General features: G+C 50.6%; 49 protein-coding genes (1 of these 49 only partly in view). 2 read left to right on the top strand and 47 right to left on the bottom strand.

What is annotated here, in order from left to right; all coding sequences use genetic code 11:
• Positions 1-45 precede the first annotated feature (45 nt).
• The 5 genes from ACFSDB_RS06240 to ACFSDB_RS06220 form a co-directional block, all read right to left on the bottom strand.
• Positions 46-471: a hypothetical protein gene (locus ACFSDB_RS06240; RefSeq protein ID WP_204892441.1), complete on the bottom strand. Its 426-nt coding sequence runs from the start codon at positions 469-471 to the stop codon at positions 46-48.
• Between the two features lie 139 nt (positions 472-610).
• Positions 611-811: a hypothetical protein gene (locus ACFSDB_RS06235; RefSeq protein ID WP_204892442.1), complete on the bottom strand. Its 201-nt coding sequence runs from the start codon at positions 809-811 to the stop codon at positions 611-613.
• Positions 812-976: 165 nt separating this feature from the next.
• Positions 977-2,311 (bottom strand): type I glutamate--ammonia ligase, encoded by a 1,335-nt coding sequence (gene glnA, locus ACFSDB_RS06230; protein WP_204892443.1) that lies wholly within the window; start codon positions 2,309-2,311, stop codon positions 977-979.
• 39 nt (positions 2,312-2,350) lie between these two features.
• Positions 2,351-2,734 (bottom strand): MerR family transcriptional regulator, encoded by a 384-nt coding sequence (locus ACFSDB_RS06225; RefSeq protein WP_204892444.1) that lies wholly within the window; start codon positions 2,732-2,734, stop codon positions 2,351-2,353.
• Between the two features lie 119 nt (positions 2,735-2,853).
• On the bottom strand, positions 2,854-4,086 hold the full coding sequence (locus ACFSDB_RS06220; RefSeq protein WP_204892445.1) for a methionine gamma-lyase family protein: 1,233 nt from the start codon (positions 4,084-4,086) through the stop codon (positions 2,854-2,856).
• A 109-nt stretch (positions 4,087-4,195) separates the two neighbouring features.
• Between ACFSDB_RS06220 and ACFSDB_RS06215 the strand changes: the two genes are divergently transcribed.
• Positions 4,196-4,801, top strand: coding sequence for a trimeric intracellular cation channel family protein (locus ACFSDB_RS06215; RefSeq protein ID WP_204892446.1), 606 nt, complete (start codon positions 4,196-4,198; stop codon positions 4,799-4,801).
• Between the two features lie 39 nt (positions 4,802-4,840).
• On the opposite strand, the gene ACFSDB_RS06210 is transcribed toward ACFSDB_RS06215, so the two are convergent.
• From ACFSDB_RS06210 to rny, 10 genes are all read right to left on the bottom strand, one after another.
• Positions 4,841-5,140, bottom strand: a complete 300-nt coding sequence (locus ACFSDB_RS06210; RefSeq protein WP_204892447.1) for a rhodanese-like domain-containing protein — start codon at positions 5,138-5,140, stop codon at positions 4,841-4,843.
• A 97-nt stretch (positions 5,141-5,237) separates the two neighbouring features.
• The gene (hfq, locus tag ACFSDB_RS06205) at positions 5,238-5,462 is read right to left on the bottom strand and encodes an RNA chaperone Hfq (RefSeq protein WP_204892448.1); all 225 of its coding nucleotides are present in this window, start codon (positions 5,460-5,462) and stop codon (positions 5,238-5,240) included.
• Positions 5,463-5,482: 20 nt separating this feature from the next.
• Entirely contained in the window at positions 5,483-6,430 is a 948-nt protein-coding gene (gene miaA / locus ACFSDB_RS06200; protein WP_204892449.1) for a tRNA (adenosine(37)-N6)-dimethylallyltransferase MiaA, read from the bottom strand.
• Positions 6,423-7,340, bottom strand: a complete 918-nt coding sequence (locus ACFSDB_RS06195; RefSeq protein ID WP_204892450.1) for an alpha/beta fold hydrolase — start codon at positions 7,338-7,340, stop codon at positions 6,423-6,425. Before ACFSDB_RS06195 ends, miaA begins: the two co-directional genes overlap by 8 nt.
• Positions 7,337-8,998 carry a glycerol-3-phosphate dehydrogenase/oxidase gene (locus ACFSDB_RS06190; RefSeq protein ID WP_204892451.1) on the bottom strand — a complete coding sequence of 554 codons (1,662 nt, stop codon included), beginning with the start codon at positions 8,996-8,998 and terminating at the stop codon, positions 7,337-7,339. Before ACFSDB_RS06190 ends, ACFSDB_RS06195 begins: the two co-directional genes overlap by 4 nt.
• 61 nt (positions 8,999-9,059) lie before the next feature.
• Positions 9,060-10,949, bottom strand: a complete 1,890-nt coding sequence (gene mutL, locus ACFSDB_RS06185; RefSeq protein ID WP_204892452.1) for a DNA mismatch repair endonuclease MutL — start codon at positions 10,947-10,949, stop codon at positions 9,060-9,062.
• A gap of 4 nt (positions 10,950-10,953) precedes the next feature.
• Positions 10,954-13,479: a DNA mismatch repair protein MutS gene (gene mutS, locus ACFSDB_RS06180; RefSeq protein ID WP_204892453.1), complete on the bottom strand. Its 2,526-nt coding sequence runs from the start codon at positions 13,477-13,479 to the stop codon at positions 10,954-10,956.
• 106 nt (positions 13,480-13,585) lie between these two features.
• Positions 13,586-14,011 (bottom strand): YlbF/YmcA family competence regulator, encoded by a 426-nt coding sequence (locus ACFSDB_RS06175; protein WP_204892454.1) that lies wholly within the window; start codon positions 14,009-14,011, stop codon positions 13,586-13,588.
• Between the two features lie 427 nt (positions 14,012-14,438).
• Positions 14,439-15,236, bottom strand: a complete 798-nt coding sequence (locus ACFSDB_RS06170; protein WP_204892455.1) for a TIGR00282 family metallophosphoesterase — start codon at positions 15,234-15,236, stop codon at positions 14,439-14,441.
• Between the two features lie 66 nt (positions 15,237-15,302).
• Complete coding sequence (gene rny, locus ACFSDB_RS06165) at positions 15,303-16,862, bottom strand: ribonuclease Y (protein WP_204892456.1); 1,560 nt, start codon at positions 16,860-16,862, stop codon at positions 15,303-15,305.
• A 156-nt stretch (positions 16,863-17,018) separates the two neighbouring features.
• Between rny and ACFSDB_RS06160 the strand changes: the two genes are divergently transcribed.
• Positions 17,019-17,312, top strand: a complete 294-nt coding sequence (locus ACFSDB_RS06160) for a hypothetical protein (RefSeq protein WP_377339422.1) — start codon at positions 17,019-17,021, stop codon at positions 17,310-17,312.
• 361 nt (positions 17,313-17,673) lie between these two features.
• Here the strand turns inward: ACFSDB_RS06160 and recA are convergent, their stop codons facing one another.
• The 32 genes from recA to dxr all read right to left on the bottom strand — a co-directional run.
• On the bottom strand, positions 17,674-18,729 hold the full coding sequence (recA, locus tag ACFSDB_RS06155; RefSeq protein WP_204892463.1) for a recombinase RecA: 1,056 nt from the start codon (positions 18,727-18,729) through the stop codon (positions 17,674-17,676).
• A gap of 174 nt (positions 18,730-18,903) precedes the next feature.
• A complete protein-coding gene (locus ACFSDB_RS06150; RefSeq protein WP_204892464.1) occupies positions 18,904-20,157 on the bottom strand; it encodes a competence/damage-inducible protein A in 1,254 nt (417 codons plus the stop codon).
• Between the two features lie 294 nt (positions 20,158-20,451).
• Complete coding sequence (pgsA, locus tag ACFSDB_RS06145; protein ID WP_204892465.1) at positions 20,452-21,030, bottom strand: CDP-diacylglycerol--glycerol-3-phosphate 3-phosphatidyltransferase; 579 nt, start codon at positions 21,028-21,030, stop codon at positions 20,452-20,454.
• Between the two features lie 47 nt (positions 21,031-21,077).
• Positions 21,078-21,959 carry a helix-turn-helix domain-containing protein gene (locus ACFSDB_RS06140; protein ID WP_377339418.1) on the bottom strand — a complete coding sequence of 294 codons (882 nt, stop codon included), beginning with the start codon at positions 21,957-21,959 and terminating at the stop codon, positions 21,078-21,080.
• An 8-nt stretch (positions 21,960-21,967) separates the two neighbouring features.
• On the bottom strand, positions 21,968-22,765 hold the full coding sequence (locus ACFSDB_RS06135; RefSeq protein ID WP_204892467.1) for a YmfK family protein: 798 nt from the start codon (positions 22,763-22,765) through the stop codon (positions 21,968-21,970).
• A gap of 119 nt (positions 22,766-22,884) precedes the next feature.
• Positions 22,885-23,604 carry an elongation factor P 5-aminopentanone reductase gene (gene ymfI, locus ACFSDB_RS06130; RefSeq protein ID WP_204892468.1) on the bottom strand — a complete coding sequence of 240 codons (720 nt, stop codon included), beginning with the start codon at positions 23,602-23,604 and terminating at the stop codon, positions 22,885-22,887.
• The gene (gene yfmH / locus ACFSDB_RS06125; protein ID WP_204892469.1) at positions 23,601-24,902 is read right to left on the bottom strand and encodes an EF-P 5-aminopentanol modification-associated protein YfmH; all 1,302 of its coding nucleotides are present in this window, start codon (positions 24,900-24,902) and stop codon (positions 23,601-23,603) included. Before yfmH ends, ymfI begins: the two co-directional genes overlap by 4 nt.
• Positions 24,895-26,169, bottom strand: a complete 1,275-nt coding sequence (yfmF, locus tag ACFSDB_RS06120) for an EF-P 5-aminopentanol modification-associated protein YfmF (RefSeq protein WP_204892470.1) — start codon at positions 26,167-26,169, stop codon at positions 24,895-24,897. The genes yfmH and yfmF overlap by 8 nt, the downstream gene beginning before the upstream one ends.
• 173 nt (positions 26,170-26,342) lie before the next feature.
• Entirely contained in the window at positions 26,343-27,302 is a 960-nt protein-coding gene (locus ACFSDB_RS06115) for an ABC transporter permease (RefSeq protein WP_204892471.1), read from the bottom strand.
• Position 27,303: 1 nt separating this feature from the next.
• Positions 27,304-28,350 carry an ABC transporter permease gene (locus tag ACFSDB_RS06110; RefSeq protein WP_204892472.1) on the bottom strand — a complete coding sequence of 349 codons (1,047 nt, stop codon included), beginning with the start codon at positions 28,348-28,350 and terminating at the stop codon, positions 27,304-27,306.
• Positions 28,340-29,905: an ABC transporter ATP-binding protein gene (locus ACFSDB_RS06105; protein WP_204892473.1), complete on the bottom strand. Its 1,566-nt coding sequence runs from the start codon at positions 29,903-29,905 to the stop codon at positions 28,340-28,342. Before ACFSDB_RS06105 ends, ACFSDB_RS06110 begins: the two co-directional genes overlap by 11 nt.
• 181 nt (positions 29,906-30,086) lie before the next feature.
• The gene (locus tag ACFSDB_RS06100; protein ID WP_204892474.1) at positions 30,087-31,166 is read right to left on the bottom strand and encodes a BMP family lipoprotein; all 1,080 of its coding nucleotides are present in this window, start codon (positions 31,164-31,166) and stop codon (positions 30,087-30,089) included.
• Positions 31,167-31,213: 47 nt separating this feature from the next.
• Complete coding sequence (locus ACFSDB_RS06095; RefSeq protein WP_204892475.1) at positions 31,214-31,942, bottom strand: GntR family transcriptional regulator; 729 nt, start codon at positions 31,940-31,942, stop codon at positions 31,214-31,216.
• 175 nt (positions 31,943-32,117) lie between these two features.
• The gene (locus ACFSDB_RS06090; RefSeq protein ID WP_204892476.1) at positions 32,118-34,451 is read right to left on the bottom strand and encodes an FtsK/SpoIIIE family DNA translocase; all 2,334 of its coding nucleotides are present in this window, start codon (positions 34,449-34,451) and stop codon (positions 32,118-32,120) included.
• Between the two features lie 81 nt (positions 34,452-34,532).
• Positions 34,533-36,200 (bottom strand): ribonuclease J, encoded by a 1,668-nt coding sequence (locus ACFSDB_RS06085; RefSeq protein WP_204892477.1) that lies wholly within the window; start codon positions 36,198-36,200, stop codon positions 34,533-34,535.
• A 126-nt stretch (positions 36,201-36,326) separates the two neighbouring features.
• On the bottom strand, positions 36,327-37,340 hold the full coding sequence (locus tag ACFSDB_RS06080) for an aspartate-semialdehyde dehydrogenase (protein WP_377339624.1): 1,014 nt from the start codon (positions 37,338-37,340) through the stop codon (positions 36,327-36,329).
• A gap of 714 nt (positions 37,341-38,054) precedes the next feature.
• Entirely contained in the window at positions 38,055-39,278 is a 1,224-nt protein-coding gene (locus ACFSDB_RS06075) for a M16 family metallopeptidase (RefSeq protein WP_204892479.1), read from the bottom strand.
• Positions 39,279-39,342: 64 nt separating this feature from the next.
• Positions 39,343-41,457: a polyribonucleotide nucleotidyltransferase gene (gene pnp, locus ACFSDB_RS06070; protein WP_204892480.1), complete on the bottom strand. Its 2,115-nt coding sequence runs from the start codon at positions 41,455-41,457 to the stop codon at positions 39,343-39,345.
• Between the two features lie 148 nt (positions 41,458-41,605).
• Positions 41,606-41,875, bottom strand: coding sequence for a 30S ribosomal protein S15 (gene rpsO / locus ACFSDB_RS06065; RefSeq protein WP_204892481.1), 270 nt, complete (start codon positions 41,873-41,875; stop codon positions 41,606-41,608).
• 212 nt (positions 41,876-42,087) lie between these two features.
• Positions 42,088-43,050 (bottom strand): bifunctional riboflavin kinase/FAD synthetase, encoded by a 963-nt coding sequence (locus ACFSDB_RS06060; protein ID WP_204892482.1) that lies wholly within the window; start codon positions 43,048-43,050, stop codon positions 42,088-42,090.
• Between the two features lies 1 nt (position 43,051).
• Positions 43,052-43,981, bottom strand: coding sequence for a tRNA pseudouridine(55) synthase TruB (gene truB / locus ACFSDB_RS06055; RefSeq protein WP_377339406.1), 930 nt, complete (start codon positions 43,979-43,981; stop codon positions 43,052-43,054).
• 76 nt (positions 43,982-44,057) lie between these two features.
• Positions 44,058-44,411, bottom strand: coding sequence for a 30S ribosome-binding factor RbfA (gene rbfA / locus ACFSDB_RS06050; RefSeq protein WP_204892483.1), 354 nt, complete (start codon positions 44,409-44,411; stop codon positions 44,058-44,060).
• 18 nt (positions 44,412-44,429) lie between these two features.
• On the bottom strand, positions 44,430-44,708 hold the full coding sequence (locus tag ACFSDB_RS06045) for a DUF503 domain-containing protein (RefSeq protein WP_204892484.1): 279 nt from the start codon (positions 44,706-44,708) through the stop codon (positions 44,430-44,432).
• Positions 44,705-47,050, bottom strand: a complete 2,346-nt coding sequence (gene infB / locus ACFSDB_RS06040) for a translation initiation factor IF-2 (RefSeq protein WP_204892485.1) — start codon at positions 47,048-47,050, stop codon at positions 44,705-44,707. The genes ACFSDB_RS06045 and infB overlap by 4 nt, the downstream gene beginning before the upstream one ends.
• A gap of 4 nt (positions 47,051-47,054) precedes the next feature.
• Positions 47,055-47,390: a YlxQ family RNA-binding protein gene (locus ACFSDB_RS06035; protein WP_377339401.1), complete on the bottom strand. Its 336-nt coding sequence runs from the start codon at positions 47,388-47,390 to the stop codon at positions 47,055-47,057.
• Positions 47,390-47,671 carry an RNase P modulator RnpM gene (gene rnpM, locus ACFSDB_RS06030; protein ID WP_204892486.1) on the bottom strand — a complete coding sequence of 94 codons (282 nt, stop codon included), beginning with the start codon at positions 47,669-47,671 and terminating at the stop codon, positions 47,390-47,392. The genes ACFSDB_RS06035 and rnpM overlap by 1 nt, the downstream gene beginning before the upstream one ends.
• Before the next feature lie 20 nt (positions 47,672-47,691).
• Positions 47,692-48,822, bottom strand: coding sequence for a transcription termination factor NusA (gene nusA, locus ACFSDB_RS06025; RefSeq protein ID WP_204892487.1), 1,131 nt, complete (start codon positions 48,820-48,822; stop codon positions 47,692-47,694).
• 22 nt (positions 48,823-48,844) lie between these two features.
• Positions 48,845-49,330 carry a ribosome maturation factor RimP gene (rimP, locus tag ACFSDB_RS06020; RefSeq protein WP_204892488.1) on the bottom strand — a complete coding sequence of 162 codons (486 nt, stop codon included), beginning with the start codon at positions 49,328-49,330 and terminating at the stop codon, positions 48,845-48,847.
• Between the two features lie 124 nt (positions 49,331-49,454).
• Positions 49,455-53,768: a PolC-type DNA polymerase III gene (locus ACFSDB_RS06015; protein ID WP_204892489.1), complete on the bottom strand. Its 4,314-nt coding sequence runs from the start codon at positions 53,766-53,768 to the stop codon at positions 49,455-49,457.
• 204 nt (positions 53,769-53,972) lie between these two features.
• Complete coding sequence (locus ACFSDB_RS06010; RefSeq protein WP_204892490.1) at positions 53,973-55,676, bottom strand: proline--tRNA ligase; 1,704 nt, start codon at positions 55,674-55,676, stop codon at positions 53,973-53,975.
• A 33-nt stretch (positions 55,677-55,709) separates the two neighbouring features.
• Positions 55,710-56,969 (bottom strand): RIP metalloprotease RseP, encoded by a 1,260-nt coding sequence (gene rseP, locus ACFSDB_RS06005; RefSeq protein WP_204892491.1) that lies wholly within the window; start codon positions 56,967-56,969, stop codon positions 55,710-55,712.
• A 41-nt stretch (positions 56,970-57,010) separates the two neighbouring features.
• A protein-coding gene (gene dxr, locus ACFSDB_RS06000) for a 1-deoxy-D-xylulose-5-phosphate reductoisomerase (RefSeq protein WP_204892492.1) crosses the window boundary here: on the bottom strand, positions 57,011-57,671 show its 3' portion. It continues 485 nt past the right edge of the window; 661 of the gene's 1,146 nt are visible here — the last part of the coding sequence; the start codon falls outside the window, past its right edge; its stop codon occupies positions 57,011-57,013.

Raw genomic sequence — 57,671 nt, 5'->3', positions numbered from 1 at the left:
CCTCAAATTCAGCGTATTAGCTTCCTCCTTCATCATACCCGAAATTTATTCATTTTTGTAAAGTTCTTTATAGGCAATCACTTTTAAAGCCAGCATTTCCTCCTCGGACAGTTCGCCTTCAAGCTTGGCGATGGCTTCCTGCTGGGAGATGGTGCCGTTCTGAACGCCTTGCTGAAGGGACTGCAATTCGCCGATGCCCACTTTCTGGATCAGCACGCGCGTCGCTTCGCCTTTTGTCTGGAACGGCAGCTGGCTTTCATCGGCAGATTTCGCTTCTTCGATATAGCCTTTCAGTTCCGGGTCGTTCTCGACGTACGTTTTGATGCTGTCCATCTGGCCCGTCGCTTCCAGTTCAGCTGTCGCATCCTCCACAACTTTTTCCGATGCAATATTGGTGCCGGCGTAATAGATGGCAATAGCTCCGGCAGCGATAATGACCAATAGGACGATGATGTATTTCAAAAACTTCATGAATGGTGCCTCCTCTGCTTTGTCTAGAATACAGGACGTTTCCAGCCGTTAAAAGTTACTTCCGCCATAAGCATGGGCAAAACCCCGGATACGGACTCATATGAGCCGAATCCGGGGTTCCGGTTTTCTGAAGAGCTTATTAAGTTTTGTCTTCCAATTTTTTCTGTTCCGTTATCCACCAGTCGATATGCTTCAAATCAAAAAAGATCGTATCAGCATAGGACCGGCTATGCGGAATAGTCCGCTTTGCAATGCAGTCATTAATATGTTCTTCAGTCATCGGGTAGTCCACTGATTGAAAATACTTCAGCAGATCTCTTACCCCTTGAACCTTTTTCATTTTAATCACCCCCACAAAATCTTCTTTTCAACAAATGCAAAAAGAAAATTCAGTACCGGTTATTAAAACTCAATGGTTCTCTAAATTATACCCGGCTCTTCTCTTTGTAAAACCTGTTTTCGCCGAAAAAAAGCCTGGCCGCATGGGCCAGGACCATTTCTCTTCTTAATACATTTTCAGGTATTGCTCGCGCTCCCATGGGTGCACGGCAATGCGGAACATATCCCACTCGATTTCTTTCGCTTCGACAAAGTTGTTCAAGATATGTGATCCAAGAGCACCTTTCATCACTTCATCTCCCTGAAGCTCTTGAAGGGCTGCATACAGTGTCGGCGGAAGGTCTTCGATGCCGACAGCTTCGCGCTCTTTTCTGTTCATCGCATAGATGTTGCGGTCAACTGCTTTTGGCGGCGTCATCTTGTTCTTGATGCCGTCAAGGCCGGCTGCCAATAGGACGGCCATTGCCAAATACGGGTTGGCTGCTGGGTCGACCGAGCGCACTTCGACACGCGTCGACAAGCCGCGGGATGCCGGAACCCGGATCAACGGGCTGCGGTTCTGTCCTGACCAAGCTACATAGCAAGGCGCTTCATAGCCAGGGACCAGGCGTTTGTAAGAGTTGACAGTCGGATTTGTAATTGCAGTAAAGCCTTGGGCATGTGCCAGGATCCCGGCAAGGAATTGATAAGCTGTTTCGCTCAGTTTCATTTCGCCGTCTTCATCAAGGAAAGCATTTTCATTGCCTTTGAACAAGGATACGTTCATGTGCATCCCGGATCCGCTGACACCGAACAATGGCTTTGGCATGAATGTCGCATGCAATCCGTGCTTGCGCGCAATCGTCTTGACGACCAATTTGAACGTCTGGATATCATCGCACGCCTTTAGCGCAGCTGCATACTTGAAGTCGATTTCGTGTTGGCCGGGAGCCACTTCGTGGTGGGAAGCTTCGATTTCAAAGCCCATCTCCTCCAGTTCAAGCACGATGTCGCGGCGGCAGTTTTCGCCAAGATCCATCGGTGCAAGGTCGAAGTAGCCGCCATTGTCATTCAATTCAAGTGACGGTTCGCCGCGCTCGTCCAGTTTGAACAGGAAGAATTCCGGCTCCGGCCCAAGGTTGAAATGGGTGAATCCAAGTTCTTCCATCTCTTTCAAAACGCGTTTCAAGTTATTGCGCGGATCTCCTTCAAACGGAGTGCCATCCGCACGGTATATGTCGCAGATCAAACGTGCCACTTTCCCTTTGCCTGTGATCCATGGGAAGACGACCCATGTATCAAGGTCAGGGAATAAGTACATATCCGATTCTTCGATGCGGACAAATCCATCAATTGAAGATCCGTCGAACATCATTTTGTTGTCGAGTGCTTTGTCCAATTGGGAAGTCGGTATTTCAACGTTTTTGATAATGCCGAGAATATCCGTAAATTGCAGGCGGATAAAGTTCACTTCTTCTTCTTTTACCAGTCGTTTAATATCTTCTTTTGAATACTTGCCCATGTTCGCTTCACTCTCCTATGTTTGTTTATGTAACCCGTCTCAATGGAAGAAACGGGATAAATCCCCTTGCCTGTGGACGCCTTGGCCGAATGATTTTGTGTTCAGGATTTCTTCCCGCAATATCCGGCGCAATTCCGCGTCGCTGATTGTGGCTGGAACTGCAGCTTCATTTTTTGGCTGTGAACGCATCGCATAGATTTTCTTGATGCCCGCCATGTTTAGCCCTTGGTCCAAAAAATCTTTGATTTCCAAAAGGACATCGACGTCGTTCAAAGAGAACATCCGCTTGTTTCCTTCCGTCCGGGCAGGGCTGATCAACTCGTGCTCTTCATAATAACGGATTTGGCGCGCTGTCAGTTCCGTCAGCTGCATTACAATGCTGATCGGCAACAGCGGCATTGTCCGGCGAACGCGGTTTGTCATGTTTTTCACCCTTTTCACTGATTACTACTCTCTTAGTATATTTCATGTCAGGAATCTTGTCAAATACATGTTAGAAAAAATGACATGAAAAAATTCCGCACTTTAGATGCGGAATTTATTTATAGTAGATTATGCTTCCGAAGCGCCTCGAGCGAGTTCATCACAGCAAGCTTGACGTGTTCATATGTCAGCCCGCCTTGGACAAAAGCGGTATAGGGCGGCCGGATCGGCCCGTCCGCCGTCAATTCGATGCTTGACCCTTGGACAAATGTGCCGGCTGCCATGATGACATCGTCTTCATACCCTGGCATATAAGCAGGTTCCGGTTTGAACTGCGCATTTACCGGAGAACTCGCTTGGATCGACTGGCAGAAAGCGATCATTTGTTCAGGTGTCCGGAAAGAAACGGATTGAATCAGATCGGTCCGCGGATCGCTCCAATGCGGTGTGGTTTCCATGCCGGCTGAACCAAGCAGAGCGGAAGTGAAAATGGCTCCTTTCAATGCTTGGGAAACGATATGGGGTGCCATGAAAAATCCCTGGTACATATCGGGAAGGGCGTTCAGGGAAGCGCCGGCCTCTCCCCCAATACCCGGTGACGTCATCCGGTAAGCGCATTTTTCCACTAAATCTTTGCGGCCCGCAATATATCCGCCGATTTTGGCCATGCCGCCGCCTGGATTCTTGATCAGCGAGCCGGCAATCAAATCCGCTCCCGCTTCGATCGGTTCCTGTTCTTCAACAAATTCGCCGTAGCAATTATCGACAAATACGATGGCCTCCGGCTTGATCGTACGAATTTTCTCGATCATCGATTGGATTTCCGAAACTGTGAAAGAAGGCCGGGTGTCATATCCGCGCGAGCGTTGGATCGCGATCACTTTCGTCCGTTCGCCGATTGCATTTTCCGCAAGTTCCCAATCGATCCCTTGGTCCTCTGTCAACGGGATGTGGCGGTAGCTGATGCCGAAATCCTTTAAGGAGCCTGTGTCTTTTTCGCCGCCTGACACGATGGATTCCAAGGTATCATAAGGTTTTCCGCTCAAGTAAAGAAGTTCATCACCCGGGCGGAGCACTCCGAACAGCGAAATGGTGATGGCATGCGTCCCCGAAATGATCTGGGGGCGGACCAAAGCCGCTTCCGCTTTGAAAACATCGGCATAGACCCGCTCCAATGTATCACGGCCTTCGTCGTCATAGCCATACCCGGTCGACGGATTAAAGTGATGGTCGCTGACTTTCTGGGCATGGAAAGCGTGGAGCACTTTTTTCTGGTTGTTGAATGCAATTTCATCCGCTTTTTGCAGTTCTGTTTGAATCAAAGCTTCTATTTCTTTCATTAAAGTATGCATGGTATTCTCCATTCTGCTAGTTTCACTTTCCTATTATGCAGCTAAACTTGAAATTGCGTCAAACTCTGCTACAATTCATAGAGTTGAAGATTTTGGGAGGCAGTACGATATGGCTTGGGAAGTATTGAGCGCCATCGGGACAATTGCGTTTGCGGTGTCCGGCGCTATTATCGCAATGGAAGAAGAATACGACATTTTCGGGGTCTATCTGCTGGGGATCGTCACAGCATTTGGCGGAGGCGCAATCCGGAACCTGCTGATTGGCGTGCCGATTTCCGCGCTTTGGGAACAGGAAGTACTTTTTCAGCTGGCATTGTTTTCAATGACGCTGGTGTTTTTGTTTCCAAACCGGCTGCTGGTCCATTGGAACCGGTGGGGCAATTTCTTTGATGCCATCGGCTTGTCCGCTTTTGCGGTCCAGGGAGCGCTGTATGCTGTTGATCTGGGCCTTCCTGTCTACGCAGTCGTCGTTGCCGCCGTCCTGACCGGCTCAGGCGGAGGAATTGTCCGGGATTTGCTGGCAGGCCGCAAACCGCTCGTGCTGAAAGCGGAAATTTATGCTGTCTGGGCAGCTATGGCAGGAATCCTCATCAGTTTCGGCCTGGCAAGGAGCGATTTCTGGCTGTATGCCTTGTTCATCGCCATAACAGCGCTGCGCATTCTTTCGTTCACTTATAAATGGAGGCTTCCGACACGGAAGATTCTCACCCGTTAAAAAACCGTACCAGCGGCTATCCGCTGGTACGGTTTCTTTTTATGCGATGGTTTCCCCGTCCCAGTTCAGCATGCCGCCTTCCACGTTGACGGCTTCAATCCCGTGGGACTCCAGAAATTCACATGCCCGTTCACTCCGTCTGCCTGAACGGCATATCACATGCACGGGCCGGCTCCCGTCTATTTCTTCGATGCGTTCCGGCAAAGTTCCCAGTGCAATATGCTTTGCATCCGGCACCATGCCAGCCGCCACTTCGTCGTCTTCCCGGACGTCAATCACCTGAAGCGGCTGGCCCGCTTCCAATTTTTCCTGCAATTCGGTTGTCGTAATAGTTTTCATCTTGATCGCCTCCTCAAGTCATCTGCTTTTAATCATAAGGAAATTCACCTGCGCCTGCAAATGAAAAGGCCAGCCTGTAACCGGCCGGCCTCTTCTGTCACTCCTGATGTTCAATGGCTACTGCCTTTGCCGGTGAAAACGTGGAGATGGCATGCTTGTAGATCAACTGCTGCTTTCCGTCCGACTCAACAAGAACCGTAAAATTATCGTATGATTTAATAGTTCCTTTCAATTGGAACCCGTTGAGCAAAAACACGGTTACAAAAATATTATTTTTTCGCAGTTGGTTCAAATAAACATCCTGAATATTTACTGGCTTCATGGAAATCCCCCTCATAACCCCTAGTCTGTAATTTTCCGTTCAAAGTATTCAATTCGACGGTCGCGGTCGTTCTCCTGCATGACTTCCTGAATTTGCCGAATGTTTTTTTCCAAATCCTGAAGTGCATCAATCCAGAAAATCGGCAGTTTGTTCTTAAAATACGTAAATTGCCGTTTCGCGTATTTGCGCGAGTTCTGTTTCAACTGCGTGACCGCTTCTTCCAAAGGCAGTTTGCCGTCAAGATAGGCATAGATTTCCTTGTAGCCGATCGCTTGGATGGACTGCACATCCCGGATGCCTCGGGAACGGAGTGCATTGACCTCTTCTAGCAGGCCCCGTGCGAGCATGTCATCCACGCGGGCATTGATGCGCTCATAAAGCACATCCCGGCTGATATCAAGGCCGATGATCAATTCATTATACATTGGGGAAAGCGCCATCGTCCGCTCCCCTTTCGGCTGGCCGCTCCGCGCGATTTCGATAGCCCGGAGGACTCGCCGGGTATTGTTCGGATGGATCTGGGATTCCGGGTCCAATTCGAGCAGCTTCCGGTGCATGTGGGCAGGCCCGAACCGTTCGAGTTCGGCATGCAATTCCCCGCGCAGCTTCTCATCAAACGGCTCTTCAGCGAACCGGTAATCGAAAAGGACCGCCTGGACATACAGCCCGGACCCGCCGACAATAATCGGGAGCTTCCCGCGTGAACGGATCTCTGAAATCTTTCCGCGCACCAATTGCTGATACTCTGCTACCGAAAACGACTCTTCGGGATTCTTGATGTCGAGCAAGTGATGCGGAACCCCCTGCATTTCATCCGGTTCGATTTTCGCCGTTCCGATCGACATGCTGCGGTAAACCTGCATCGAGTCGCCGTTGATGATTTCGCCGTCCAGCCGTTTGGCCAGTTCGATGCTGAGGGCAGTCTTGCCCGATGCCGTCGGGCCGACGATTGCGATGACATCAATCATTGCTCAGCATCCATTCCGCAATGGTCTCGAAATGGGCGTCCTTGCCGATTTCATGCAGCAGTTCATGCCGCCCGCCTTCAGCCAAATAAACCTTGACATCCAGCCCGGCCGCCCGGTATTGTTCGGCCGCCCCGAAAATACCCTTGCCGTTCCCGCCAACCGGATCTTCCGAGCCGCTGATCAACAACAAGGGAAGGCCACTCCGGATTTTTGAAACCTCTGCCGGTTTATGGATCAGATCGATGCCGCTGAAAAGGTCCACGTAAAACTGATTGGTCGAAGGCGTGCCGCTCATCGGATCTGCCTCGTACTTCGCCACTTCCGATGCATCGCGGCTCAGCCATGCAAAAGCCGATTCCTCGCCTTTGAATTGCTTCATGAAACTTCCGAATGTCAGCTTTCCGAGCACTGGGCTAATCTCGGTCTTGCCCTTCAGGCGCGCAGCCGACACCGCCAAAGCGAGGCCGGCTTTCCCCGCAATCCCGGGATTGCCGCCGCTCCCGGACAGCACGGCGCGGCTGACTTCTTCGCTGTACAATTGGATATAACGCCTTGCCACGAACGAACCCATACTGTGGCCGAAAAGGATGAGGGGCAAATCGCCAGCGTCCGGCCGGAGCTCTTCAACAGTCTCCCTGACATCTGCCACGATCCGGCTGAATCCTTCTTCCTCCGCAAAATAGCCTTGGACGCCGTTCCGTTCCGCGGTTTTTCCATGGCCGCGCTGGTCATGTCCGGAGACGGAAAAACCTTTGCCTGCCAGAAAATGCGCAAATTCTTCATATCGGCCGATATGCTCCGCCATCCCGTGGATAAGATGGACGTGTCCGATCGGCGCTTCGGGTTCATAGAGTTCAAAATAGACATCATGCCCATCCGACATGTTCAAAAAACTTTTGGTGACTTTCATTGAAGCACACCCTTTCCAAAACGGGTCGCCTGTTTGATATGCCCGATCAATTCATTTTTATAATGCCCTTTTTGTGCTTCGGTATAGCCGAGCTCGTCCGACATGAAATCGAGGACAGCGACCATGTATTTCAGCACATCATCGATATGGAAATACAAATCCCCAGTGCGCCGGACAAAGAAATCCGACGGCGTCAAAGTCATTTCCTCCTCGATGGCAAAGCGGACAATTGCAGCAAGCTCTTTTGGCAGCCCGTAAGGGTTCTCTTCCTGCATCGCTTGATAGATGCCGAACACTTTGCCTGCATTCGTTCCGAAAAACTGGGCGATCATTCTCCCGTCTTCTGCCGACAAGCCGAATTGCTCCGCCGACAGGGCCGTTTGATGGACGAATCTCGCAAAATTTTTCGATCCTCCGAAATCCCCGCCAGACAATGGCAGCTGCTTCGTGGAACCTTCCCGGTACTCCTTGCCGGTTTCTTTGCGCAGGCGCTTCGCTACTTTATCGACGATTGTTTCCGCCATTTTGCGGTAGCCGGTCAATTTGCCCCCTGCAATGGAAATCAACCCATTCGACGATTCCCAGATTTCATCTCTGCGCGAAATCTCCGAAGGGTCTTTGCCTTCTTCGAAAATGAGCGGGCGGACGCCCGCCCATGTCGACTCGATATCCGAAGGCGCCAAACGGACCGACGGGAACATATGGGCAACCGCTTGGATCAAATAATCGACATCCGCTTTCGTGACTTCCGGCTCCACCGGATCTGCTTCATAAAAAGTATCGGTGGTGCCGACGTATACTTTGGTGTCGCGCGGAATGGCAAAGATCATCCGCTTGTCGGGCGTATCGAAATACACGGCTTGGCGCAGCGGAAATGCTTTTTGGCTGACGACAATATGGGAGCCTTTTGTCAGGCGAAGCTGCTTGCCTGCTTCTTTTGCGTCCCTCCCCCGCACTTCATCGACCCACGGGCCGGCTGCATTGACGACAATTTTTGCATCGATCTGGAATGTGCCGCCTCTGACCGCGTCAAATGCATGCACACCGGCCACTTTTTTATTGCGGTAATGGAAGCCCGTTGCTTTTGTGTAATTCAGGCAGACGGCCCCCAACTCCGCTGCTTTTTTCAACGCCTCAAGGGTCAGCCGGGCATCGTCTGTCCGGTATTCCACATAGAAGCCGCCTCCAAGCAGCCCTTCTTTCAGCAAAAGCGGTTCTTTTTGCAAGGCTTCTTCCGGTTTGAGCATCGTCCGGCGCTCCTCTTTTTTGACTCCGGCCAAAAAATCATAAGCGCGCAGGCCGAGCGATGTGGAAAACGGCCCGAACGTGCCTCCTTTATGGAAAGGCAATAGCATGCCCTGCGGCTCTGTGACGTGGGCGGCGTTCTCGTAAACGATTTCCCGCTCGCGGCCGACTTCCGCCACCAGCTTCACTTCGAATTGCTTCAAATACCGCAGGCCACCGTGCACCAGTTTGGTCGACCGGCTGGACGTGCCTGCTGCAAAATCCTGCATTTCGATTAGCGCCACACTCATGCCGCGTGAAGCGGCATCAAGCGCAATGCCTGCGCCTGTAATGCCGCCTCCGATCACCAGGACATCAAATTCGTAATTGGACAGTGTTTCAATTTGCTGCGTTCGCTGTTTCGCTGAAAACATTCCGGTTCCCCCTCTTCCAAAATCCGGTTCCACGACATTCAAGGTTGAGAAACCGCTCTTCTCACATTACCCGTTTAAACATTTTTTCAACATCATAGGTTTTGAAATGGATGATGACCGGACGCCCGTGCGGACAAGTAAACGGCTGTTCCGCCGCTTTCAGATCTGCGAGCAGCCGCTCCATTTCATGCTTCTGCAAGTAATGGTTCGCTTTGATGGACCGTTTGCAGCTCATCATGATGGCTGCTTCTTCTCTGATTTTCTTGACATCGACTTTCCGCTCATCGAGTACTTGTTCGATCAGTTCCTCAATGATTTCCTGTTCAAACCCTTTCGGAAACCATGTCGGGTGTTCGCGCACGATGAAGGAGGTGTCTCCGAATTCCTCCAGGAACACGCCGCTTTCACTGAGCACTTCCAACGCATCCTTCAAGCGGAGCGCTTCATCACGGCTGTAATGGAACGTCAGCGGAAGCAGCAGCGCCTGGCGCTCGCCTGCGTCGATGTCGCCCACTTTTTCACGGAAAAACTCATATTTGATGCGCTCCTGCGCCGCATGCTGGTCAACGAGGTAGAACCCGTCCGAGCTTTGGGCGACAATATATGTGCCATGGATTTGTCCGACCACTTCCAGCTCGGGAAATTGCGGGCCGGCATCTTCGAATTGATCCATTTCCTGCCCGCTCTCTTCTCTAGACAGCGCTTCTTCCGGCTGAACACTGTCAGCCGGAAGCTCTATATCTGCCGAGGACTGCCGCAATCCACTTGACGGCTGGCGAGTATCTTCCGGAAAATCGGTCGGGATGCCGGGCAGTGCCGTCTCCGGCTGCTGCTGCAACTGCGGCTTGGGTGCACTTGCTGTTTCGCCAGCCGGCGGCTCCTGCACGGTATAGGACGATTTCCACAAATCGAGCTGCCGTGTCGGTGCGCTTTTCTGCGCTTTGGGCTGTTCAATAACCGGCGCCCTTACAACCGAACTGATCGTCTTTCGGATTGTCGAATGGATAAGCTCCATCAATTCCTTTTCTTTGCTCAGTCGGATCTGCTGTTTTGCCGGATGGACATTGACGTCGGTCAAATAAGGGTCGCCTTCGATATTCAAAATCACGATCGGCTGGCGTTCCAAAGGCAAAAAGGTATGGTATGCCTTATGGACTGTATTGGCGATTGCATAATGCTTCACCCAGCGGCCGTTGACGAACAGCGAAATGTAGTTTTTATTGGCACGGGTGATTTCCGGGAGCGAAGCGAAGCCGGACACTTTATAATCGTTCGATTCGCTTTCGAACGGAATCATTTTCTTGGCGATTGAGACGCCGTAGATGTCGGAAATGACCCGCTTGATCTCTCCGCTGCCTGACGTCTGCAAGACCGCCTTTCCGTCGTGGACCAATCGGAAAGCGATGCCCGGATAGCTGAGCGCGAGCCGGTTCATCAAATCGATGGTATGGCCGAGCTCCGTCTGCAGCGTCTTCAAGTATTTGAGCCGCGCAGGCGTATTGAAGAATAATTGGTCGATTTTAATGTCTGTCCCTTTGCGGAGCGAACCTGCACGGTGCTCAATCAGCCGGCCGCCTTCCATCTGGACGAACGTGCCGGTTTTCCCATCTGAGGTATGGAGCGTCACTTTCGAGACCGATGCAATACTCGCCAGCGCTTCTCCCCGGAATCCGAGCGTCCGGATGCGGAACAGATCGTGTTCATTGGCGATTTTGCTGGTGGCATGGCGCGAGAATGCCATGAGGGCATCATCAGTATCCATGCCGGCGCCGTTGTCGACAATCTGGATGGAGGTCAGCCCCGCTTCCAACAGCAGCACTTCAATTGCCGTACCGCCGGCATCGATGGCGTTCTCCACCAATTCCTTGACGACGGATGCCGGGCGTTCTACCACTTCCCCGGCAGCTATTTTATTGGATAGCGGTTCGTCCATCAAACGGATCAATCCCATACTGTCACCCCTTTTTGCTTAGCTTCTCTTGCAGGTCATTGAGCAGCTGCAGCGACTGCAGCGGCGTCATCGCCGCGATGTTCGCGTCATTGATGGCCTGCAGCACTTCTTCGCTTTCAGTGTCGCGGTCGTCAAAGAAGCTCAATTGTTCGACCTGGCTGACGTGCTTTTTATTTTCCGCTTCAAAACTCGCAAGCAGCTCCCTTGCGCGCACAAGGATCGGCTGCGGCAATTCGGCCAGTTCCGCAACGTGGATGCCGTAGCTTTTGTCAGCCGGACCTTTCTTGACTTTATGCAAGAAGACCACTTTCCCGGACTGTTCCATGGCGGCGACATGGACATTGCTCAGTTTGTCGAGCGACTGGTCGAGTGCCGTCAATTCATGGTAATGGGTCGAGAACAAGGTATTCGCCCCGATGTGCTCGTGGATGTATTCAATCATCGACTGCGCGAGCGCCATGCCGTCGTAAGTCGATGTGCCGCGCCCGATTTCGTCAAACAGCAGAAGGCTGCGTTCTGTTGCATGCGTAATGGCATACTGCGATTCGAGCATTTCCACCATGAACGTGCTCTGGCCGGATACCAGATCATCCGCAGCGCCGATGCGCGTGAAGATCTGGTCGACAATCGGCAGATTCGCGGATTCCGCCGGCACGTACGAGCCGATTTGCGCCAGCACAATCGTCAAAGCGACTTGGCGCATATAGGTACTTTTACCGGACATGTTCGGACCTGTGATGAGCAGCATGTTCTGGTTGTCGGTCAACACACAGTCGTTCGGCACATAATGCTGCTTGTTCAGCATTTTTTCCACGACCGGGTGGCGGCCTTCGATAATGGAAATTTCCCGGGAGTCATTGAAAGCCGGTTTTACAAAGCGATATTTCTCCGCCACATTGGCAAAACTCATATAGACGTCGAGTTCACTGAGCGTTGACGCCAGCTGCTGGATACGGCCAATGTACTGCTTCACTTCTTCGCGGATTTTTACGAACAATTCGTATTCCAATGTCAGGCTTTCTTCTTCCGCTGTCAGAATCAGCGTTTCTTTTTCTTTCAGCTCCGGCGTGATATAGCGCTCCGCATTGGCAAGCGTCTGCTTGCGCTCATAGCGTTCCAAGTCGGCCAAATGCATATTCGCTTTGGAAATTTCGATATAATAGCCGAAAATGCGGTTATAGCCGATTTTCAATGATTTGATGCCTGTCCGCTGGCGCTCTTCCTGCTCGAGCTGCGCAATCCAGTCTTTGCCGTTCCGTGAGGCATACCGGTATTCATCCAGTTGTGCATGGAAGCCGTCGCGGATGACGCCGCCTTCTTTCGAAGACAGCGGCGGATTGTCGCTGATTGCTGTGAGCAATTCACATACTTCGCCGCAACGATCGAGCTTGTCGCTGAAATTCGCGAGGGTGCCATGCCCCGAATTGGCCAATTCTGAAATGATCGCCGGCACTTTTTCAAGCGAGCTTCGGAGCTGGGCCAAATCGCGCCCGCTGGCGCTGCCAAAAGCGACCCGTCCGCTGAGGCGCTCCAAGTCGTACACTTCTTTTAACAGCTCTTGAAGCTCGACCCGGACAAAGTATTGGGTGATGAGGGATTCGACAAGTTGCTGCCGCTTTTCGATCAAATGGCGGTTTGCCAAAGGCTGGTGCAGCCATTGCTTCAGTTTCCGGCTGCCCATAGCTGTCACAGTCTCGTCCAACAGCCATAGGAGCGTGCCTTTTGTCTCGCCGCCGCGGATCGACTGCAGCAGTTCCAGGTTGCGCTTCGAGTGGAAATCAATCGACAGCAGTTGTCCGTTTTCATTGAACGTGAACGTCTGGATATGGTCGAGCGACTGCTTTTGCGTCCGGGAAATATAAGTCAGCAGGCGCCGGATGCTGAGTTTGAGATCATCCGGGCATTCAGCCATCAACCGTTCATCCGCCGTGTAGACAAAGTCCATCGGCTCAATCGACAGCACCAGATCCTGCGATTCTTCGTTCAGCAATAAAAACAATTGCTCGGAGACCACCAGTTCTTTAATGTTCAACGACTGCAATTCCTGTAGCAGCGCGTTTTCTGTTCCTGCTATGTATGTGGCGCTCGCTTCTCCGGTGCTGATGTCGACATACGACAAAGCAAAGCCATCGATCATCTGTTCAGCCGCCGCCAAGAACATATTCGATTTGGAATCGATGCTTTTGCCCTCGGTGTGCGTGCCCGGAGTAATCAAGCGCACGACTTCCCGCTTGACCATGCCTTTCGTAGTTTTCGGGTCTTCAACTTGTTCACAAAGCGCCACTTTATGGCCTTTGGAAATCAATTGATCGATATAGTTTTGCGCCGCGTGATGCGGAACGCCGCACATTGGAATTCGGTCGTCGCCGGTGCCGCCGCGGCTCGTTAATGTGATTTCGAGGATCTGCGATGCTTTCAGCGCATCATCAAAGAACATCTCGTAGAAATCGCCCAAACGGAAAAACAGGAATGCGTCCTGGTAGTCGGATTTCACTTGTAAATATTGTTGCATCATTGGTGTAGGAGCCATTTTTTTACCTCTTTCGCGAACTTTTCATTGTTTCTCCATTATAGCAAAAACCAAGGGAGAAAAGAAAAAACTGAAAGAGCCGGGGCTCTTTCAGTTTTGCATGGGATCACTTTTTGTTGGCCGGGCTGTTTCTTACTTGCGAGCCGGTTTCGCCGCGCAGCAAATCGCCGCCCGTCGATGTGATGATGTTGTTCGTCACTTGATTGGCAATCGCTGTCGAGACCATTTGCAGAAGCGAATTGACATCTGTCTGAGATTGCTTGAATTCCTGGACAATCGGCACAGCGTCGATTTCTTCTTCGATTTTCGCGATTTTGCTTTCGATCAATTCAAGTGCCCGCTCCTTGCCGTAATGCTGGAAGTTGACTGCTTGTTTCTGCAGGCTCTTCAAGCTGGCAATCTTCTCGCGGATTTTCTGGTTTTCGTTTATTTGAGCTTCGGCGCGCTTGAAGAATTCCACTTCTTCGGTCTGGGCGATCATGTCCGCCACTTCGCGAGCTTTTGCAACGATTTCTTCTTTTGAATATGTCATTCTTCAGACACCCACTTCTTGGTCCCTTCCGGTTTCCATCTGTCCGCCGGTCAAGGGCCATGTTTTTATTAAAGCAATTCGTACTTTATTATACTGAATAAAGGCAGCCATCTACAAGGCAGACGGTTCAATTGTCGTAGAATCGACAAGAAGAGAGAGCTATATAAGTTGGATTAATAACCTTTCACTATCGATATTTCGCAAAACAGCTACGCTTGCCGCGGGCGTCTCCGCTGTTTTGCTCTATATCTTAAATAGCACTGCAGAAATCGATAGAGTTGTCTGTTCTTAAAGAGCATATCCAGCGCCGCCGCGTCCACGGGCTAGGCGAAGCTATGAGACGAGTGGTCTTCTCGGCTCATTGCGGGAGCTATGCCCAAAGCGGCCGAAGCGGTGTATAAAATAATGATTCTTAAACTCAACTTATCTAGTTCTGGAATGGATAGTCTTCATTGATATAGATGCGTTCAAACGAAACGGCCTTGCCTGTTGCGTCATCCACATCTGTAAAAAAGCCGCTGACAACCGGACGGCCGCGCTTTGGCACTTCAAAGCGCGTCGGCATATTCGTTTTGAAGCGGTAAAGCACCGATTCCTTTGTCATCCCGAGAATTTCATCATATGGACCTGTCATGCCGACATCTGAAATATAAGCGGTGCCGTTCGGCAGGATCCGCGCGTCCGCCGTCTGGACGTGTGTATGCGTTCCGACAACGACCGAAGCGTGGCCGTCGAGATGCCAGCCCATCGCAATCTTTTCACTTGTCGCTTCCGCATGGAAATCGACAAAGACGAGCGGCGAAATTTCTTTCGCTTCTGCAATCAGCTCGTCCGCTTTTTGGAACGGGTCGTCATGCGGCGGCAAAAAGACGCGGCCATGAAGATTGATCACCGATAAAGTCTGGCCATTTTTTGTGACCGTCGCCATTCCGCGGCCCGGAGCTTCCGGCGAGAAGTTCGCCGGACGGATCAGGTAATCGACCTCATCAATAAAATCGAAGATTTCTTTCTGGTCCCATGTATGGTTGCCCATCGTCACCATGTCGACGCCCATGAACATGAGGTCCTGATAGATGGCTTTCGTGATGCCGCGGCCTGCTGCGGCATTTTCGCCGTTGGCAATCACCACATCGGGTGTGTATTTGCGCTTCAGGCGCGGCAGGTAGGATTCCAGTGCATCGCGGCCAATAGAGCCGACAATGTCACCAATAAACAAGATTTTCATAAGGTTCACCTTTTCCCATAAGAAAAAGGCTTCTTTGAATAGACATTCATCGAAGCCTCACTCCTATTATTTTGCGTATTCAACTGCTCGTGTTTCACGGATGACCGTCACTTTGATATGCCCGGGATAATCCAGCTCTTCTTCGATCCGTTTCCGGATGTCGCGAGCCAGTCTATGTGCGGTCATATCATCAATCTGTTCTGGCCGGACCATGATGCGGATTTCGCGTCCCGCTTGAATGGCGAATGATTTCTCGACGCCTTCGTACGACTCGGAAATCTCTTCAAGCTTCTCAAGTCTGCGGATATAGTTTTCCAGCGTCTCGCTGCGGGCTCCCGGACGTGCGGCAGACAATGCGTCCGCTGCAGCGACGATCACTGAAATGATCGATGTCGCTTCTGTATCGCCGTGGTGGGAAGCGATGCTGTTGATGACAACTGGATGTTCTTTGTATTTCGTGCCAAGCTCCACGCCGATTTCAACGTGGCTTCCTTCCACTTCATGGTCGATCGCTTTCCCGATATCGTGAAGAAGTCCTGCACGGCGTGCAAGGGTGACATCTTCGCCGAGTTCTGCGGCCATCAAGCCGGACAGGAAGGCAACTTCAACAGAGTGTTTCAGGACGTTCTGGCCATAGCTTGTACGGTAGCGGAGACGTCCGAGGATTTTGATCAAGTCAGGATGGAGGTTATGGACACCGACATCAAACGTCGTCTGTTCTCCGATTTCCCGTATTTGCTCATCCACTTCACGTCTTGACTTCTCAACCATCTCTTCGATGCGGGCCGGGTGGATACGGCCGTCGGACACCAATTTCTCGAGTGCCAGGCGCGCTGTTTCACGGCGGATCGGATCGAAGCCGGACAAAATGACCGCTTCCGGTGTATCATCGATGATCAAATCGATGCCCGTCAAAGTTTCAAGCGTCCGGATGTTGCGTCCTTCACGGCCGATGATGCGGCCTTTCATTTCATCATTCGGCAAGTTGACTACCGAAACCGTCGTCTCAGCGACGTGGTCTGCCGCAAACCGCTGCATGGCCAATGAAAGAATGTTTTTCGCTTTTTTATCCGATTCTTCTTTGGCGCGCGCTTCTGTCTCTTTCACCATCACTGCTATATCCGTTGAAAGTTCGTTTTCAACTTGCTGCAGGATGATCGACTTCGCTTCTTCGCGGGTCAAAGAGGAAATGCGTTCCATTTCGGATTGTTGTTGCTGGACTAACTCCTCAGCTTTGCTCTCCATCTGTCCAATATGCTGTTGTTTTTCTGCGAGCGCTTCGTCCTTGCGTTCAAGGCTAGCCTCTCTTTTGTTCAATGCATCATCCTTGCGATCCAAATTTTCTTCTCTCTGCAACAACCGATTTTCCTGTCTTTGAAGTTCCAATCGGCGTTCACGGATTTCAGATTCTGTTTCAGTACGCAATTTGTGATTTTCGTCTTTCGCTTCCAATAGAGCTTCTTTTTTCAATGCGTCTGCTTGTCTCTTCGCATCTTCAACAATTTGCTCCGCAGAGTGTTTAGCCCCTGCTATATCAGAATCGTTTTGTTTCTTTAACACTAGATATCCAACAACTACACCGACGATGATACCAAGCAAAGCGAAGATGATCTCAGAAATTCCCATTCGAACACCTCCTCTTGCTATTCTTTTTTTAAATTTCTAAAGATGAATTAATGTAACCCCTTATGCATCAATACAAGTTAAAATGTGTAATCTCTGCAGAAAAAGCATGCATAGATACAACTTAATTGTATAGTTGGTCATAAGAAGTGTCAACCCATGGTGCTCCGCGAAAAGCGGAGGCAGCCGTTCAAGTTCGACAGGCATAAGACAGACCGGCGAAGCGGCTTCTTTTGCCGCACAGCCGGGCTGGCTTATGACCCGAGAACCTGGCTGCCGGAGTCTGGACAACAGAAAAGCGGTGGCAGCCGTTCAGGTTCGACAGGCATAAGACAGACCGGCGAAGCGGCTTCTTTTGCCGCACAGCCGGGCTGGCTTATGACCCGAGAACCTGGCTGCCGGAGTCTGGACAACAGAAAAGCGGTGGCAGCCGTTCAGGTTCGACAGGCATAAGACAGACCGGCGAAGCGGCTTCTTTTGCCGCACAGCCGGGCTGGCTTATGACCCGAGAACCTGGCTGCCGGAGTCTGGACAACAGAAAAGCGGTGGCAGCCGTTCAGGTTCGACAGGCATAAGACAGACCGGCGAAGCGGCTTCTTTTGCCGCACAGCCGGGCTGGCTTATGACCCGAGAACCTGGCTGCCGGAGTCTGGACAACAGAAAAGCGGTGGCGGCCGTGGAGATTCGATAGCTGTTGGGAAGCTGCTATTAATACCCGCTCTTGTTTCCCCTGGCATTTCTTTATATAGGAAAAGGGCCGCAAAGCATCAGCTTTGCGGCCCTTTCTGCCTCCATTGCAATGAAGGCTTGGATTTTATTCTTCGTCAATCAGCAAGTTGAATTCTTCCGGCTCTTCGTCCTTGGCAGCAATCGTGTACGTAGCTGCGGCCATGCCCAAAGATTCGCGGACTTTGTTCGAAATCTCGTTGCGCAATTCCGGATTCGCCATCAAGAACTGCTTGGCGTTTTCACGGCCTTGGCCGATGCGCTCGTCTTTGTATGAATACCAAGAACCGCTCTTCTGGATGATTTCCAGATCCGAACCGATATCAACGATTTCTCCTTCACGGGAAATCCCTTTGCCGTACATGATATCCACTTCCGCTGTACGGAACGGCGGAGCAACTTTGTTTTTCACAACTTTGATCTTCGTTCTGTTACCGATAATATCATTGCCTGACTTCAACGCTTCTGCGCGTCTGATTTCCATACGTACAGAAGAATAGAACTTCAAAGCACGGCCGCCCGGCGTCGTTTCCGGGTTTCCGAACATAACACCGATCTTCTCACGGATCTGGTTGATGAAAATTACGATTGTGTTCGACTTGTTGATGATACCGGATAGTTTACGCAAAGCTTGGGACATCAAGCGGGCCTGCAAGCCCATATGCGAGTCGCCCATTTCGCCTTCGATTTCCGCTTTTGGCACAAGTGCCGCTACGGAGTCGATGACGACAATGTCGATTGCGCCGCTTCGTACCAATGCTTCCGCGATTTCAAGGGCTTGTTCCCCTGTATCCGGCTGAGACAGCAAAAGCTCGTCGATGTTAACACCAAGATTTTTTGCATAAACTGGATCAAGAGCGTGCTCGGCATCGATGAATGCTGCAGTGCCGCCTGCTGCTTGGGCTTCTGCAATAGCATGAAGCGAAACAGTCGTTTTACCTGAACTTTCAGGCCCGTAGATTTCGATAACCCGCCCGCGCGGGTATCCGCCTATTCCTAACGCCGTGTCAATTGCCAACGAGCCGCTTGAAATCGAAGATACATTGCGGTCGCTTTTCTCACCCAATTTCATGACCGAACCTTTACCAAATTGCTTTTCTATACTTTTTAACGCCATGTCTAACGCTGCTTTACGATCGCTCAAAAGAAATCCTCCTCTAATTAAAACCAATTTTTCTACCTGACTCTAGTATACTAGGTTATTGAGAAATACACAAGAAAAAAGCGAACGTTCATTCGTGTTCTTGTTTTTATTTCTGATTTTTAAATGCCTTATAAGAGCCAAATTCCCGTTTTGCGCATAAAAAAACACGCAAAATCAAATTTTGCGTGCGTTTCCTTCAGTTAGTGTTCGTATGATATACGAGAGTGCCAGTTTCACCGCTCTGAGACGGTTCGTATTGCGCATCCCCGACAATTGGAGCCGGTATGCGTCCGTTCCATCCGATGTGGCGATGCCGATCCATACTGTTCCAGCAGGCTGATCGCCATGGGCATCCGGTCCGGCAGCCCCGGTCAAGCCAATTGCAATGTCTGTATGGAATTTGAGCCGTGCGGCTTCCGCCATCGCGATGGCGGTTTCTTCGCTCACCACTCCAAATTGTTTCAGCAAATCAGGTGACAGCCCAAGCTGGCTGATTTTGGTTTCCTCATTATAGGCAATGACGCCTCCTGACAGGACGGCACTTGCTCCCGGCACTGCTGCGAGTTCCGATTGGAAGAGGCCGGCCGTCAGGCTTTCGGCTGCTGAAATCGTTTTTGACTGTTCCTTCAGCAATTCAATCGTTTTCGAAGCCAGAGAATCATCGTCATATCCGTAGAGGTATTCGCCGACTTCATCGAGAATCTCTTTTTTCGATGCGTTGATCAGTTCCCATGCCTGTTCTTCAGTGTTCGTCTTCGCAGTTATGCGAAGCGTCACTTCGCCGTCCGCTGCGAGAGGTGCGATGGTCGGATTAGTCTGGCGGTCCAGCAGTTCCTGGAGCCGGAATTCCAACTCCGCTTCTCCGATACCGTAAAAACGCAGCACATGGCTCAAGATGACATCCGCCTGGTTCAATAGACGGGCAAGCATCGGCTTCGCTTCGAATTGGAACATCGGCTCCATTTCCTTAGGCGGCCCCGGCAACAGCATATAAACATGATTGTCGGTTTTATACAACATCCCCGGCGCCATGCCGTGATGGTTGACCAAAACCTTGCTGTCTTTCAAAACGAGCGCCTGTTTTTTATTGTTGTCGGTCATGGGGCGCCCTGCACGTTCGAAGAAAGCCACAATCGACTGCAGCGCTTCTTCATCCATCTCAAGCGTGGTGCCGAGATGGCGCGCAATGGTTTCTTTTGTCAAATCATCTTTTGTCGGCCCCAGTCCTCCGGTGAAAATGATCAAATCGGCGCGTTCCTCGGCCTTGGTGATAACTTCCTCCAAACGCCCGGCATTGTCCCCGACCACTGTATGGTAGAAGACGTTGATGCCAAGTTCCGCCAAATGATTCGAAATAAAGCGGGCATTGGTGTTGGTAATTTGCCCGAGCAAAAGCTCGGAACCTACCGCGATGATTTCTGCGTTCATCTTTTGCCACTTCCTTTCTGCTAATGAACTTTAAAGGTTATATATAGCATAAAAAATTCATATATGCTGCTCCGCAAAACAGTAATAATGTTCCCCATTGATGCGCTTCACCTATCAGAGAGTACTGCAATGAAGAATAGAGTTGCTGCTTTCAATGATTTATTTAGCGCCGGTGCGCCTTGGGGCTAGACGAAGCAAGAAGACAGGCGTTCTGTGCCTGGCTTCTTGCGGGAGTCATGCCCAAAGCGCCGAAGCGGTTTACACAATTTATGCTTAGCCTACCCAGCTTGGATTTTATTTCGATGCCATCAATGCTCTGCGGTTGGCGTAGAAATAATCCCAGCCTGACCAGACCGTAAAGATTAACGCAATATAAAGCATGATTTCACCGAACGGGATATTGGCGAGTGTAAAGATCGTATTATGGAGCAACAAAGCGGCAATCGCCAGAATCTGGGCAGTGGTCTTGATTTTGCCAAGCCCGCCGGCTGCGACGACTTCGCCTTCTCCTGCCAATACCAAGCGCAGGCCAGTGACAGCGAATTCACGGCTGATGATGATGATGACAATCCAAGAAGCGGCGAATCCCAGCTCCACCAATATGATCAATGCGGCCGAAACCAGGAGTTTGTCCGCAAGCGGATCCAGGAATTTGCCGAACGTTGTGACCAGGTTGTATTTGCGTGCGTAATAGCCGTCAACCCAGTCCGTGAGCGAAGCGATAATAAAAATCAGGCCGCCGATGAAATGGGAAACCGGCATTTCTGCGCCGAAAAGCGTCATATTCCCCCAGTTGAAATCCACCAGCATGACGATCATGAAGACGGGAATCAGGAAGATTCGGGAAATGGTAATTCGATTGGGAATGTTCATGATGATTCTCCTTTCGTTTTTAAAGAAAAATAGCCATCAAAAGATGGCTATTCTGCAGCAGTAAATTGAATAACGATATTTTGCGTGATTAGATCCTGTGAGTATTCTATCGGTTTTCCGTTGACAGCCAGCTGCACGTTCGGAGATGCACCGAGGCGGATGCGGACTTGTGAAGCAGACGAAACATCGATTTTCTCGCTTTCATTCGGCTGCATTGTCCGGGCAGGCGCTAATAATTCCTTCTGGGCCTGGTCGGTCGCCGAAACCCACGACGCACCGCTTGCTTTGATCGTCAATTCACGTTTCGCCGGGCCGCTCCACTCATATGTAGTCGTTTCGCCTTGTGTGCCTTTCACTTTGATCGCAGCTTCGGGCTCTTTCGGCTCTTCCGGTTTCTCTTCAGCCGGAGCTTCAGCCGGCTTTTCTTCTGCCGGAGGTGGAGTTTCTTCTTCAGCCGGTTCCTCGTAAGGGACGCCTGCTGTTTCTTCCGGTACTTCTTCTGCCGTATCATTTGTGTCCAGTGATTTATAAAAATACCAGGAAACCCCGAGAATAAGGACAATAAACAACGCGACAATGACTTTCGGCATCACTTCCCCGACACCCCGGGACGAACTTTTGGCAAACGTCTGCCGCCGTGAAGGCGTTGACGGTGCCAACGGTTTCTTCAGTTCTTCCTTTACCGGAACCGGCACTTCCGATTTATGCTGCTCGAGCAATTCATCGGCATTGAGACCCACTGATTCCGCATATTGCTTGATGAACGCCCGCGCGTAGAATGGCCCTGGCATCATGCTGTGGTTGCCTTCTTCAATTCCGGCCAAATACCTTTTCTGGATCTTTGTTAGATCCTGTAGGTCTTCCAAACTGTACCCTTTTGCGATTCTCGCTTCTTTCAAACGAGTACCCAATTCACTCAATCCGATCACCTGCCTACTTAAAAGTTAAAACCGCCGAACATATCCGCTTGGTTCTTGTCGTCCATGAAGTTATTCTTTTCCAATACTTCATACGTAATCTTTTCGTCTGGATGATGGCGCAATTCGATAATGTAATCGAAATCTTCTATGCTGTATTCAGATTGCTGGACAAACATGTCGGGATGTTCCACCACTTTTATCGTCGGCATCCTCATCATTTCCCTGACCAATTGCATATGGCGTTCATCAGAAGAGCGGCGGGTCACGATGCCGTCAAGAATGAAGATATTATTGGCATTGTGTTCATCGCCCATCAGCTGGTTGCGCACCGTCTGCTTGATCATGGTCGAGGATAGGAAAATCCATTTCTTATTGGCGCTGACGCTTGCAGCAACAATCGATTCAGTCTTGCCGACACGCGGCATCCCCCGCAAGCCGACCAGCTTATGGCCTTCCTGCTTGAAGATTTCTGCCATGAAGTCGACCAGCAATCCCAGTTCATCGCGCACAAAACGGAACGTGTTCCGGTCATCGGCATCCCGTTGGATATAGCGTCCATGGCGCACTGCCAATATGTCACGCAATTTCGGCTCACGGAATTTCTTGACGGCAATTGTTTCAATAGTGGAAACAATCTGCTCAAAACGCTCCAATTGGACATCATGCTCTGCACGCAGCAGCATTCCGCGCCGCCCTTGGTCAACTCCGTTAATCGTCACGATATTGACCCGGAGCATCCCCAGAAGCGAAGCTATATCTCCTAACAGACCCGGACGATTGACTTGTATTTCGTACTCAAAATACCATTCCTTCACTCATCATCCGACCTTTCAATTCAGTTTATGCTCTAGCGTTCTACCTTCTTAATGATAGCTGATTTGAGCCTGCAAGAAAAGTGTTATTAAAAAAAGAAGGAAAACCTTTCCTTCTTTTTCTACATATGCCATCCTCCATTTATCCGGAGCGTCTGGCCCGTCATATAATCCGCTTTCCCGCTGACCAAAAAGCTGACAGCATCCGCAACGTCCTGCGGCCTGCCGAGGCCCAGCGGGATCTCTTCTTTGATGGCGCCAAGCTCTTCATCAAGAAGGCGCCCATTCATTTTTGTCTGAATAAAGCCCGGTGCGACAGCATTCACGCGTGTACCTGCCGACGCCATTTCTTTTGCATAGGCTTTGACAAAAGAAAGCTGGGCACCTTTCACTGCAGAGTACATCGTTTCGAGCGCCGCTCCGGTTTCGCCCCAGATTGATGAAACGAAAATGACATAGGAGGCCGGATGGCGATGGAAAAACCGGGAGATCCTTTTGATGGCGGATACCGGATTTTTGACATGCACGCGCCACAATTCATCCATTTCGCATTCCTCTGTATCAACAAGCATTTTCATCAGTGCGTGCCCGCTTGCCACCACCACGCAAGAAGCGTCGAAAACGTGGCCGGCCAGCAGCTCGCCGCCGTTGTCCTGGCTGAAGTCCGCATGCACGGCTATGAACTCCTGGCCGGGATACATTTCTTCCAACCGGTGTACCAAAGGCGCTACTGGCATAGAATTCCAGTGCAAATAAAGCGACCATCCGGAACTTGCCATTTCATGCGCCACGCATTCCCCGATTTCTCCGGACGCCCCCATGATGACAGCGAACCGTTTCACTCACTCGCCTTCTTCGGCGGCATGATGGTGAAAGTGGAGCGCTGCTGCTCGGCGCTGACGGATGCAAACGCTGCCTGTAAGTCTGCAACTTCAATGCTCTCCAGACACGGAACCACATCGAATAAATTCATATCATTGAAAGCATACCGGGTGAATTGGTTGGCGATGTATTCCGGCGAGTTCAGTGCGCGCAGGAAAAAGCCGATTTTCTTGCGGCGGACACGGTCAAGGTCTGCTTGCCCGAACGGCCATTTTTCAACCGTGCGGTCCAGCGTATGCTGGATTTCTTCAATCAATTTTTCCGGTGTGCCGGTATCCGATCCGATCAATGCATAACCAAATCCGTTCTCCAGCGAATAATCGAACGAATAGGATTCATCGATCCAGCCGTTCTCATATGCGTGGTGGTAGAAATCCGACGTGCGCCCGAACAGCAATTCATAAGCCAATTGGGCAGAAAGTTCATGCTTGAGCATATCGGCGCCGGAAAGGTCCAGGTTTTCGGGTTTGATGCCGACAAAGACCTTCGGCTTTTGGACGCTCATTTCGAGTGTCCGTTCCTTGATTGCCGCTTCGGCCGGTTCGTCCGGGTAAATGCGGACGATTTCTTTCGGCTCCTCGAACGTCTTCTGCATCTGGTTGTTTTTGATGAACTCGATCATGCTTTCCGGCTCCACCGAACCGACGATGAACAGCATCATATTCGATGGGTGGTAGAACGTGTTATAGCAAGTGTAGAGATGTTCTGCTGTAATCTTCTGGATCGATTCAACCGTGCCGGCGATATCGATCTTTACCGGGTGGTTCTCGTAGAGGTTTTCGATCATCCCGAAATACAGGCGCCAGTCGGGCTGGTCGTCGTACATTGTGATTTCCTGCGCAATGATGCCTTTCTCCTTTTCCACGGTCTTTTCCGTGAAATAAGGGCTTTGGACAAAATCCAGCAGCGTCTCCACATTCTCCGTCACTTTGTCAGTCGCAGAGAACAAGTAGGCCGTCCGCGTGAATGAAGTGAAGGCGTTAGCGGAAGCCCCCTGCTGGCTAAATTGCTGGAAAACATCGCCGTCTTCTTTTTCGAACATTTTATGCTCCAGGAAATGGGCGATGCCGTCCGGCACTTGGACCGGTTCGGTTTCACCGAACGGGACAAAGTGGTTGTCGATCGACCCGTACTTGGTCGTGAACGTGGCATACGTCTTCGAAAACCCTTTTTTCGGCAAGATGTATACTTGGAGCCCATTGGGCAGTTTCTCATGGTACAGCGTTTCGTCCAATTGTTTGAATTCCACTTTATTCATCGGAATCATCCTCCTTGCCTGATAGGAAATAGGTCATCTCAAGCGACAATGCTTTTGCAGCGTCTGCAATATCTTCTTTGGTGACGGCTTTCCATTTGCTGATAAGGTAATCCGGCTCGAATGCTTCCGTCAATTCCATATACTGATCGTAGATGTCAATCTGGCCACGGGCCGAATCGAGCGCTTCACGCAATTGATTGGCCAACAAGGCTTTCGTCTGGCCCAGTTCGACATCCGAGATATTGCCCTTTTTCACTTCTTCCAGCTGCTCGAGCACGAGTTTCACTGCTTTTTCTTCCAGTTTTGCATCAATCCCGGCCAGTACAAACAGCAGGCCGAACTGGGAAGAGTATGAACTGGAAACGTAATACGCCATGCTTTCCTTCTCGCGGATGTTGACGAACAGCTTTGAATGGGCATAGCCGCCGAGCACTCCGTTCATCAGCTGCATCACAGGAAATTTCTCATCCGTAAATGTGATCGGCGTATAAAAAGCCATATGGAGCTTCCCTTGTTTCATGTCCTCGTATTCGAGCACGCGGGATTGTTCCGGTTTCGCCAGTTCCGTAGACGGAGCTTTGATCGCTTCCACGCGATCTTTGAAATGGAAGAACTCCTTTACGTATCCGGCAATCATTTCCGGTTTGACATCCCCTACCGCGTAAATTTCTATTTCATTGTCTTCCATCATCGTCCGGTATTCTTGGAGCAGCCCTTCGTTCGTCACAGCTTCTACTGCTTCGAGCGTGCCATTCGATGGAATCGACGCCGGATGGCCCGGAAGCGCGAGGTCCATCATGCGCTGTTGGGCATACCGGGTCTTGTCGTCAAAAATCGACTCGATGCGGTGTTTGATCGCTTCTTTTTCGCGCTTGAAAATCGATTCCTTGAACAGCCCATTCTCCAGATTCGGCTTGAACAGGACGATATACATCAAGTTCAGCACTTTTTCAAGGACGCCTTCTTCCGAAAGGTATTCATCGTTGACGGTTTCGACGTTCAAGGTCACGATGTGTTCGTTCCCGCGTTTTGAAGAATCTATGTATAGCGATGTGCCGTATAAATCATCCAGCACCATGCGAAGCGCCGTGTGCGACGGGTAGACTTCATTGCTGTGCTGAAGAACATTCGCCAGGATCGAACGCGCTGATGCTTTTTCTTCTGTCAGCTTGTCCTTGAACTTCAGTGAAAAATTGACCGTTTTGAATTGTGTCGTCTCATGGACATGGACATCCACGCCCTTGGCAATATTTATCGTCTGGAACATAAAGTATCCCCTCTCTTATCTCATAAACTAACTATACCGAACCTTTAATGTAAAGAAAAGCGCAAGCGGCTGGCCATCAGCATCGTATCGCTGGGCTGCGCTCCTCCCCAAAACAAAAACAGGCGCACTCAGCAAATGCGAGTGCGCCTGTTCCGGTATGAAATTTGCAGCGATTAGCGCTGGCCTTTGATGTACGGGACACCGTTTGCTTTTGGTGCGTTGGCACGGCCGATGAAACCGGCCAAAGCAAGGATGGTCAATACATACGGCAGGATCAGCAAGAATACGCTCGGGATGTCTTTGATGTAAGGAATGGACGGCCCGACGATGCTCAGCGATTGGGCGAGGCCGAAGAACAAAGCTGCCCCCATGGCGCCGAGTGGATGCCATTTTCCGAAGATCATGGCAGCCAAGGCCATGAAGCCCTGGCCATTGATCGTTGCGTGACCGAAATCGCCAGAGATTGTTTGTGCATAGATCGCACCACCGATCCCCGCAAGAGCACCGGAAATCATGACCGCGATGTAGCGCATTCTGGAAACATTGATCCCCATCGTGTCTGCCGCCATCGGATGCTCCCCGACTGAGCGGAGGCGCAGGCCGAACGGCGTTTTATAGATCACGAACCAAGCAATAAAGGCAACTGCAATTGCCAGGATCGAAGTGTTGTACATTTTTTCGAAGAACATTGGCCCGATTACCGGAATATCCGACAGGATCGGCATGTTGTAGCGCGGGAAGCGCTCAGTGATAAAATCCGTCTGCCCTTTGTCGAAGATTTTCTTGACCAGGTATAACGATAATGCGATGGCGAGCAAGTTGATTGCCACACCGGACACCACCTGGTCTGCACGGAAAGAAATCGACGCTACTGCGTGGACGAGCGACAACAGAAGCGCAGCAACCATGGCGGCAATCAATGCCAGCCAAGGAGTTGCGCTGCCGAATGTATCGGCGTACAGCAAGTTGAACAAAATACCGACGAATGCGCCGATGACCATCAAACCTTCAAGTCCGATATTGACGACACCCGAACGTTCTGAGAAAACGCCGCCGATTGCTGTAAAAATTAACGGTGCCGCATAAAATATGGCTGAAGGAACGATGAAATACAAAACTTCCAAGAAACTCATATTACTTCGCCTCCTTCTTTTTAGCCGCTCGCAGCAGGAATAGGCGGATGATATAACCTGAAGCTACGAAGAAAATGATGACTGCAATAACGATTTCTACAATTTCCAGCGGGATTCCGGCAGCATTCGGCATGTTCAAAGCGCCGTATTTCAATGAGCCGAATAAAGTAGCGCCGAAGATGACGCCAAGCGGCGTGTTCATGCCAAGCAGCGCGACCGCAATTCCGTCAAACCCGATGCCTGTGAATCCGCCTTTGGAGGATACGTATTCGAACGTTCCGAGTGCTTCCATTGCTCCTGCCAAACCGGCGAACGCGCCAGAAATGACCATGGCGAGGATGACGTTTTTGTTGACGTTCATCCCAGCGTATTCAGAAGCATTGGGGTTGAAGCCGACCGCTTTCAATTCAAAGCCCAATGTCGTTTTCTCCAGAATGAACCACATGACGGCAACCATTGCCAATGCGATCAATATTCCGTAATGGAGGCGTGAAAAGTCCGTCAGGTTCTGGAAGAATTCCGAGCGGAGCGATGCACTCAAGAAAATCGATTCGGTTCTGTCGCCGCCGTCAGAGACGGTTTTGATCAATGCATTTGTTGTATGGAGCGCAATATAGTTCATCATGATGGTGACGATTACTTCATGGACATGGAACTTTGCTTTCAATAGCCCCGGCACGAAGCCCCAGAGAGCTCCGGCTGCAGCCGCTGCCAAAATTGCCAGCGGCAAATGGATGATTTTCGGCAATTCGACGGCCACGCCCACGTAGGCAGCCGCAAACCAGCCGACAATCAGCTGCCCTTCCACACCGATATTGAACAAGCCCGAGCGGAAAGCGAATGCTACGGCAAGGCCGGCCAAAATATACGGCGTGATCTGGCGGATTGTTTCACCGATTGTGTAAAGGTCACCGAAAATCCCGTTCCATAGCGCCGTGTATCCGACTACCGGATTATAGCCTGAAACCAGCATGACAATTGCGCCGACTAGCAGCCCTAAGATTACCGAGATGACGGGGACCAGAAGATTTGTAGCTCTAATTGACATGCTGATCCTCACCTTCTTTCTTTGAATCGTTGCGGCCTCCATGTGATTTAGCAGAATGGCCTGCCATCAGGAGCCCAAGTTCCTGTTCCGTTGTCTCTTCCGGAACCACGACATCGACAATTTCGCCATCGTGGATAACTGCAATGCGGTCCGAGACGTTCATGACCTCATCCAGTTCGAACGAAATCAGCAAGACGGCTTTGCCGTTGTCGCGCTGTTCGATCAAACGGCTGTGGATGAATTCGATCGCTCCGACATCCAGGCCCCGGGTCGGCAATGCCGCAATCAGCAAATCAGGATCGCGGTCCACTTCCCGGCCGATGATCGCCTTTTGCTGGTTCCCGCCTGACAAAGCGCGTGCAGGGGTATGCGGCCCCTGGGTGCGGACATCAAAATCTTTGATGATCTGCAGCGCCTTCTCATCGATTTTCTTATAATCGATAATGCCGCCTTTGGAAATCGGCGTCTTATAATACGTCTGCAGGGAAATATTGTGGCCGATCGGGAAATCCAGCACCAAGCCGTGGCGGTGTCTGTCCTGAGGAATATGGCCGATTCCCGCTTCGGTGACTTTGCGCGGCTTCAAGCCGGTGATGTCTTTGCCATCCAGCGAAATGGTGCCGCTTTTCACTTTGCGGAGCCCTGTAATCGCCTCGATCAGTTCACTTTGTCCGTTCCCATCGATTCCGGCAATCCCGACAATTTCACCTTTGCGGACAGTCAAGTTCAAGCGTTTCACTTTCTCGATGCCGCGGTAATCTTCCACTACGAGATCCTTGATCGACAACGCAGCCTCGGTAGGGTGTGCCGGACCTTTGACCGTTGTGAACTCTACTTGGCGGCCGACCATCAACGAAGCAAGCTCTGCCGGATTTGTTTCAGCAGTGGTGACGGTGCCGATCCCCTGGCCTTTACGGATGACCGTCACACGGTCTGAAACGTCCATGATTTCTTTCAATTTATGCGTGATCAAAATGATCGATTTGCCTTCGGCAATCAATCGCTTCATGATCTGGATCAATTCCACGATTTCCTGCGGTGTCAGCGACGCAGTCGGTTCATCGAAAATGAGAATTTCCGCTCCGCGGTAAAGCGTTTTCAAAATTTCCACACGCTGCTGCATGCCGACAGAGATATCTTCGATCAACGCGTGCGGATCGACGTTCAGCCCGTATTGTTCTGAAACCTCCTGTACCCGCTTCGCTGCATCTTTCTTATTGGTAATGCCGTATTTGGTCGGTTCACTGCCTAAAATGATGTTTTCGGTAACGGTGAAGTTCTCGACCAGCATGAAATGCTGATGGACCATTCCGATTCCCAGCTCATTGGCGATATTCGGGTTAGCGATATCGACCTTTTCACCGCGCACACGGATTTCCCCGCCTTCGGGCTGGTACAATCCGAAAAGCACGTTCATCAATGTCGATTTACCGGCTCCGTTTTCGCCAAGCAATGCATGAATTTCGCCTTTTTTCAATTGAAGCGTAATATTATCATTGGCGACGAATGACCCGAATTCTTTCCGGATATTGAGCATTTCAATAACATATTCCATTGTTCTCACTCCCTCGAAAACTGGTGGCTTATTTTTTAATAAATCAACTTTGCATCACATGGAAAATTGATACAGGAAAGGCTTCCATTACAAAAACCTTTCGTCTATCAATCCTTTTTTGAGCAAAAAAAATCATAAAGACCGGTTAAACCGGTCTTTATGATGACCGTATTGAAAAAATTTATTCTGACAATGTTTCTGGAACTGTAATTTCGCCGCTTGCGATTTTCTCTTTGAATTCTTCGATTTTAGCCATTTTATCTTCTGGAATCGCTCCGCGTGAATCCGCAAGGCCGACGCCATCGTCAGCTAGACCGTAAGTAGTCGTTTCGCCGCCTGGGAATTTGCCATCTTTGGCTTTGTTTGCGATATCGATGACAGCTTGGTCAACACGCTTAAGAACAGAAGTCAATGTTACGTTCGCATCTCCGACTTTTCCTTCATCGTATTGGTCAGCATCTACGCCGATAACCCAAACGTTTGCATCCGGATCAGCTTCTTTGCGTTCCTTCGCTTCAGTGAATACACCGTTTCCAGTTCCGCCAGCTGCGTGGAAAACGATATCTGCGCCTGAATCATACATAAGGGCTGCAGTTGATTTACCTAATTCCGCTTTATCAAAAGCACCTGTGTACTGGGCATCAACAACGATTGATTCGTCTACTGCTTTAACGCCTTCTTTGAATCCGGCTTCAAAGCGTTCGATTACAGGAATATCCATACCACCGACAAATCCGACTTTTTTCGTTTCAGTCATCAAAGCAGCTGCAACGCCTGCAAGGTAAGCTCCTTCTTGCTCTTTGAACAATACGCTCGCTACGTTCGGCGCATCAACTACTGCATCGATGATCCCGATCTGTGCGTCCGGCTGCTGTTCAGCGATTTCCTTAACCGCGCCTTCCATCAAGAAGCCGATTCCGAATACGACATCAAAGTCGCGGCGGATCAAGTTGTTCAAGTTCGTGTTGTAATCAGCGTCAGATCCGGACTGAAGGTAATCAATGCCGCCGTCGCCTTTTTCAAGGCCGTTTTCTTCACCGAAAGCCTGCAAACCTTCCCAAGCTGATTGGTTGAACGATTTATCATCCACACCGCCGACATCTGTAACCATCGCAACTGAGAAGTCGCCTTTTTCTTCTGTAGCGCCATCTCCGCCGCCAGAACCGCCAGTTGAAGTTTCTTCTTCACTGCCGCATGCTGCAAGCATCGTGCTAGCTGCAAGCATAACTGAAAGGCCTAAAGCAAATTTACGTTTGATCAATGTGATAACCCCCAAGGTTTTTTTGATATTAGCAGGAATTTGCCGTTTTACACACGTTTTCGAACTACATGGAAACTGAATTTATCAGCCCGGAAGTAGTTCTTTGAATAAAGGACCATTCGATCGTCTTCATCGTAATGGTACTGTTTTAATTCGAGTAGAGCGGTTTCCGGATCGCATTCCAATATCGGCGACGCTTCATCGTGGTACCCGATCGGCTCAATGAATGTAACCGCATATGAAATACGAACAGCTCCGGATTCTTCTATTGCGGAGAAGATGGAACTTTCTTTGCGTCCGAGGAAATCGGCCGGCAAGTACTTTGACGGCACCTTGTCGATGCAATAGACGACAGGTTCGCCATTGGCCGTGCGGACGCGTTCAATAACGATAATAGCTTCATCGGCTTCGCAATGAAAGCGTTTTATATCATCCTCAGAAGGAGGAGCCTCGTTCGTGCTCAAGTAAATGGCACCGGGCTCCATTCCTGCTTGGCGGATCATGTCCGAAACACTCGTCAATTGTTCGATGCCCGATGAAAACACCGGCTTCGCATTGACGAACGTTCCGACGCCATGGCGCCTCACGATGATATTATCTTCTTCCAACAGCCGCAACGCTTCTCTAAGAGTGGCGCGGCTGACTCCAAGTGTCTTGGCTAATTCGAATTCGGATGGCAGCTTCTCTTTCTCTTTGTACAATCCGGCAGCAATATCCTGCTTCATTCGGTCAATCACTTGAAGATACAAAGCGCGATGATCCGCTTTAATTGTCATACGATTCACCACCAATGACAGAGATCAGACATCTGATGTAAAACATTCCTACTAATCAAAATTACTATAACATTAATTTTAAATGAAATAAATAGTCTTTTGTCGAATTTCGCGATTTTTCATTTCAAACATTTCATTTCCTGTAATCAATTTGACATAAAAAAAGCAGAAAGACTTAATAGTCTTCCTGCTTTGGAACTAAAACTGTGCGGGGTTTGCTGCCTTCATAAGGCCCTACGACCCCCCTCTGCTCCATTTGGTCTATGATGCGCGCCGCTCGCGAGTAGCCGACGCGGAACCGCCGCTGGAGCATCGAGACGGAGGCTGTCTGCATTTCGGAGACAAGCTGGACTGCTTCATCGTATATCTCGTCCGTTTCATCATCGATCGCATTTTCTTCTACTTCTGTCGGAATCATATCTTCCTGGTATTGTGCTTTCTGTTGTTCAATTGCAAAATCGACGACTTTTTCCACTTCCTGATCGGACAGGAACGCGCCTTGGACCCGCACCGGCTTCGATTGGCCGGCTCCTAGGAACAGCATATCGCCGCGGCCAAGCAGCTTCTCTGCTCCGCCCATGTCAAGAATGGTACGGGAATCGATTGCCGAAGATACCGCAAAAGCAATCCGAGACGGAATGTTCGCTTTGATGACGCCAGTAATGACGTTGACGCTCGGGCGCTGGGTCGCGATGATCAAATGGATCCCTGCAGCCCGCGCCATTTGCGCAAGCCGGGTGATGGCGTCTTCGACTTCATTCGAAGCGACCATCATCAGATCCGCCAACTCATCGACAATGACGACGATGAACGGCAGCTTCGGATGCTTTTCTTCGTTTTCTTCATTAAAGATCCGGACATACTCGTTATACCCTTCGATATTCCGGGTTCCGGTATGCGAGAACAGTTCATAGCGCCGTTCCATTTCCGAAACGATTTTTTTCAGCGCCTGTGCGGCTTTTCTCGGATCGGTGACAACCGGGGCGAGCAGATGCGGAATGCCGTTATAGACATTCAGCTCCACCATTTTCGGATCGATCATCATCATTTTGACTTCATGCGGTTTCGCCCGCATGATGATGCTCGTAATGATGCCGTTGATGCACACCGATTTCCCGCTGCCTGTCGAACCAGCAACAAGCAGGTGCGGCATTTTGTTCAATTGTGTCATGACGGCTTGGCCAGTGACATCCCGTCCTAAGCCGAACAGCAGTTTTTGTTCGGGCTTGTTGTTTTCTTCCGACTCCAGCACTTCCCGCAAGGAGACGATTGCCACTTCCGAGTTCGGCACTTCAATGCCGATGGCGGATTTACCGGGAATCGGCGCTTCGATCCGGATATCGCGGGCGGCGAGAGCCAATGCCAGATCATCATGCAAGGAGACGATCTTGCTGACTTTCACGCCCGTATCCGGCAAAACTTCGTACTTTGTAACTGCAGGGCCCAAATGGACTTGCGTCACTTTGGCCCGGACGCCGAAGCTCTGGAATGTCTTCTCCAGTTTTTTGGCGTTTTTCTGGATGCCCGAATATTCCCCGCTCTGGTCGCTGTGCGGCGGCAATGTCAACAGATCCATCGGCGGCAGCTGGTATTCTTCATTCTCCAGCTCTTCCGCCGTGCTCATCAAAGGCACGTCCGCCAAATCCGCAGTGCTAGCATCGGGAACTTCCTCCGCCGGGATCTCTTGCGGCGTTTCCGTTTTCCGCGGCTTCACGTTTTCGGTGAATGCGGAAATGATCGGTTCTTCCGGCTGCATGGCAAAAACGGCCTCTTCCGGCATCTCATCGTCCACTTCGTCATACTCCAAGGTGTTGTTTGCTTCCAGCACCTGTTCCGGCTGGGACTTCCGCCGCGGCGCAGCAATGCGCTTCGGCTTGTCCCGTTTGAACCGCTCCATCACCCCGCCTAGGACAGGGCGAAGGCTTGGCACTTTTTCGGCCAAATACGGCGCTGCTGTCTTGCCTGTCAAAATGATTGCGCCGATCGACAAGAGCAGAAGGGCGATAATCCAAGTGCCTGCCGTGTCGAATAGGACATGGAACATCGCATAAAGCCCGGCGCCCAGTAATCCCCCGCCGCTCGCTGTATATGTCTGCCAGATGGAGCCGCTGACTTGGGTCGCCTTGACCGTTTCAGCCACCGCATTGCCGGTGGTGATCGGCAGGATCGAGCCTGCTGCCCAGATCAAGTGGCAGATCAGCAAGACACCCGTCAGCAAAAACAGCCCGCTTACGGCCAGTCGCGGTTTCGGCTTCGGCCAAGTCCGTTTGACCATCACATAGACGGCCAGTGCCGCCAGGACAACCGGCACCAATATCGCAAGATAGCCTGTGAACAATTCCGCTGTATTCATCAGGAATTTGCCGATGATGCCCAGCTGGAACGCCATCAGCACTGCCATGCCGATCATCAAGAGGCCGATCACTTCATACCAGATCATCGGCATCGGCTGCTTTTTTTTCGAAACCGGCTTTTTCTTTATCTTTTTCTTTGCCTGTGCCCGTGGCATGTAAATCCCCCGTTTCCTCAAAATTGAAAAAAAGGATTTCCGCCGATAGATCGGTTTGGAAATCCTTTCACTTTGTCTCTCTTAATACTCCATAATAATCGGAATGATCATCGGACGGCGCTTGGTTTGCTGGAATAAATAAGAATTCAGTGTGTCGCGAATTTCCTGTTTGATATTATTCCATTCAAAAGCATCTTTGACGACGTACTTCTCGACGATTTTCCGGACCAATTGAGTGGATTCTTCCATCAGCTGTTCTGATTCGCGCACATAGACGAATCCGCGCGAAATCATTTCTGGCCCCGATGCGATTTTCTTTTCTTTGCGGTTCAGCGTCACAACGACGATGAAAATGCCGTCCTGCGACAGGAGCTTGCGGTCGCGGAGAACAATGTTCCCGACGTCTCCGATGCCGATGCCGTCGATCAATACGTTGCCTGCAGTGACACGGCCGCTCATGCGGACTTTGCCTGCTTTGTATTCAACAATATCGCCTTTGTCGGCAATGAAGATATCCGACTTGTGCATGCCCACTTGCTGGGCAAGTTTCGAGTGCCCGATCAGCATCTTGTATTCGCCTTGGATCGGAATGAAATATTTCGGCTTCATCATGTTGAGCATCATTTTCAGGTCTTCCTGGCTGCCGTGTCCGGAAACGTGGACTTTCTTGTTCGAAGTCAGCACGTTTGCACCGGCTTTCGCCAATTTGTTCATGGTCTGGAACATCGGGACTTCCATACCAGGAGATGGAGTGAAGGTAATCAAAACGGTGTCCGTTTCTTTGATCTTCACGTCTTTATGCTGTTTGCGGACCATCTTGTCCAATGCTTCAAGCGGCTCGCCTTGGTTGCCCGTCACAATGATGACGACTTCTTCGTCGCGGTATTGTTCAAGGTCCTTCAAGGAAATCACTGTATCTTCCTGGACAGTCAGATAACCCAACCGCAATCCTACTTCATAGCTGCTTTCAAGGCTTCTGCCGGCTACAGCCACTTTTTTCCCTGTTTTCTGTGCCAGGTCGAATACTTGCTGGATCCGGATAAAGTTGGATGAATACAGCGATACCAAAATACGCCCTTCAGCGTTCAGAAAAGCGGAATGCAGGTGGTCATAGATGACCGTTTCAGACGTTGTATAGCCCGGGCGTTCAGCTTCTGTTGAATCCGAAAGCAGGAACAGGACCCCGTCATCGCCAAGCTTCGCCATTTTCGAAATATCCGGGCGGTAGCTCCCTTTGGCGGATTGATCGAATTTGAATTCCCCGGTATGGACAATCGCCCCTTCAGATGTATGGAAAGCGATTCCCAAAGCATCCGGGATGCTGTGTGTCGTATGGAAAAACGTCACGTGCGTCTTATCGAAGTTCATCCGGCTTTTATTGGTCACTTCAAAGAATTTCACATGCTTCAGCGAGCCTTGCTCTTTGATGTGCTCTTTCGCAAGCGCGATCGTCAACTTCGAACCGTAGACAGGCGCCTGGATTTTTTTCATCAAGTAAGCGATCGAACCGATAGCGTCTTCATGGCCGTGCGTCAGGAAAATCCCTTTGACACGGTCTTTGTTTTCTTCAAGGAACGTCATGTCGGGAATGACGATATCAATGCCAAGCATTTCATCTTCCGGGAACATGAGCCCACTGTCCACTACGAACAGGTCTTCATCAATTTCAATGACGTACATCGCTTTACCGACTTCGCCGACTCCGCCAAGCGGAATGATTCTAATAACTTCATTTTTAATTTTACTCAATTTATTTCCTCCTAAAATTTACCCGTACACATCCATAGACTCCATTATACGGGAATCCGGGTAAACAGTCCAAAGAAAAAAACAAACCGGCGCATCGGCCGGTCTGTTTCAGGGCTTGTTTCCATCTTAAATGATGTTTTGCTGGATCATTGATTCTGCTATCTGGACTGAATTGAGAGCGGCGCCCTTGACGAGGTTATCGGAGACGACCCACATATGGAAGCCTCTTGGGTTGTCCAGGTCCTGGCGGATCCGGCCGACGAACACTTCATCCAGGCCGGCTGCCATCAACGGCATCGGATACACCTGATTTGAAGGATCGTCCATCAACTCCACGCCAGGCGCATTGGCGATGGCCTGTTTAACTTCCTCTACTGTCGGCGCGGCTTCAAGCTCCACATAGACCGACTCCGAATGGCCGGTCACAACCGGCAGCCGGACGCATGTCGCAGCGACAGCGAGTTTTTCGTCATGCATGATTTTCTTTGTTTCGTTGATCATTTTCATTTCTTCGAACGTGTAGCCGTTGTCCGTAAATTTATCGATCTGCGGAATCGCGTTGAAAGCGATCGGATAATGGCGTTCGGCGGATTTCACCGGCAGCATTTTGGCTTCGGCATCTTTTGCATGGTCAAAGTCGGCTGCAGCCTGTTCCTTGAGTTCATTGATGGCCCCGACGCCGGCGCCTGAGACTGCCTGGTACGTCGATACAACGATTTTGCCGAGCCCAAACTGGTCCTTTAGCGGCTGCAACGCACAGACCATCTGGATGGTGGAGCAGTTCGGGTTGGCGATGATGCCATTGTGCTTCCCGATATCTTCCGGATTCACTTCCGGCACCACGAGCGGCACATCTTCGTTCATGCGAAACGCACTTGTGTTGTCGATGACGACCGCACCGCGCTTGACGGCTTCAGGAGCGAATTGCTCCGAAATGCTGCCGCCTGCACTGAACAGCGCGATATCTACGCCTTCAAACGATTCCGGTGTTGCCTCTTCCACTCTATAGGTTTTTCCTTTGAATTCGATTTCCTGCCCTGCTGAACGGCTCGACGCCAAAAACTTGATGGTGCCGACCGGAAAGTCCCGCTTTTCAAGCTGCTCTTTCATTTGTTGTCCTACCGCGCCTGTGGCGCCCATAATTGCTACATTATATGATTTCAAACAACTCGCTCCTTCAAAGATGATTGGCGTAATTGTACCATAATTCACTGTGCTAGAGAAATGAATCAGCGAAAATTCTGTGGTTTCATGGCAACTTCCAAAGCGGATATGGCTAACCGATCCTGGAAATTTCAGAAAGAAAGCCCGGCTTAAAGTTCAGCCGGGCTTTCGAGCTTGTAGAAAAAAGAATAAATAAGTTTTAAATTTTATAAATATCCTCCACTTCAGGCGGACGCTTTCCGCGGGCTCGCGCCGAACTAACTCGGACTAGCGTCCGAGTGGATTTCGGCACTTCGCTATCCCGCAGGAGTCGCCGCCTTCCGTTGCGGATCCTGAAGCTAGCAACATGTTCCCGGTAGATTAAAGCAGGATCAGCTTCCTTACTCTTATCTATTAGATGCAGGTGACGCTCCCGACCGTGCTGACCACGAGACTCCTGTGGGAGCAGCGAAGCGACTCGAACTGAAGACCCTGAACTGAGCGAAGCGAATGTTTTTCTGATTTGCGACGAGTAATCACAGGAGCAAGGGAAGCGGCTGAAGCAGAGCCCACGGAAAGCGAAGTGGCCAGCCCGGTCGGGCTTATGCATTTCCATTCATTCAAATTAGACTTTGTCTACAATCAAGAAAGCCCGGCTACAAGTGCAGCCGGGCTTTCTTGCGTTCCTATTTCAGTTTATGCCGCGGCCTGCTATTCCGCTTCTTCCTTGGACCGGATAATGGAAATGGCCGGTTCGCTGGCAAACACATCCGAAAGCGCTTCTACCCTTTCAAGGGAGACTTCGTCGATCCGTTTGAGGATGTCGTCATAAGAAGGATGCCTGCCAAGCAGCAGTTCGTTCTTGCCGTTGCGGTTCATCCGTGCGCTGGTGCTCTCGAGGCCGAGCATCATATTGCCTTTCAGCTGCTCTTTTGAATCCGTCACTTCCTCGAGCGTAGGCCCGCTGTGGCGGATGCTCTGCAGCGAAGCGGCAATCACTTCCTGGAGCTCATCCATTTGTTCGTTCGCCGTACCGCCGTAAATCGCGAGCGTCCCGTGGTCCGAATAAGCTGAATGGTAGGAGTAGACCGAATACGCCAAGCCCCGCTCTTCCCGGATTTCCTGGAAGAGGCGGGATGACATCGATCCACCGATGATGTTGTTGAGGACCGTGAAATTGAACAGGTCCGCGTGCTCGATCGACATTCCCGGATAGCCGAAGCTCAAATGGCCCTGTTCGGTGTCCTTGTTCTTGTAGGAGTAACCAGGCGTGAAGACCGGGAACTTGTAATTCTTCGCGGTCGTCGAGCGGCTGAAAGTCCCGAAAAGCGCTTCGATTTTCCGGATCAATGCAGGCGTGATATGGCCGGCGACGGAAATGACCGTATTTTCCGGCGTATAATGGTGCGACATGAACGATTCGATTTTTTCGCGGGTAAAACTTTTCAGCGTGCTGACTGTCCCAAGGATCGGCGCACCCATCGAATGGTGCGGATACATGACGCGCCATAGCTGTTCCTGCACATCGTCATCGGGCATATCCTCGGTCATGCTGATTTCTTCCAAGACGACCTGGCGCTCTTTTTCAATCTCCGCTACATCCATCTTCGAATTGAAAAACATATCTGCCAAGACCTCTACGGCCAGCTCCGCGTGATGGTCGAGTATCTTCGCATAATAGCATGTATATTCCTTTGATGTATAGGCATTGATGTCGCCCCCGATGCGGTCGAATTCCTGGGCGATTTTCTTGGCCGAACGCGTCTCAGTGCCTTTGAACAGCATATGTTCGATAAAATGCGTGATGCCGTTTTCTTCCGGCGACTCATCGCGCGACCCTGCTTTAACGAATACCCCGACCGCTACCGACCGGAAATGGGGAATCGATTCGGAAACGATGCGAAGGCCGTTTGTGCATGTATATGTTTGAACCACTTCACATTCCTCCTAATAAGAAAAAAATTGCCAACGTAAGCTGGCAATTTTAGATTGTTTGATCTTATTCAGCTGCTTTTTCTGCTGCTTCTTTTTCTTCCTTCATAACGATCTTGCGGGAAAGGTTGACGCGCCCTTGGCGGTCGATTTCAATAACCTTCACTTTGACGACGTCGTCAAGCTTTAGGACATCTTCCACTTCCTTCGTCCGTTCTTCCTGGATTTCAGAAATATGGAGAAGGCCGTCTTTGCCTGGGAACAACTCCACAAAGGCGCCGAATTTCTCAATGCGCTTCACTTTGCCTTCGTAGTATTCGCCGACTTTCGCTTCACGGACGATGTTTTCGATCATCGCTTTCGCTTTTGCGTTCATTTCTTCGTTGACAGAAGAAATGAAGATGGTGCCGTCTTGTTCCGTATCGATTTTCACGCCGGTTTCATCAATGATTTTATTGATGACTTTACCGCCAGGCCCGATAACATCGCGGATTTTGTCCGGATTGATCTTGACCATGATGATTTTCGGCGCAAATTGAGACAAGTGCGTTCTTGGCTCAGCAATTGTCGCAAGCATGGATTCCAGGATGTGGATCCGGCCCACTTGCGCTTGAGTCAACGCTTCGTCAAGGATTTCGCGTGACAGCCCTTCAATTTTGATGTCCATCTGAAGTGCTGTAATGCCTTTTGCTGTTCCAGCCACTTTGAAGTCCATATCGCCAAGGTGGTCTTCCATCCCTTGGATATCCGAAAGGACCGTGTAGTTCTCACCTTTTTTCACAAGGCCCATCGCAATACCGGCAACCGGCGCTGTGATCGGTACCCCAGCATCCATCATCGCAAGCGTGGATGCACAGATGCTCGCCTGCGAAGTTGAACCGTTCGATTCAAGAACTTCCGCTACCAGGCGGATTGTGTACGGGAATTCTTTTTCGCTTGGCAGAACCGCTTCCAACGCGCGTTCTCCAAGTGCCCCGTGACCGATTTCCCGGCGTCCGGGACCGCGAAGGAATCCGGTTTCACCGACCGAGAACAACGGGAAGTTGTAATGGTGCATGAAACGTTTGGATTCTTCAATGCCAAGGCCGTCGATGATCTGGACGTCGCCCAGTGCACCCAGCGTACAGATGCTCATTGCCTGCGTCTGGCCGCGTGTGAACAATCCCGAGCCGTGGGTCCGGTTCAAGATGCTGACTTCAGAGGACAATGCACGGATTTCTGACGGCGTACGGCCATCCGGACGGATTTTTTCGTCCGTGATCAAGCGGCGCACTTCGTCTTTCACCATTTTGTCGAGGATCTGGCCAGCTTGTTTTTTCACATCGTCATCGGAATCTTCGTAAGCAGCCATGACGCGTTCTTTAACGGCCGCAATCGCTTCGTTGCGTTCCTGCTTTTCGCTGATTTGAACAGATGCATTCAAGTCTGCTTCAACAGCGGATTTGATTTCTTCTGTTAGGATCGGATCCAATTCGTACAATTTGATTTCGGTTTTTTCTTTGCCGACTTCAGCAGCAATCTCTTCCTGGAAGGCGATCAATTTCTTGATTTCTTCATGTCCGAACATGATCGCTTCTAGAATGACTTCTTCCGAAACCTCTTTCGCGCCTGCTTCCACCATATTGATCGCATCTTTCGTACCGGCAACCGTCAAGTTGATCGAGCTCTTTTCCAATTGCTCGTTCGTCGGGTTGATGATGTATTCGCCATCGACCATACCGACAATCACGCCGGCAATCGGGCCGCCGAATGGAATATCCGAGATCATCAATGCCAATGAAGAACCGAACATTGCAGCCATTTCTGACGGGCAGTCCTGGTCTACGGACATGACCATGGAAATGACCTGGACTTCATTGCGGAAACCGTCCGGGAATAGCGGGCGGATCGGGCGGTCGATCAAACGGCTGATCAACGTCGCTTTTTCAGACGGACGCCCTTCGCGCTTGATAAAGCCGCCAGGGATTTTCCCTACAGCATATAGGCGCTCTTCATAATTGACTGTGAGCGGAAAGAAATCCAAGGATTTCGGGGTTTTAGAAGCCGTGGCAGTCGAAAGTACTGCTGTATCTCCGTAACGGATCAAAGCTGCTCCATTTGCCTGTTTTGCTAGCTGACCGACTTCGACCTGCAATGTGCGGCCGGCCCAATCGAGTGTATAGACTTTTTTCGTTTGCTCCATAATCGAGCTCCTCTCTCTTACAATGTATAGACAGTTTTATGTATCCATTAATAGTAGTGTATCAAAAAAGCATTCTCTATGCGATTGGATGCTGAAACTTTTATCCATAAAGAAAAAGCGGGACGAATCCCGCTTTCACTGTTTGCTATTATCGGCGTAGGCCAAGTTTTGCGATTAACTCACGGTAGCGCTGTACATCGTTCTCGCGCAAGTATTTAAGCAAGTTACGACGGCGTCCAACCATTTTGAAAAGTCCACGACGTGAGTGGTGATCTTTCTTGTGGGTACGCAAGTGCTCGTTCAAGTTGTTGATTTCTTCTGTAAGAATGGCGATTTGAATATCTGCAGATCCTGTATCAGTATCATGCACTTTGTATTCATTGATCAATTCATTTTTACGTTCTTGAGTGATTGCCATGCTGTTCCACCTCCTAATCTCTGATATCCCCAATTACCGAGCAAACGTTGGTGATTCGATTTGCCAAGCAACGGTTCGTACTTTTCAGTACTTGTAAATCATAGCATACGCCTTTTTCAAAATCAACAATCCGACATAGATAAGTTGGAAGACGGCAAAATAAATGTTGGCTGCCGAGTTCCGCCTCCAGGGAACTTAAGGAAGTTCCGCGTTTAGCCGGGCTGCTGGTTTTCAGCTTTGAAAAAACCGATGGCCTGCTCCTTATCCCGCTGGATCTGGGCTTTCAGTTCATCGATGCCCGAGAACTTCTGCTCGTCGCGGATGCGGGCGTGCCACTCGACATCGACCTTCTCGCCGTAGATCGACTTGTCAAAATCGAGGATGTGGACTTCGATGCTCAGCACCTTTTCGTCCGGGTTGTTGAATGTCGGCTTATAGCCGATATTGCAGACGCCGTCGTATTGCTGTTCCTGCACTTGGATGCGGACGGCATAGACGCCGCGCCCCGGAACGAACGTGCCGATTTCCGGCTCGACGTTGGCGGTAGGAAAGCCGATTGTCCGCCCCCGTTTGTCGCCGTTCACCACAGTACCGGATATTCTGAAAGGGCGCCCGAGCAGGCGGCAAACCGTGCCTACTTCCCCTGTCTTTAAAAGGCTGCGGATGCGGGTGGAACTGATTTTCTCTTCGCCGTCTTCCTGTTTCGGAATGACGGTGACGCCGAACGAGCCTTCACTTTTTTCTTCCATCAATTCCATATTGCCCTGGCCTTTGCAGCCGAACGAATAGTCAAAGCCCGCCGTGACATGAACAACGCCCAGGTCTTTGATAAAGTGTTGGATAAACTGTTCCGGCGTTAGCTGTGCAAAATCGGACGTGAAGCGGACGATGAAGCAGACTTCCACCCCCATCTCTTCGAGGATGTCCATCTTCTCCTGCACCGGGGTGATGTAGAAGACTTCCTCTTTCCTTCCGCCGAGCACCAAGGACGGGTGAGGATCGAACGTCATCACTGCAGAGCGCGCATCGAGCATGCTGGCGCGATCGATCGCTTCCCGGATGACACGCTGATGCCCTTTATGTACGCCGTCGAAAAAACCGAGCGCAAGTGAAATCGGCCCCAGCTCTTCCGAAGGTTTTATGTGGTTCGGGTAATTCAAATGAATGATTTTCATTTTACACCTCATCGATTGTCGGGAATCCGAACATTTTTTCCGGCTTCATCTTCTCCGCCTTTTCCGGATGCCGCTTGTAGACCGCTACAGGTTCGCCGCCTACTGTGAAGACCATCATGTCATGCGCCTCAAGTAAGGGATGGCGGTCCATCACCTGGCCGTTCTTCAGGGCGAACCAGTCTTCCTTGACGGCTTCCGCAGAAGGGAACTCACTTAAGCCATAGCCCAACGGTTTCAGAACCTTGCCGATATCTCCATTTTGGGCAAGTTCCGCCACTTCGGCAAGTGTTACGCAATCTTTTTCCGCAAATTTCCCGGATTCCGTCCGCGTCAGTTTGGACATATGCGCCGGATAGCCGAGGGCTTCCCCAATCTGCACAGCAAGCGTGCGGATGTATGTGCCTTTCCCGCACAGGATCCGGATGGAGAACTTCAGCTCTTCTCCGCGCCATTCCGCTTCCCCGCTCAACAACTCGATCGAGTCGATCCGGACGGTCCTCGATGGGCGCTCCACAGCAATTCCCTGGCGCGCGTATTCGTAGAGCTTTTTGCCGTTCACTTTTACCGCTGAATACATCGGAGGTATCTGGGTGATTTCCCCTGTCAATCCTTCAAGCGCTTTTTGAAGTTCTGCCCGGGTCAGAATTTTGTCGCGTTCGTCCCTGTCGACCACTTCCCCGGTCGCATCTTCCGTTTCCGTCGAAAAGCCGATGGTCACTTCCGCTTCATAAGTCTTCCCTTGGTCCGTGATGTATTCTGCCACTTTGGTGGCGCGTCCGATGCAGATCGGCAGCACGCCGTCCACTTCCGGATCCAGCGTACCGGTGTGGCCCACTTTTTTGGTTTTCAGGATTTTTCTTAATTTAAATACGCAATCGTGGGAAGTCATGCCTTTTTCTTTCCATAACGGTAGTACCCCGTTCAATTCCATGCAATTCAACTCCTGGCTTTTGATTTCCTGCGTAAAAAAGCCTGCTCATCTAAGTGATTAGACAGCAGGCTGTGGATTATTGATCTTCTTTCGGTTCTTTGATCTCGCGCAATAGGGAGTCGATCCGGTTGCCGTAAGCAACAGAGGAATCGAATTCGAACGACAATTCCGGCGTCTTGCGCAGCCGGATCCGCTGCCCGATTTCCGAACGGATAAATCCTTTTGACTTCGACAAGCCGAGCAAAGTCTGCTCTTTCACTTTATCATCGCCCAGCACGCTGATGTATACCGTCGCCTGCTGAAGATCGCCTGTCACTTCAACATCCGTAACCGTTACAAAACCGATCCGCGGATCTTTCAGTTTCCGGCCGATGATATCGCTGAGTTCCTTTTTCATCTGCTCGCCTACACGATTAGAGCGCATAGTCATAATTCTTTCACCTCGTTCTTACAAATATTCTTGGTGAACTTCAAGGCACTCCCAAGAAGGATTGCTTTCCAAAAACTGCAGGACCCGCGCCATCTCTTTGTCCGCCATCTCTTTTGAAGAAGAGACAGTGACAAATGCGAGGCGCGTCCGCTGCCAAACGTTCTGGTGGTCAATTTCCGCTCCTGAAACGTTGAATTTCTGTCTTGCCCGGGTCAGCATGCTTTTGACAACCGCCCGTTTTTCTTTCAGCGAATGCGCAACCGGAATGAAGAACTCACATTCCATGTATACAATCATTTGCGTTCGATTTCTTCCATTACGAACGCTTCGATAATATCGCCTTCTTTGACATCATTGAAGTTCTTGATCGTAATTCCGCATTCATAGCCTTTTGCGACTTCTTTTGCGTCATCTTTGAAGCGTTTCAATGTGTCGATTTCGCCTTCGAATACGACGATGCCTTCACGGATAACACGCACGCCGCTGTCGCGGGTGATCTTGCCTTCTGTTACATAGCTTCCGGCAATCGTACCGACCTTGGACACTTTGAACGTGCTGCGGATTTCCGCCTGGCCGATAACTTTCTCTTCGAATTCAGGATCAAGCAAGCCTTTCATCGCGAACTCGATTTCCTCGATCACTTTATAGATGATGCGGTGCAGACGAATGTCGACGCCTTCAGCTTCTGCCGCACGTTTCGCATTGACATCCGGACGTACGTTAAAGCCGATGACGATGGCATTGGATGCTGCTGCAAGCGATACATCCGATTCCGTGATGGCGCCGGCGCCAGTGTGGATGATCTTGACGTTTACGCCTTCAACATCGATCTTCATCAATGAAGCAGCCATCGCTTCAACGGAGCCTTGCACATCCGCTTTGACGATTAAGTTCAATTCTTTCATTTCCCCTTGTTTCAACTGGTCAAACAAATTGTCCAATGTCACGCGGGTCTTTTCAGAACGCTGGACTTGAAGAGCGGAAGTAGCACGCGTTTCGCCTACTTGGCGAGCGGTCTTCTCATCTTCGAACACCACGAAACGGTCGCCCGCTTGCGGCACATCGTTCAAGCCTGTGATTTCTACAGGCGTTGACGGTCCGGCGTCTTTCACGCGGCGGCCAAGGTCGTTGACCATAGCACGTACACGGCCATATGTGTTACCGACAACAATCGGATCACCGACGTGGAGCGTTCCATCCTGGACAAGAAGGGTCGCGACTGAACCGCGGCCTTTGTCCAGTTCCGCTTCGATTACGGTACCGATGGCACGGCGTCCCGGATTGGCCTGCAATTCGCCTACTTCTGAAACCAGAAGGATCATTTCTAGCAAGGAATCGATGCCTTCGCCTTTAAGCGCAGAAATCGGAACGAAAATCGTTTCGCCGCCCCAAGCTTCCGGCACAAGGCCGTGTTCGGTCAATTCCTGCATTACCCGATCCGGATTAGCGCTTGGCTTGTCCATTTTGTTTACGGCGATGATGATCGGTACTTCTGCAGCTTTTGCGTGATTGATCGCTTCGACGGTCTGCGGCATAACACCGTCATCTGCCGCTACAACGATAATCGCAAGATCCGTCACTTTCGCTCCGCGTGCCCGCATTGTCGTAAAGGCTGCGTGGCCAGGAGTATCCAGGAACGTGATTTTCTTGCCGTTTTCGACGACTTGGTAAGCGCCGATATGCTGTGTGATTCCGCCGGCTTCGCCAGCTGTCACTTTCGTATTGCGGATCGAATCCAGCAACGTGGTTTTCCCGTGGTCAACGTGTCCCATGATCGTAACGACCGGTGGACGTTCTTGCAGAAGCGCTTCATCTTCAGCTTCGAAATAGACTTCAAGATCTGATTTATCCACCAGGATCTCTTCTTCCACTTCAACTTCATATTCCGCACAGATCAATTCAATTGCATCTTTATCAAGCTCTTGGTTGATGGTTGCCATCACGCCGAGCATGAATAATTTTTTGATGATTTCAGAAGGCTCGCGCCCTAATTTTTTCGCCAGTTCACCAACCGTCAGCGATTCGCTGAACGTGATTTTCGCCGGCAATTCTTTCTCTTTCTTCGGCATTGGCGGCAGCGGATTTACCGGCTGCTGGTTTTTGCCTTTGCGGTTGCGGTTTTGGCCGCCGCGGCCTGGCCCTCCGCCGCCTGGACGATTGTTGCGCTGTCCTGGCCCTGCAGACGGTTTAGCTGCTTTCGGCGTAAAGTTCGAGCCTTTGGCAGGTGCCGCTGAACGGTTTTGCCCTTGCCCGCTGCTTTGCGGACGGGATTGCCCTTGGCCTGCAGGACGCGATTGTCCGCCGCCTTGTGGACGGGATTGCCCTTGGCCTGCAGGACGTGATTGTCCCCCGCCTTGTGGACGGGATTGCCCCTGGCCTGCAGGACGTGATTGTCCGCCGCTTTGTGGACGCGACTGCCCTTGCGGACGGGACTGTTGGTTCTGCGGACGGCTCTGCGCCTGCGGACGCTGTCCTTGTGCAGGTTTTTTGTAAATGCCGTCCAATTTTGAAACAGCATTGTCCTCTAATGTCGCCATATGGTTGGCCACTTCAATGTTCAGCTTAGATAACTGGTTGATAATCTCTTTGCTCGGTTTGTCTACTTTTTTAGCGTATTCATGTACTCGAATTTTGGTCATCTGCTCACCCCCGGTTAATTTCTTCAAACAGACTCGATAGTTTTTTCGCAAATCCCTGATCGGTGATTGCAACTACTACACGTTCTGTTTTGCCTATTGCATGCCCAAGCTCGAAACGCGTTCCGAAAACTTGGAGATCGACGTTGTACGAATTGCATTTATCGTGCAATTTCTTGCTGGTGTTCTCTGAAGCGTCTTCGGACAATATGACCAATTTCGCATTGCCGCTCCGGACCTCAGCCACTGCCATCCCTTCGCCGGACGTTGTCATCCGGGCACGGGTAGCTAATCCTAGAATCTGAAGGATTTTCTCTTTGGTTTTCATTTGTTCTGTAGACATTATTTTTTCAACTGCTCTCTTTGGACCACGCGAATCAATTCGTCGTAGACTTCAGCCGGCACTTTCGCCTCCAGCTGGTTATCCAGTACTTTCTTCTTGCGTGCCAGTTCAATCGCATCTTCCGACTTGGAAACGTAAGCTCCCCGCCCTGACTTTTTGCCGGTCAGGTCAACGGATACTTCGCCTTCTTTTGTACGGACGACCCGGATCATTTCTTTCTTAGGATGCATCTCGCCTGTAGCCACACACTTCCGAAGCGGAATTTTCTTTTGCAGTGCCAACGGACATCACCTTTTCCCGGTTATTCTTTCTCACCATAAAAATCGAAGTCTTCAAAGTCTTCTTCATTCGACTCCGCCAACTCGATCGATGCATTTTCGTTCGGGTAGATTCCCATTTCGCGTGCATCGGTTTCACTCTTGATGTCGATTTTCCAGCCAGTCAGCTTGGCAGCAAGGCGGGCGTTCTGGCCCCGTTTGCCGATGGCCAGCGACAATTGATAGTCAGGAACGACAACCGTCGTCGATTTTTCATCCTCGTTCACTTGTACATCTAGCACTTTCGAAGGGCTAAGCGCATTGGCCACAAAGACCACAGGCTCTTCAGACCATTCGACAATGTCGATTTTCTCGCCGCTCAACTCATTGACGATCGTTTGTACGCGGGCGCCTTTGGCTCCAACACATGATCCTACGGGATCGATGTCTTCGCGGTGGGCAACTACCGAGATTTTAGAACGGTCGCCTGCTTCGCGTGCAATCGATTTGATCTCGACGATGCCTTCGTAGATTTCAGGAACTTCGTTTTCGAACAGGCGGCGCAGCAATCCCGGATGCGTTCTCGATACGAAAACCTGCGGGCCGCGCGTCGTGCGCTCGACTTTTGTGATGTAGACTTTGATGCGGTCATGCGGCTGATAGGATTCGTTCGGCATTTGCTCTGTCTGCGGAAGCACTGCTTCCACTTTCCCGAGGCCGACGTAAAGATTGCGTGCATCCATGCGTTCAACGATGCCGTTGACAATGTCATCCGCACGGTCGACAAATTCTTCGAATATCAAGCCGCGCTCCGCTTCGCGTACGCGCTGCGTGACGACCTGCTTGGCTGTTTGTGCTGCGATGCGCCCGAAATTGCGCGGCGTCACTTCTTCTTCCACTACATCGCCAAGCTCATATGCCGGGTTGATTGCTTTCGCATCTTCAAGCGAGATGTGCAGGCGCTCGTCTTCCACTTCTTCGACGACATCTTTACGCGAGTAGACCAGCATTGTGCCTGTACCCAAATTCAAATCCACACGCACGTTCTGCGCCTGGTTGAAATTGCGTTTGTAAGCAGTGACCAAAGCGGCTTCAATCGCCTCGATCAATACATCCCGTGAAATCCCTTTTTGCTTTTCCAATGCATCCAATGCATCCAATAACTCGTTGCCCATTATTTTATCACTCCTAAGTTCTTCAATCAGGTTTTGCAGAAAAATCAATGGCGAGCCGGATGACTGCAATTTTCTTGCGGTCAATGACAATCGTCTTTCTGCGTGTCTTGATCTTGATTTCTATTTCGATTTCTTCGTCATTGTAAGACAGCAAATACCCTTCGAATTCTTTTGAATCCTCAATCGGTTCGTACGTCTTGATGTAGATGAATTTGCCGCGCGCCTTCTCGAAATCCTTTTCCTTCTTCAACGGGCGCTCTGCGCCTGGCGATGAAACTTCAAGGAAATAGTTCTGCTCGATCGGATCGAGCTTATCCAGGATTTCGCTCAATTTTTCGCTGACCAGCGCGCATTGATCGATGTCGATCGGCGCTGCCGGATTGTCCACGTAGACGCGGAGGAACCAGCTGCGGCCTTCTTTTACGAATTCCACATCCACCAGTTCAAGTCCAAGTTCTTCTGTGATGGGCAATGCGATTTGTTCGATTTGTTCTGTAATTTTACTCATACATGCCTCCCGCCAATTTTATGCCATAACAACAGAAAAGAGCGGGAGAACCCACTCTTCTGTGACAGAGCTATCAATAAATGTTACTACAATAATACCATGAATCCCGGTGCAGTGCAAATCCTTAGAACAGCGAAAGCTGGTTGGCATCCGGCATGCCTTCAAGGCAGCCGTGGTCATCCATGTATTCGATGATCGTCTTCGATACTCGCCCGCGCTGCTGGAGGTCCTCTTTTGACAAGAACGTCCCTTGTTCGCGTGCCGCAACGATGGATTTGGCCGCATTCGTCCCGAGTCCCGGTATGGCGTTGAACGGCGGAATCAAGCTTTTGCCGTCAATGATGAATTCATCCGCTGATGATTTGTACAGGTCCACTTTCTGGAAGGTGAACCCGCGTTCCACCATCTCGAGCGCCAATTCCATGACCGTCATCAGGTTCTTCTCTTTCGTGGAAGCTTCCAGCCCTTTGGAGTTGATTTCATCCACTTTGGCCCGGATCGAGGACGATCCTTTCGCCATGGCGTTGACATCAAAATCTTCAGCCCGCACCGTGAAGTACGCAGCGTAATAGAGGATCGGGAAATGCACTTTGAAATAAGCGATCCGCACGGCCATCAAAACATAAGCAGCCGCGTGGGCTTTTGGGAACATGTACTTGATCTTTTTGCACGATTCGATGTACCAGTTCGGCACGCCTTCTTTCTTCATGGCTTCTTCCATTTCAGGCGTCAGCCCTTTCCCTTTCCGGACCGATTCCATGATTTTGAACGCCAGGGAGGATTCCAGCCCCTGATAGATCAAATAAACCATGATATCATCCCGGCAGCCGATTACATCGGACAGCTGGCACGTGCCGTTTTGGATCAATTCCTGGGCATTGCTCAGCCATACGTCGGTGCCGTGAGAAAGCCCGGAAATCTGGACAAGTTCAGAGAACGTCGTCGGTTTGGTTTCTTCAAGCATCTGGCGTACGAAACGGGTTCCGAATTCCGGAATGCCAAGCGTTCCGGTTTTACAGCCGATCTGCTTTTCCGTCACGCCAAGCGATTCGACGCCCGAGAAGATTTTCATGACTTCCGGATCATCCGTCGGAATCGTCTTCGGATCGATGCCGGAGAGATCCTGCAGCATACGGATCACTGTCGGATCATCGTGCCCCAGGATATCGAGCTTCAACAAATTGTCGTGGATCGAATGGAAGTCGAAATGGGTCGTTTTCCATTCAGAATCCTGGGCATCTGCCGGAAACTGGATCGGCGAAAAATCGTAGATGTCCATATAGTCCGGAACAACGATAATGCCCCCCGGGTGCTGTCCGGTACTGCGCTTGACGCCGGAGCAGCCTTGGACCAGGCGGTCGATTTCTGCTCCGCGGAGCGTCATATCGCGGTCATTGGCATAGCCGCGGACATAGCCGTATGCCGTCTTCTCGGCAACTGTGCCGATCGTTCCTGCACGGAATACATTGTCTTCCCCGAACAATTCCTTCGTGTAATTATGGGCTCTTGCCTGATAGTCGCCACTGAAGTTCAAATCGATATCGGGAACCTTGTCCCCTTTGAATCCGAGGAATGTTTCAAAAGGAATATCCTGCCCTTCTTTTTGGAACGGAATGCCGCAGTCCGGACATTCCTTGTCCGGCAAATCGAAACCGGAGCCGACAGAGCCGTCATCGAAGAACTCGGATTTTTTGCACTTGGAACAGATATAATGCGGCGGCAAAGGATTGACTTCCGTGATTTCCGTCAACGTCGCCACGAGCGACGACCCTACGGATCCCCGTGAACCGACCAGGTAGCCGTCATCCAGCGACCGTTTAACAAGTTTATGGGAAATCAGGTAGATGACCGCGAAGCCGTGGCCGATGATCGATTTCAATTCCTTCTCGATGCGCGCTTCGACAATTTCAGGAAGCACTGGCCCATAGATCTGATGCGCCATACTATAGCTCAGCTCGCGGACTTCTTCATCGGCACCTTCGATTTTCGGTGTATACAGGTCGTCTTTGATCGGTTTTACCGTGTCAATCATATCGGCGATTTTATTGGAATTCACAATGACGATTTCGCGTGCCGTCTCTTCTCCGAGAAACTCGAATGCATCCAGCATTTCATTGGTCGTGCGGAAATGCACTTTCGGCAATTTATGCCGGTTGAGCGGATTGGCCCCGCCTTGGGAGCCGATCAGCACTTGGCGGAAAATCGCATCTGTTTCATCCAGGTAATGGACATTCCCAGTGGCTACGAGCGGGATTTCCAGTTTCCGGCTGACTTTCACTAGTTTTCGGATGACATCTTCCAGATTCCATTCATCGCGGATCAGTTCGCGCTCGATCAGATGCGAATAGACTTCTTTCGGATGCACTTCCAAGTAATCATAGAACCCTGCGGTCGCTTCGACTTCTTCCATCGACTTTTGCATCACCGCTTCGAATACTTCGCCTTTGTCGCAGCCGGAGCCGACAAGAAGCCCTGCCCGGTGGCGCTGCAGAAGCGAGCGCGGAATGCGCGGAACGCGGTAGAAATAGTTAATGTGGGAAGCCGACACCAGCTTGAACAGGTTTTTCAGGCCTTCGTCGTTTTGGGCGAGCAGCGTGACGTGCGTTGGACGGGCCCGCTTGTAAGCGTCGCCGATTCCAACGTAATCATTCAGCTGGTCGTGGTAAAGGATGCCTTTTTCGTGCGCTTCCTTCAATAGATGCGTCAGCAAATAGGAAGTCGCTTCGGTATCGTAGATCGCCCGGTGATGCTGGGTCAATTCGATGCCGAATTTCTTCGCCAGGGTGTTCAAGCGGTGGTTCTTCAATTCTGGATGCAGCATCCGCGCAAGTTCCAGCGTATCGATGGTTGCATGTTTCTTGTCGATGCCGTATTTCTTATAGGCGACATACAGGAAGCCCATATCGAATGAAGCATTGTGCGCGACCATGATGTGGTCGCCTGCCCATTCGTGGTAGTTGCGGATCACTTCTTCCACTTCGGGAGCGTTTCTGACCATATCATCCGTGATGCCGGTCAGATCGATTGTCGTTGCCGATAGCGGATGGTGCGGATTGGCAAAGCTTTCAAATTTATCGATGATGTTGCCGCCTTTGATTTTAACAGCGGCAAGTTCAATGATCGTATCATAGACGGCCGACAAGCCGGTCGTCTCTAAGTCGAATACCACGAAGGTCTCTTCTTCAAGCAGTGCATGCCGCTCTTCGTATGCGATCGGCACGCCGTCATCGACCAGGTTCGCTTCCAAGCCGAAAATCGCTTTAATGCCGTGTTTTTTGCTTGCGGCGTAAGCGTCGGGGAAAGACTGGACGCCCGCATGGTCGGTGATGGCGATGGCCGGATGGCCCCATTTCGCTGCTTGGGCGACAAGTGAATCAACAGACGATACGGCGTCCATTGCACTCATCGGCGTGTGCAGGTGCAGCTCAACGCGCTTTTCGTCTGCTGTGTCCTGCCGGCGGGCAGGGTTCACTTCCACCATGTCCTGTGCCATCATGACCAAGTCGCGCACGAACGTATCCATCTGGATCGAGCCGCGCGCTTTCAGCCACATGCCTTTTTTGACGCCGGCCATGAGCTCTGCATCTTCTTTGTCGCGGGAGAACATTTTCACCAGGATCGAATCGGTGTAATCGGTCATCTTAACCGTCAATAGTGAACGGCCGCTCCGGAGTTCGCGCACTTCCACATCAAATACAAATCCTTCGATCGTGATCCGGCGCTCTTCTTCCGTAATGGATTTGATCTCGGCAATGGTTTCGTCCGGCTTGATGGCGATCCCCATCTGGAACGGGCCTGATGGTGCGCCATTCTCTTTCCGGTCGGTTTCCCGTTTTTTCATATCGGCTACGGCTCTTTTTGCCATAGCCTCTTCTTCCGCCAAACGCTCTTGCATGAACGCCTGATGGGCGGCTTCAGCCTCGCCGTTTTCTTCGGCTAATTTAAAAGCGACCGCGACATGCGGAAACCCGAATTGCTGATAGGCCGCTGCCAGTTTATCGCTGTATTTCGATGTCAATGCCATCATTTCATGTTCATGGCTGCAGCACAGAATCAGCTTATTGCCGTTCCATTCCGGCACTTGCGCAAGCAGCTGATTGCGCAGCGGCGGCGCCATGTCCGAGAATTCTTCCACGACATAACGCCAATACTCCATGACGAGTTCGCCATCCGCTGAAGAAGATTCGCTTTCCAGCGAAAGCTGGACATTGGCAATGGTGGCAAAAGTAGCATTTAAACGCTCTTTCAATAAAAGAAATAATTTCAGCGGCAACGTCTCTTTCACCTTGATGAGAAAGCGCCATGTACGCTCTTTTTTATGCACTGTCATCCGTGTCAGTTCAGCCTCTTCGAAAAAAGGCATATGTACATCGTCTGTTAAGTCGAGATGCTGCAGCAGAAGGTTGAATCGAATCTTTGGATCTTGCTCGTTTGTCATAATTATCCCCTTCGATACAGATTTTTTAAAAGGTGCTGCTGTTTTATGGGATATCAGCTGACACTCTTATATATTCGTATTGAAAACATTGCCCGATATGCGCCGTTCCTGCGCTCCGAAAACTTGTTCGGATGGACAAGTATAACAGAAAAAATAAAGGAAAGTACAAGTTGTACTTTCCTTTAATCATATCAGATTATCCGATTATTTTTTAAAGAATTGCTGCAGATGATCGAGCAGTTCTTCACGTTTCCACTCGAAAGTCTCGCCCGTCCGGCGATATTTCACTTCCAGAATTCCTTCAGAAGCTTTTTTGCCGACTGTGATGCGCACCGGCATGCCAATCAGATCCGCATCTGCGAACTTGACGCCTGCACGTTCAGCCCGGTCATCCAGAAGGACTTCGTAGCGGTAGGACTTAAGCAATTTATACAAGTCTTCCCCTAATTCACGCTGGGGTTCGTCTTTCATGTTCACAGGCACAATGTGGATCTCGTAAGGCGCGATTACATCCGGCCACGTGAATCCTGCATCGTCCTGGAATTGTTCAGCTACTGCGGCCATGACGCGTGAGACACCGATTCCATAGCAGCCCATGATGTAAGGCATTGCTCTGCCCTGGTCATTGAGGAATGTCGCCTTCATCGGCACACTGTAGGTCGTGCCCAATTTAAAGATATGGCCGACTTCAATCCCTTTGGCAAATTGGATTCTCCCTTCGCCGTCCGGTGACGGGTCTCCCTCTTGGATAAAGCGCAGGTCGGCATAGGTGTCGACCGAAAAGTCTTTTCCTGGCGTGACGTTTGCCAAGTGCTGGCCGTTTTCATTCGCCCCGACCACTCCGTTGACAATTGCTTTGACGGCATTGTCCGCATAAACACGGACTGCCGGCGGCAAGCCGATAGGGCCGAGAGATCCGATTTCACAATTCAACAGCTCTTGGACTTCTTCCGGTGCAGCAAGCTCCACGATTTTCGCTCCGGTCGCATGCTTCACTTTCACATCGTTGATATCATGGTCGCCTCGTGCCAGGACAACGACTAAATCGTCATCTGTCTTGAAGACCAGCGTTTTGATGCATTTTTCCGGTGTTGTATTCAGGAATGCTGCAACATCAGCAATCGTTTTTTGATCAGGTGTTGCCACTTTCTCCATCTCTTTCGGCGCTTCATCCGACTTCGGATAGTCGACATTGACCGCCGCCATTTCAATATTGGCTGCATAGCCTGAGCTGTCCGAATAAGCGATCGTGTCTTCGCCGATTTCTGACAGCACCATGAATTCATGGTTGTCTTTCCCGCCGATTGCTCCGGAATCCGCAATGACCGCACGGAAATTCAATCCGAGGCGGGTGAAAATATTGGTATAGGCCTGCATCATCACATTATACGTTTCGTCCAGGCTTTCCGGCGTTGCGTGGAAAGAATAAGCATCTTTCATCAGGAATTCGCGTCCGCGCAGCAATCCGAAGCGCGGGCGTTTTTCATCGCGGAATTTGGACTGGATCTGGAACAGGTTCAGCGGCAATTTCTTATAGGATTTGATTTCATCGCGCAAAAGGCTCGTAATGACTTCCTCGTGCGTAGCACCGAGCGCAAATGCACGGTCATTCCGGTCCGTAAGCCTCATCAGCTCATCGCCATACGAATACCAACGGCCGGTTTCCTGCCAAAGTTCAGCTTGCTGAAGTGCCGGAAGAAATACTTCCACACTGCCTGCCGCTTCCATTTCTTCCCGGATGATGGTCTCCACTTTCTGGAGGACGCGCTTTCCGAGCGGAAGGAACGAATAGATGCCGCTTGTATTTTGGCGGATAAATCCTCCGCGCAATAAGAGCTGATGCGATTTAACATCCGCATCAGCCGGTGTTTCTCTTAATGTTGGGATAAAAGTTGCTGTTTGTTTCATTCCGGAATGCACCTCGACTGACTATTGAATTTTTTAAAAGAAGAATTTTTGGATATCGTTCCATGTAACGATGATCATGAGCAGCATGAGCAGCATGATTCCTACAAAATGCACCATGCCTTCTTTTTGGCTATCAACCGGTTTTCCGCGAAGCGCTTCAAGGATGAAGAACATCAAGCGCCCGCCGTCCAAAGCCGGGAGTGGCAGCAAGTTCATGATTCCTAAGTTGATGCTGAGCATACCCGCCCAGCTCATCAATGTGAAGATGCCGTATTTCGCAACTTCTTCCGTCGTTTTATAAATTCCGACCGGCCCCGACAAGGCATCGATCGTGAACTGCCCGGTTACGAGCATGCCCAGCAAACGGAAGATTTCCTTGAACCAAAAGACGGTTTGTTCAGCACCGTATACGAATGATCCGAAGAAATCCTTTTCCAGCGGGCTTTGATACAGTACGCCGATGACGCCGACTTTTTCCGGAGATTCTTCAGAAACTTCCGGCGTGATCGTAAACGCCATCTGCTCTCCGCCGCGTTCCACTTCGAACTCGAGCGCATTCCCTGCATTTTCCTGCACTATGCCGACAAGCTCGTTCCAAGAAGCGATTGTTTCCCCGCTAATGGCCGTGACCAGATCGCCGTCCTGCATGCCGGCAGCTTCTGCCGGACTGTCTTCCGCCACTTCTGTTATGACGGGTTCATTGGTTGGAATGCCTTGCATCAAGGCAATTGCTGTAAAGATGAAAAATGCCAGGATGAAATTGAATAGCGGACCAGCCAAGATCGTCATGAACCGGTGCCCGACGCTTTTCGAATTGAACTGGCGGTCATACGGGGCAAGAATGGTTTCTTTACCGTTCTCTTCCACGAGGGCATCACGGGCTACTTCAATGCGGACGAATTTCTCGTCTTCATCATACCCTTTGATGTACAGCTCTTTTTCCAGATCGGCTTCTTCCACTTCCAGGAATAAGATATCCGGATGCATCGTCTTCTGATTCATGATGACTTTCGTCGCCACGCCGTCCTTGTTCAACAGGACGCCGATGCGGTGGCCGGCTTGGATATGGATAGCATCCATCTCTTCGCCTGCCATGCGCACGTATCCGCCAATCGGCAGCAGACGCACGGTGTAAAGTGTCTCGCCTTTTGTGATTCCCAATATTTTCGGCCCCATGCCGATTGCAAATTCCCGCACCAATATGCCGGCGCGCTTCGCGAAAAGGAAATGGCCGAGTTCATGGAAAAAAACCAGGGCACCGAAAATTATGATAAACGCTAATACTGTTTCCATTCAAACCCATCCTTATTAACCTTTTTCGGTTTTGTCTTAAGCTATTTTAGCATGTTTTTAACGGATTTTCTTGTTTCAGCGTCTACCTCTAAAATTGTCCCCAAGTCCGGTTTTGATACCGTCTTATGGCTGTCCATCGCACTTTCGATCATTTCCTCGATCTGCAGGAACTTGATTTGTTCATTTAAAAACATGGCTACGGCCTGTTCATTCGCCGCATTGAAAACGGTGGTCATCGTACCGCCTTCGCGCCCGGCATCATATGCCAATTGCAATGCCCGGAACCGCTCGTAATCCATTTCCTGGAAATTCAATTTCCCGATTTCCGCCAAGTTGAGGCGCTTCGCTTGAGGCCGCGGCAGGCGGTCCGGATAGGTGAGGGCATACTGGATCGGAACACGCATATCGGGCGTCCCCAATTGGGCCATGACGCTCGTATCCTGGAATTCCACCATTGAATGGATGATGCTTTCCCGGTGCAGCAGGACATCAATGTCGTCATACGCGAAATTGAACAGCACATGCGCTTCAATCACTTCCAGCCCTTTGTTGACCATGCTTGCGGAATCGATCGTGATTTTCGCGCCCATGGACCAGTTCGGATGCGCCAGCGCTTCCTTCACAGTGACGTGCTGCAATTGATCGCGGGTCAAATCGCGGAAGCTGCCGCCGGAGGCTGTTAAGATCAGCCGGCTTGCCTGT

It is taken from the genome of Planococcus chinensis (assembly GCF_042681545.1).
GTDB classification, from domain to species: domain Bacteria; phylum Bacillota; class Bacilli; order Bacillales_A; family Planococcaceae; genus Planococcus; species Planococcus chinensis.
Note: the sequence above shows the minus strand (reverse complement) of the source record. Positions and strands in the feature narration are given on the sequence as shown.

Excerpts from the sequence above, each read along its gene's own strand:
- ACFSDB_RS06210 (WP_204892447.1), bottom strand. The coding sequence starts at position 5,140 with ATGAAAACTATTACGACAACCGAATTGCAGGAAAAATTGGAAGCGGGC.
- rbfA (WP_204892483.1), bottom strand. The coding sequence starts at position 44,411 with ATGACTATGCGCTCTAATCGTGTAGGCGAGCAGATGAAAAAGGAACTC.
- rpsO (WP_204892481.1), bottom strand. The coding sequence starts at position 41,875 with ATGGCAATCACTCAAGAACGTAAAAATGAATTGATCAATGAATACAAA.
- ACFSDB_RS06090 (WP_204892476.1), bottom strand. The coding sequence starts at position 34,451 with ATGCCACGGGCACAGGCAAAGAAAAAGATAAAGAAAAAGCCGGTTTCG.
- ACFSDB_RS06060 (WP_204892482.1), bottom strand. The coding sequence starts at position 43,050 with ATGAAAATCATTCATTTGAATTACCCGAACCACATAAAACCTTCGGAA.
- ACFSDB_RS06080 (WP_377339624.1), bottom strand. The coding sequence starts at position 37,340 with ATGGGCGCCACAGGCGCGGTAGGACAACAAATGAAAGAGCAGCTTGAA.
- ACFSDB_RS06190 (WP_204892451.1), bottom strand. The coding sequence starts at position 8,998 with ATGTTTTCAGCGAAACAGCGAACGCAGCAAATTGAAACACTGTCCAAT.
- ACFSDB_RS06035 (WP_377339401.1), bottom strand. The coding sequence starts at position 47,390 with ATGTCTACAGAACAAATGAAAACCAAAGAGAAAATCCTTCAGATTCTA.
- pgsA (WP_204892465.1), bottom strand. The coding sequence starts at position 21,030 with ATGAACATTCCCAATCGAATTACCATTTCCCGAATCTTCCTGATTCCC.
- yfmH (WP_204892469.1), bottom strand. The coding sequence starts at position 24,902 with ATGAATAAAGTGGAATTCAAACAATTGGACGAAACGCTGTACCATGAG.
- hfq (WP_204892448.1), bottom strand. The coding sequence starts at position 5,462 with ATGAAGCCAGTAAATATTCAGGATGTTTATTTGAACCAACTGCGAAAA.
- ACFSDB_RS06150 (WP_204892464.1), bottom strand. The coding sequence starts at position 20,157 with ATGAACGCAGAAATCATCGCGGTAGGTTCCGAGCTTTTGCTCGGGCAA.
- ACFSDB_RS06110 (WP_204892472.1), bottom strand. The coding sequence starts at position 28,350 with ATGTCAATTAGAGCTACAAATCTTCTGGTCCCCGTCATCTCGGTAATC.
- infB (WP_204892485.1), bottom strand. The coding sequence starts at position 47,050 with ATGACCAAAATTCGAGTACATGAATACGCTAAAAAAGTAGACAAACCG.
- ACFSDB_RS06160 (WP_377339422.1), top strand. The coding sequence starts at position 17,019 with ATGGTGCTCCGCGAAAAGCGGAGGCAGCCGTTCAAGTTCGACAGGCAT.
- ACFSDB_RS06115 (WP_204892471.1), bottom strand. The coding sequence starts at position 27,302 with ATGAGTTTCTTGGAAGTTTTGTATTTCATCGTTCCTTCAGCCATATTT.
- ACFSDB_RS06240 (WP_204892441.1), bottom strand. The coding sequence starts at position 471 with ATGAAGTTTTTGAAATACATCATCGTCCTATTGGTCATTATCGCTGCC.
- rny (WP_204892456.1), bottom strand. The coding sequence starts at position 16,862 with ATGGGAATTTCTGAGATCATCTTCGCTTTGCTTGGTATCATCGTCGGT.
- ACFSDB_RS06220 (WP_204892445.1), bottom strand. The coding sequence starts at position 4,086 with ATGCATACTTTAATGAAAGAAATAGAAGCTTTGATTCAAACAGAACTG.
- yfmF (WP_204892470.1), bottom strand. The coding sequence starts at position 26,169 with ATGTTCCAGACGATAAATATTGCCAAGGGCGTGGATGTCCATGTCCAT.
- ACFSDB_RS06225 (WP_204892444.1), bottom strand. The coding sequence starts at position 2,734 with ATGACAAACCGCGTTCGCCGGACAATGCCGCTGTTGCCGATCAGCATT.
- ACFSDB_RS06170 (WP_204892455.1), bottom strand. The coding sequence starts at position 15,236 with ATGAAAATCTTGTTTATTGGTGACATTGTCGGCTCTATTGGCCGCGAT.
- ACFSDB_RS06105 (WP_204892473.1), bottom strand. The coding sequence starts at position 29,905 with ATGGAATATGTTATTGAAATGCTCAATATCCGGAAAGAATTCGGGTCA.
- truB (WP_377339406.1), bottom strand. The coding sequence starts at position 43,981 with ATGGAATTGAACGGGGTACTACCGTTATGGAAAGAAAAAGGCATGACT.
- nusA (WP_204892487.1), bottom strand. The coding sequence starts at position 48,822 with ATGGGCAACGAGTTATTGGATGCATTGGATGCATTGGAAAAGCAAAAA.
- ACFSDB_RS06095 (WP_204892475.1), bottom strand. The coding sequence starts at position 31,942 with ATGACAATTAAAGCGGATCATCGCGCTTTGTATCTTCAAGTGATTGAC.
- ACFSDB_RS06175 (WP_204892454.1), bottom strand. The coding sequence starts at position 14,011 with ATGACATATTCAAAAGAAGAAATCGTTGCAAAAGCTCGCGAAGTGGCG.
- mutL (WP_204892452.1), bottom strand. The coding sequence starts at position 10,949 with ATGGGATTGATCCGTTTGATGGACGAACCGCTATCCAATAAAATAGCT.
- pnp (WP_204892480.1), bottom strand. The coding sequence starts at position 41,457 with ATGGAGCAAACGAAAAAAGTCTATACACTCGATTGGGCCGGCCGCACA.
- rseP (WP_204892491.1), bottom strand. The coding sequence starts at position 56,969 with ATGGAAACAGTATTAGCGTTTATCATAATTTTCGGTGCCCTGGTTTTT.
- ACFSDB_RS06215 (WP_204892446.1), top strand. The coding sequence starts at position 4,196 with ATGGCTTGGGAAGTATTGAGCGCCATCGGGACAATTGCGTTTGCGGTG.
- ACFSDB_RS06195 (WP_204892450.1), bottom strand. The coding sequence starts at position 7,340 with ATGAAAGTCACCAAAAGTTTTTTGAACATGTCGGATGGGCATGATGTC.
- ACFSDB_RS06235 (WP_204892442.1), bottom strand. The coding sequence starts at position 811 with ATGAAAAAGGTTCAAGGGGTAAGAGATCTGCTGAAGTATTTTCAATCA.
- mutS (WP_204892453.1), bottom strand. The coding sequence starts at position 13,479 with ATGGCTCCTACACCAATGATGCAACAATATTTACAAGTGAAATCCGAC.
- ACFSDB_RS06010 (WP_204892490.1), bottom strand. The coding sequence starts at position 55,676 with ATGAAACAAACAGCAACTTTTATCCCAACATTAAGAGAAACACCGGCT.
- ACFSDB_RS06015 (WP_204892489.1), bottom strand. The coding sequence starts at position 53,768 with ATGACAAACGAGCAAGATCCAAAGATTCGATTCAACCTTCTGCTGCAG.
- rimP (WP_204892488.1), bottom strand. The coding sequence starts at position 49,330 with ATGAGTAAAATTACAGAACAAATCGAACAAATCGCATTGCCCATCACA.
- miaA (WP_204892449.1), bottom strand. The coding sequence starts at position 6,430 with ATGATTGATGTCATCGCAATCGTCGGCCCGACGGCATCGGGCAAGACT.
- glnA (WP_204892443.1), bottom strand. The coding sequence starts at position 2,311 with ATGGGCAAGTATTCAAAAGAAGATATTAAACGACTGGTAAAAGAAGAA.
- ACFSDB_RS06045 (WP_204892484.1), bottom strand. The coding sequence starts at position 44,708 with ATGATTGTATACATGGAATGTGAGTTCTTCATTCCGGTTGCGCATTCG.